Origin of the sequence: Maritimibacter sp. 55A14, from assembly GCF_003122205.1 — a bacterium.
In the GTDB taxonomy this organism is placed as follows: Bacteria; Pseudomonadota; Alphaproteobacteria; order Rhodobacterales; family Rhodobacteraceae; genus QEYE01.
This window is the reverse complement of the sequence record NZ_QEYE01000009.1, coordinates 112282-159355: the sequence shown is the minus strand read 5'-3', so window position 1 is coordinate 159355 and position 47074 is coordinate 112282. Positions and strand designations below refer to the sequence as shown.

Sequence of the window (47074 nt, the reverse complement as noted above, 5' to 3'; positions counted from 1 at the left end):
ACTTCGGAAAATAGGGTTCCAGACGCGCCATCTGCGCGTCGCTCAGCCAGTAAAGATCAGACATGTCACCGCTCTGTTTTCAGGCGGTGAATCACGATGCTCGGCTGAAATCAATGGGTCCTGACCCGAGTGACGGGACCGAATCCAAAATTTTTTGGCAGTTTGCGCCATGGCAATTGTGTGCATTTTCATCGAGAAAGACCTGGCGGTCTAAGACAGTTAGAACTATCGTTTCCTGCTTTGAAGGGAGCGAGCGGCGCACCGGTATTCAAGAAAGTACTAGGGGCGTCGAAAGCGACGGAAATGCATGCGGTCGGTGTTTTGACAGGGAATGCACAGTACGAATTGGAGCCCATTCAAACCTATCAATACAAAGGACCGGATGGAGAAGAGGAAATCACCCATTATTACCTTCCCGCTGGCATAGCAACGCACATCGAACACTTGCATAAAATGCTCTAAGAAAATGAAAAAGTTAGATACCTTTTCTTCCTTAACTCTTTCGTCGTCCTTCTAGTCAAACGTCAGCTTTGTCCCGCAAACCCGCCATCCATCGGCCCTCGCCCCTCCTTGGGCGTCACCCCCCACCGAGCCGCCAGGCTTCCTCCAGCCGGAAGCCCGTCGCTCATATGGCGCGCCGCCCCCGCCCGGTTCCATTGACAAGCCCGCGCGGTGCCGCGACAACGGCGCCAGCCGCCGGGAGATCGCGATGACCGAAACGCAGAAGCGCAGCCAGCAGGTCTTCACCCTGCTCGTGGAGGTCGGCCGCAAGCCCGGCGACGGGCTGCCCGAGGGCGCGACCGGCGCGGCGCTGATGTGCTTTTCCTCCGGCGTGGACGAGGCCGAGGCGGTGCGCGAGACCGTGGCGATCCTCAAACAGGCCGATCTCGCCCCGCTCGACGTCACCGGCTATGGCACGCTCGCGGACCGCGAGGCCGACGGTCATGAAATCGACGCGGAGGAGCGTGCCCTGATGGACCGCGCGCTGGCCGAGAACGCGGTGATCGTGGCGCAGATGACGCCCTTTTTCGGCGACTGAGGCCGCGCTCAGACCACCCGCGCGGCCAAGAGCCCCGCCTCGTAGGATTTCAGCGACAGCCGTGCCGTAGCGCCGTAGCCTTCGCCGGTTTCCGGGTCGAGTTCGGGGAAGAGCGCGCAGATTTCCTCCAGCACCCTGCGCTCGAACATCGACGCAACTTGCGGGCCGGGGTGGAAGCTTTCGGTGGGCACGCCTTCGGAAAAGACTATCTGGTGCGCGTCGAAGAGGACGTGGAAATACTCCACCTCGTCCGCGCTCTCGACCTGGCGCACGGTCCGGTCGTTGACCAGATCGCGCGCCGCAACCAGAACCTCGCGTTCCCCGAACATCAGTTCCGACCACGGGTCACAGATCAGCAGCCGGTGCTGCGGCGACACGAAGAGATCGTGCCGCGCGCCGAAAGTGCCCGCAAGCACGCGCACCGGGGCGAACCGTCCCTGCCCCGGTACCGCGCGTCGTCCGATCCAGCGGATCGGCTGCGCGCCGTGATCCAGCGTGTCCACCAGATCGCCCGCGCGCAGGCGCTCCACCGGCACCTTGCCGCGCGGCGTCCGGATGGCCGTGCCGCGCAGGAAACAGGGGATCGAGCTGACCGAGACGAAGGCCACATCCGTGATGCCGCTGCCGCTCTCCTGCACCTCGTATGTGAAGTTGATATCCTCCACGTCGCTGTCGGCCTGCACAGTGAAGGTGCCATCGGCGTTCAGCGTCACCTGCTGGCCGGTATTCAATGTCACGGTATCGCCCGCGGCGACCGCCTGCCCGTTGATATGGGTGATCGTCAGCGTGCTTCCCGACGGCCCGGTGTCATTGCCCAGAACGTCGATCGTCCGGGCGCCGTCCGGGGTGATCGAAAAAGCGTCGTCCTGCGCGATCAGCGCGGTCTGGACGCTGTCCCCGGCGATCAGCAGATTGGAATCGTAATTGGAGTCGGTCACGTCGGCGATGCCGATGCGGATCGAGTTCTGCACGCCGGGCACGACATCCATCTTCAGTGTCATGGTGACGGTGAAGGCGTCCATCTCGGTGTTGGCGACACTGGGCGTGTTGTCGGTCAGCAGATTGGCGTTGCCGAGCGCGCTCAGGTTGCTGGGGTCGATATCGCCGTCGCCCACCGCAAGCTGGACGGGCTGGCCGTTCACCCAGACCCCCACCATGTCCTGGAATTGCGAGGTGGTGAATTCCGGAAACTCCTCCGACGAGAAGACGAACTGCATCGTCAGCGTGTCGCTGTCGGGGATGAAGTCGACCTCCAGGATCGCCGCATCGAGGGTCCGGGTGCCGGCCAGCGCGTTGAATTGCGCGTCGTCGTTGACGCCGAAGGTGTTGGTGGACGTGCTGCCGCTCTGGTTGGCGTCGCCGAAGGAATTGGTGAAGGAGCGCGCGAAGCCGGTGGACAGGATCACGCCCTCGTCGCTGGGCGTCGTGCCGGGGGCCAGCGCGTCTCCGCCCGAATAGATCGCCGAGGACCGGCTGTCACCGCTGAAACTGGCCCCCAGAACGGTGACGCCGTCGCCGAAAATGCTGTTGGCCATGTCCAGCGCGCTGGCGCTTGTGTCGTAATTCAGTTCGCTCGCGTTCGCCATGTCCTGCCCCTCGGCTCCGGGCAGGGTCTCCGGCAAGGATCACGACGCCGCGGACGCGCTACGCGCCCAGCCTGCGTCATTACCCAAACCCCTCATGCGGGCCGGTGATCCGGCTTCTCCCGCTGACCTGCCTCTGGTCTCGTTGGTGAGCATACAATCCCGAGCCCCCTGATCTCGCAAGACTTTCTGGGTTTTCTTCACAAGTCGCCCGAAAACTGTGGCATTCCCGCACAAGCCGCATTCAGGCGATCGCCGCTTCCCGTTGCGGCCCGCGCCGCAACTGGGTATCGCTGGGACCGAGGAGACCCGCCCATGCCCGAGCCCACCGATCCCGTCGCCCTGACCGCCGCGCTGATCCGCTGCCGCTCCGTCACGCCGGAGGACGGCGGCGCGCTGGCAGTGCTGGAAGGGCTCCTCACGGAGGCCGGCTTCATCTGCACCCGCGTCGAGCGCGGCGGCGTCTCGAACCTCTTCGCGCGCTGGGGGCCGAAGGGTGCTGCGCGCAGTTTCGGCTTCAACGGCCATACCGATGTCGTGCCCGTGGGCGAGCGCGCGGCCTGGAGCCACGATCCCTTCGGCAGCGAGGTGATCGGCGGCGAGATCTGGGGGCGCGGGGCCACGGACATGAAATCGGGCGTTGCCGCCTTCGCCGCCGCGGCGGTGGATTTCATCCGCGCCACGCCCCCCGACGGCGCCGTGATCCTGGCCATCACCGGGGACGAGGAAGGCGACGCCGAACACGGCACGCGCGCCCTGCTCGACTGGATGACAGCCGAGGGCGAGGCGATGAGCGCCTGCCTGGTGGGCGAGCCCACCTGCCCCAACCGGCTGGGCGAGATGATGAAGATCGGGCGGCGCGGCTCGATGACCGCCTACCTGACGGCGACCGGCGTGCAGGGCCATTCCGCCTATCCGCACCGGGCGCGGAACCCGCTGCCGGTGCTGGTGCGGCTTCTCGACCAGCTCGCCTCGGCGCGGCTTGACGAGGGCACGGAGCATTTCGACGCCTCCACCCTGGCGATCACCACCGTGGACACCGGCAACCCGGCGAATAACGTGATCCCCGCCGCCGCAACGGCCACGGTCAACATCCGTTTCAACGACGCGCACAGCTCCGCCAGCCTGACCGAATGGCTGAAGGCCGAGGCCGCACGCGCCAGCGATGGCACCGGGGTGGAGATCGGGATGGAGGTGAAGGTCTCCGGCGAAAGCTTCCTGACCCCGCCCGGCCCGCTCTCAGACCTGGTGGCCCGCGCGGTGGAGGCGGAAACCGGGTTGGTCCCGGCGCTCTCCACCTCCGGGGGCACATCGGATGCCCGCTTCGTCAAGGATCATTGCCCGGTGGTGGAATTCGGGCTTGTGGGCCGCACCATGCACCAGGTGGACGAGCGGGTGGAGGTGGCCCAGATCGAGGCGCTCAAGGCGATCTACGCGCGCATCCTGGCCGGCTATTTCGCACAAGCCTGATGCATCGGCCCCGCCTTGTCATCATGCTCAAGGAGCCGCGTCCGGGCCGTGTCAAGACCCGGCTGGGGCGGGAAATCGGCATGGTCCCGGCGGCCTGGTGGTTCAGGCACCAGACGGCAGGGCTGATCCGCCGGCTGGGCCGCGATCCGCGCTGGCAGACGGTGCTGGCCGTGAGCCCCGATCATGCCGGGCTGGCCAGCCGCGTCTGGCCCGCGCATCTGCCGCGCATCCCGCAGGGACCGGGCGATCTGGGCGACCGGATGGGCCGCATCCTGCGCAGCATGCCGCCCGGCCCGGTGGCAATCGTCGGCGGCGACATCCCCGGCATCGCGCCAGCCCATGTGGCGCGGGCCTTCGCAGCGCTGGGCGATCACGACGCGGTCTTTGGCCCGGCGCATGACGGCGGCTACTGGCTGGTGGGGATGAAGCGCGTCGCTTCGCCGCCGGCCGCGCTTTTCCGCAATGTCCGCTGGTCCAGCGAGCACGCGCTGGCCGACAGCATGGCCGGCCTGCCGGACCTGCGCATCGCGCTGACCGACAGGCTGCGCGACGTCGATCGGGCCGCCGATCTTTGATCCGTCGGCGTGCGATGGCCGGATAGGGTTTTCGCGGATGACGGCCACGAGTCCGCATGCTATGGGCGGGCCATGTCGAAACTTCCCTCCAAAGACGCGCTGCTGATCTGGATCAACGAGAATCCGGGGAAATCCTCAAAGCGCGAGATCGCCCGCGCCTTCGGCATCAAGGGCGCGGACCGGATCGAGCTGAAACGGCTGCTCAAGGAACTGGCCGACGAAGGCCATATCCGGAAGACCCGCAAGAGCTACCGCGACGGCGACAAGCTGGCGCCGGTCACTGTGCTGGAAGTGCTGGCGCCGGACGCGGGCGGCGATCTCTTCGCGCGGCCGCTGGAATGGCAGGGCGAGGGTGAGGCACCGCGAGTGCTCTACATGCCCCGCCAGGGCGATCCGGCGCTCGGCCGGGGCGACCGTATCCTGGCGCGGCTGACCGAGGTCGCGGCCGAGGATCACGGCTACGAGGCCCGGCTGATCCGCAAGATCGGCATCAGTCCCCGCCGGATGCTGGGCATTTTCCGCACCGGCCCGGAAGGCGGGCGGATCGTCCCGGTGGACAAGGGAGCGGCAAAGGAATGGACGGTGCGCCCCGGCGATGTCCACGGCGCGCGCGACGGCGAGCTGGTGGAGGCCGAACAGGCCGGACCAAAGTCCCGGATGGGCCTGCCGCGCGCCCGCGTCGTGGAACGGCTGGGCGACCCGACGGCGCCGCGCGCAGTGTCGCTGATCGCGATCCACGCGCATGGCATTCCCGACGAGTTCCCCGAAGACGTGTTGGCCGAGGCCGAGCGCGCCAAACCCGCCGGGCTGGGCAAGCGCGAGGATCTGCGCGAGCTGCCCCTGATCACGATCGACCCGGTTGATGCCCGCGACCGCGACGACGCGGTCTGCGCCGCCGCCGATGACGACCCGTCCAATCCCGGCGGCCACGTCATCTGGGTGGCCATCGCGGATGTGGCGCATTACGTGCGCCCCGGCAGCCTGCTGGACCGCGAGGCGCGCAACCGCGGCAACTCCACCTATTTTCCCGACCGCGTGGTACCGATGCTGCCTGACCGGCTGTCGGGCGACCTGTGCTCGCTGCACGAGGACGTGCCGCGCGCCTGCATCGCCGTGCGGATGCGGCTGAACGCGAAGGGCGAGAAGATCGAGCACCGCTTCACCCGCGGGATGATGCGCTCGGGCGCATCGCTGACCTATGCCGAGGTGCAGGCCGCCCGCGACGGCCAGCCGGACGGGCGCACCGCACCGCTGGCGGAGACGGTGATCGCGCCGCTCTATGCTGCCTACGAGGCGTTGAAGACCGCGCGCGCGGCGCGCCATCCGCTCAACCTCGACCTGCCGGAGCGCCAGATCGTGCTCAGCCCGGAGGGCCGCGTGACCTCGGTCGCGTTCAAGGAGCGGTTCGACGCCCACCGGCTGATCGAGGAATTCATGGTGCTGGCCAATGTCGCCGCCGCCGAGGAGCTGGAGGCGCGCCGGCAGCCGCTGCTCTACCGCGTGCACGAGGAACCCTCGCCCGAGAAGCTCGACAGCCTGCGCGACGTGGCGCAGGCCGCGGGGCTGACGCTCGCCAAGGGTCAGGTGCTGCGCACCGAACATCTCAACCGGCTGCTCGACCAGGCTGCCGGCACCGACCATGCCGAGGTCATCAACATGTCGGTACTGCGGTCGATGGCGCAGGCCTATTACGCGCCCGAGAATTTCGGGCATTTCGGGCTGCATCTGCGCCGCTACGCGCATTTCACCTCGCCCATCCGGCGCTATGCCGATCTGGTGGTGCATCGCGCGCTGATCGCCGCGCATGGCTGGGGCGAGGACGGGCTGACCGAAGCGGAGGCGGAGGCGCTGGCGGAGACGGGCGAGCTGATCTCGCTGACCGAGCGGCGTTCGATGGCGGCGGAGCGCGACACGACCGACCGTTATCTGGCCTCCTACCTGTCGGAGCGTGTCGGCAACGAGTTCGAGGGCCGCATTTCGGGCATCGCGCGCTTCGGCGTCTTCGTGAAGCTCGACGAGACCGGAGCGGACGGGCTGATCCCGATCTCCACCCTGGGGCGCGAATACTTCCATTACGACCATGACAGCCAGACGCTGATGGGCGAACATTCCGGGCTGACGCTGTCGCTCGGCACGCGGGTCACAGTACGGCTGGCCGAGGCCGTGCCGGTCACCGGCGGGCTAATGCTGGAGCTTCTGGACATCGCCGGCCAGACCATGCCGCGCGGCCCGGCCCGCAGCCGCCGCGGCGGTGCGCCCGGCAAGGGACGCAAACTGGCCAAGGCGCGGAAAAAATCCCAGAAGCTGCGCAAGAAATCGGGCCGCCGCGGCAACTGACCGCCGGTGGACGGGCGCGGGCCGCGATCACCGCTTTCGCGAATATCCGGGACAGGTTACAATCGCCGAAAAAGACGACCCGAGACAGAGCAGGAGCAGGCAATGACAGAGCGGCTGGGCATTTTCGCGCGGACAGGGTTGCTTCTTGCCGGACTCGCAGCGCCGGGTCTGGCGGGCGCTGTGGAGAGCTCCCCGAGGCCGCTCTCGCGGCCCGACGCCGCCGCGGCGCCCATGCGCCTGGCGATGCTCAACATCTCGCCGCGGCCCCGCGCCCGCCCGCTCGACGAACGGGAGGTGCAGCGCGTGGCAAACTCCGGGTTCCAAGGCTGGATCCGCAGCTTCCGGCCGCGCGCGCTGGCCGCGGGCGTATCGCCCTCGACCTTCGCCCGCGCCTTCGACGGGATCCACTACAACACCGACGTGATTTCGCGGGACCGCAACCAGTCTGAGTTCACCAAGCAGATCTGGGACTACCTCGACAGCGCCGTGTCCGACACGCGCGTCAGCAATGGCCGCGAGGCCTATCGCCGCCACCGCAGCCTGCTGCGGGAGATCGAGGCGCGCTACAAGGTCGACGCCCATGTGGTTACCGCGATCTGGGGGCTCGAATCGGCCTATGGCAGCCACAAGGGCAGGACCCCGATCGTCGAGGCACTGGCGACGCTGGCCTATGACGGGCGGCGGGGCCGGTTCTTCGAACAGCAGCTCGTCGCGGCGCTGAAGATCATCGAGTCCGGCGACACCGCCCCGCGCGACATGACCGGAAGCTGGGCCGGCGCTATGGGCCACACCCAGTTCATCCCGACCTCCTACCTGGCCTATGCGCAGGATTTCCGCGGCGATGGCCGGCGCGGCATCTGGGGCGAGGATCCGACCGACGGCTTGGCCTCCACCGCCAACTACCTGGCGCGCCACGGCTGGGCCTACGGCCACCCCTGGGGCATGGAGGTGACGCTGCCGCGCGGCTTCGACTATGCGCTGGCTGGGGAGCGGGTGAAGAAATCCGCCGCCGAATGGACGCGGATGGGCGTGCGGACCGCCGACGGACGCGCGGTGCCGGATTTCGGGCGGGCCTCGATCCTGCTGCCCGCGGGCGCGCGCGGGGCGGCCTTCGTCATCTACAAGAACTTCCACGTCATCGAGCGCTACAACGCCGCCGATGCCTATGTCATCGCGGTGGGCCATCTGGGCGACCGCATCCGCGGCGCGGGGGCGCTGCGCGCGGGCTGGCCGCGCAACGACCGTGGGCTGAGCGTCACCGAACGCAAGGAGATGCAACAGCGCCTGACCGCACGCGGCTACGACACCCAGGGGGTGGACGGCATCATCGGGCCGAACACCATCGCCGCGGTGCGCGCCTTCCAGGCGTCACAGGGGATGGTGCCGGACGGCTATACCTCGCTGGAGATCCTCCGCCGGTTGCGCTGAGCGGCCGACCGGGCCGGGGCTGGACAGCCGTCCACGCCGGGCGCAGGATTGCGGGATGGAGCAGCACACGGATATCGGAATAATCGGCGGCAACGGCGCGCTGGGCTCGGCCCTGGCGCGCGCACTGCTGCGCACCGACACGGTCGGGGCGGGGCGGCTCTGGGTCTCCTGCCGGTCGGGCGCGGCACCCGCACTCGCGGACTGGCCCGGCATCCATGTCACGGACGACAACCAGGCGCTGGCGGAGCGTTGCGCGACAATCGTGTTGGCCATCCCGCCGGTGGCGATGGACGGACTCGCGATCGCCGCGCCGGACGCATTGGTGATCTCGGTCATGGCCGGGCCGACCGCCGAACGCATCGCAGGGGCGACCGGGGCGCGCGCGGTGATCCGCGCGATGTCGAGCCCGCCCGCCGCCGATCTGGGGCTGGCCTTCTCGCCCTTCTGGGCCGGGCCGGGCGCGAGTGCCGGGGACCGCGAGACCGCCCGCGCCCTGCTGGCCGCCGCGGGGGAGACCGCCGAACTGGACCGTGAGGACCAGGTCGACCTCTTCACCGCAATCACCGGGCCGGTGCCCGGCGTTCTCGCGGCTGTGGCCGAAGCGATCCGCGCCCACGCGGGACGCCACGGCACGCCGCCCGACATTGCCGCCCTGGCGACGCGCCAGCTCTTCCGAGCCAGCGGCGCGATCATGGCGGACCCGCAGAACGACCCGGCGGATTACGTGGCAGAGATGATCGCCTATGCGGGCACCACGGCCGCGGCGCTGGAGACCTTGCGGCGCGGCCCGCTGGCCGAGGCCATCGCCGAGGCGCTGGACGCGGCCGCCGCGAAGGCCCGCGACATGGGCTGAGCCGGGCACAGAGTCGGGACGCGGGCGCAGGTGCCCCCCTTCCCTTCGGCGCGGCGCTCTGCTATCAGCCGCGCGTCCGGTTGTTCCGGGCACCGGTCGCAGCCTACCCGGTCAAGAAAACAAGGACCAGACGATGAAGACACTCGTGATCTGCTCGGGCGGGCTGGATTCCGTATCGCTCGCCCACAAGGTGGCCGCCGAACAGGAACTCGCCGGCCTGATCTCCTTCGATTACGGCCAGCGGCACCGCAAGGAGCTGGACTTCGCCGCCCGCGCGGCGGACCGGCTGGGCACGGGGTTCGAGCTGATCGACATGCGCGCGATCGGCGCGCATCTCTCGGGCTCGGCGCTGACCGACGATCTCGACGTGCCCGACGGCCATTACGCCGAAGAGACGATGAAAGTGACCGTGGTGCCGAACCGCAACGCGATCATGCTGGCTGTCGCCTTCGGCATCGCCGCGGCGCGCGGGGCCGATGCTGTGGCCGCTGCGGTACATGGCGGGGACCATTTCATCTATCCCGACTGCCGCCCCGGTTTCATCGACGCCTTCGAGACGATGCAGCGCGCGGCGCTGGAGGGATACGCGGATATCCGGCTCTACACGCCCTTCGTGCATCTTCCCAAATCGGCCATCGTCACCGAAGGGGCCCGGCACGGCACGCCCTTTGCCGAGACCTGGTCGTGCTACAAGGGCGGCGCGCGCCATTGCGGGCGCTGCGGCACCTGCGTGGAGCGGCGCGAAGCCTTCCACCTGGCCGGCGTGCCGGACCCGACGGACTATGCCGATCCGGACTTCTGGCGCGCGGCCACGGCGGCGGAGGGCGCGTGATGTACCGGATCACCAAGCAATTCCACTTCTCCGCCGCGCATCAGCTTGTCGGGCTGCCCGAGGATCACCCCTGCGCGCGGCTCCACGGGCACAACTACATCGCCGAGGTGGAGCTTTCGGCCGAGACGCTCGACGAGAACGGCTTCGTCATCGACTACCGGGCGCTCGAACCGCTGAAGCGGTATATCGACGAGACGCTTGATCACCGGCATCTCAACGAGGTGTTCGGCCATGACGGCGTGACATCGGAATGGCTGGCACGCCGGCTCTTCGACTGGGCGCGGGCGCGCTGGCCGCAGGTCACCGCCATGCGCATCAGCGAAACGCCCAAGACATGGGCCGAGTACCGGCCATGACCCGCCTGCGGATCGCCGAGATCTTTGGCCCCACGATCCAGGGCGAGGGTGCGCTGATCGGGGCGCCGACAGTCTTCGTGCGCGCCGGGGGCTGCGATTACCGCTGCACCTGGTGCGACAGCCTGCACGCCGTGGAAAGCCGCTTCCGCCAGGACTGGGCGGCGATGGAGACCGGCGCGGTCTGGGCGGAGGTGCGCAGGCTTTCCGGCGGCCGCCCGTTGACCGTGACGCTGTCGGGCGGCAACCCGGCGATCCAGGATTTTGGCCCGCTGATCGCGAACGGGAAGGCCGAAGGCTACCGCTTCGCGATGGAGACCCAGGGATCGGTCGCGCAGGACTGGTTCGCCTCGCTCGACATGCTGGTGCTGAGCCCCAAGCCGCCCTCCTCGGGCGAGGACGTGGACTGGGCCCGGTTCGACGACTGCCTGGCGCGCGCGGGCGATGCGGAATGCGTGCTCAAGATCGTCATCTTCGACGAGGCCGATTACCTCTGGGCGCGGGAGGCGGCGGCACGATATCCCGGCCTGCCGCTCTATCTGCAACCTGGAAATCACACCCCGCCGCCGGCTGGGGCCGAGGACGGGCCGCTCGACCTCGACGGGATCACCGACCGCATGACTTGGCTGATGGAGCGCTGCCTGGCGGATGGCTGGTTCGCGCCGCGCATCCTGCCGCAGCTTCATGTCATGCTCTGGGGCAACAGGCGCGGCGTCTGAGCCGCGCAGCAAGGAGGCCGGAATGGCACGCGAAGACATCTATGCCGATCTCACGCAACTGGGCGCAAAGACCGAGTTGCCCGCATCCCCCGACGAGGCCGTGCTTGAGCGGGTGCCGAACCCGCAGGCGGGCACGGCCTATACGGTGCGCTTCACCGCGCCGGAGTTTACCTCGCTCTGCCCGCTCACCGGGCAGCCGGATTTCGCGCATCTGGTGATCGACTACATCCCCGGCGACTGGCTGGTGGAGAGCAAGTCGCTGAAGCTCTATCTCGGCAGTTTCCGCAACCACGGCGCCTTTCACGAGGATTGCACCGTCTCCATCGGCAAGCGCCTGGCCGAGACGCTGGCCCCGCAATGGCTGCGCATCGGCGGCTACTGGTACCCACGCGGCGGCATCCCGATCGACGTCTTCTACCAGACCGGGCCCGCGCCCGACGGGGTCTGGATACCGGAGACCGGCGTCGCGCCCTATCGCGGCCGCGGTTAGCGCCACGTTCGGAACAGCTGGACCGATTTGAGGTCGTCGGCGCGTTCGGTGACGATCCGCGCGGTGGCCAGACCCCGGGACGGCGATCAGGCGTGTATGCAGTGCGCATTATCCGGCCACATGCGCACTGGATCGAGACTGTGCGCGGGCGTCACCACATCGCCAGCCCGTCGGCGCGGTGCTGGCGTTCGCGCGCCGGGCTTCGCCCTTGCTCCGCGCGAGGGCACCTTACGCATTTCCACTCAAGGCAGAGAGACGCGCATCAGATGAGGCCGGACTAGGCCAGACCCCGCGCCACGTCCTCGGCGATGACCTGCGCCTCATAACCCATCGCGCGGATCTGGCCCTCGCTCGACGGTTTGTAGGAGCAGAAATAGAGCCCTTCCGCCCCACTCGGCCCGCCCGAGACGCGCGGGCGGCCGCGATTGTCCAGAACCTCGGGCATGTCGCCCAGGATCGGCCGCAGATCGACCTCGAAGCCTGTGGCCAGGACGATCGCGTCATACTCTGCGCTTGAGCCGTCCGCGAAGCGGACCGCGCGGCCCGCGATGCGCTCAATGCTGGGATGCACGGTGATTTCCCCCGCGCGTATCTTCGCCAGCGTGCCGATGTCGATCAGCGGGATGCGCCCGTCCTCGCGCACCTGCGCGACCGGCCCCTTGTCCGCCTTCCGCAGCCCGTAGCGCGCGTAATCCCCCAGCGCCAGCCGCAGCACAGGCGCGGTGATCGCGTCGGCCATCCGGTAGGGAAGGATTTTCTGCAGCAGCCCGAAGGACAGGATCGGCACGCCCAGCAACTCCCTGGGCAACAGGTTCACGGGGCCGCGCACCACGATGCCCGCAGGACAACCGGCCTCGGCCAGGTCGAGCGCTATCTCGCCGCCGGAGTTGCCAAACCCCACGACCAGCACCCGCTGGCCCGCGAATGGCGCGGGGTTGCGGTAGTCCGAGGAATGGACGACGGAACCCGGAAACGCCTCCAGTCCCGGCCAGTCGGGACGGTGCGGACGGCCGGCCATGCCGGTGGCGAAGACCACGATCCCGGCCCGTTCCCGCCCCTTGGCGTGGCGCACCAGCCAGCAGCCGTCATCGTCGCGCGCCACCGACGACACGTCGGCCCCGAAAACCGGGGCGATGTCAAACCGTGCGGCGTAGTCCTGCAGATAGGCGATGACCTGTTCGCGCGACGGGTAGCGCGGCCAGTCGCGCGGCATCGGCAGATAGGGCAGATGCGAGCGCCCGCGCGGCGTATGCAGGTGCAGCCGGTCGTAATGCCGGTGCCAGGCGGAACCGATCCGCCCGCTGCGTTCCAGCACCGTCACCTCCAGCCCCGCACGGTGCAGGCAGACGGCGCTGGCAAGCCCCGCCGGGCCCGCCCCTATGACGATTGCGCGCATCCGTTCCCCCGGATCGGCCTTGCAGGTTGCCCTGCGCTCGGGCCACATTAGCCCGGTCTGTATCCCGTGGCCATCCGCCGGCCACCGCAATCGCAAGAGGGTCAGAGATGCCGAAATACGTCTTCGCCTATCACGGTGGCAGAATGCCCGACGCGCCGGAGGAACGCAGCCGCGAGAAGGCTGCCTGGGCGGACTGGTTCGACTGGTTCGAGAGCCTGGGCGCCTCGGTCCTCGATCGCGGCAATCCGCTGGGCGGCTCGCGGATCGTGACCTCCGCCGGCGTGGCCGAGGATGGCGGACCGAACCCGGTCTCGGGCTATACGGTGGTGGAGGCGCCCGATTTCGACACCGCGCTCAAGATGGCGCGCGGCTGCCCGATGCTGGATCATGGCGGCACCGTCGAGGTGGCCGAGGCGATCGAGCTGGGCATCTGACACAAGGGGACACGCCCATGACGGAACGGAAAATCGGACTGGACGACGCCTATGGGCTCAAGACACCGGAGGATTCTGTCCGGCTCTACCGCGACTGGGCAGGCAGCTATGACAGCGAATTTGCCGCCGGAATGGATTATCGCCTGCCCGCCGCCGTGGCACGCGCCTTCACCGATGCGGCGGGCGGGCGCGACGCGCCGGTCCTCGACGCGGGCGCGGGAACCGGGCTGGTGGGCGAACACCTGGAGGGCTATGCGCTCGACGCGCTCGACATCTCGGAGGAGATGCTGGAGATGGCCGCGGCCAAGGGGCTCTACCGCAAGACCATCGCGGGCGATCTGACCGGGACGCTGCCCATTGCCGACGAAAGCTTTGGCGGCGTGGTCAGCGCGGGCACCTTCACCCACGGCCATGTCGGGCCGGAGGCGCTGGGCGAGTTGCTGCGCGTGGCCCGTCCCGACGCACTCTTCGTGCTTGCCATCAATGCCGAGGCATTCATCGCGCAGGGCTTCGGCGCGGCGCTGGAGGTTCTGGGTCCCGCCCTCGTCGATCTGGTCTATTTCGAGACCGCAATCTACGGCCCGCGCGCCGATCCCGCGCATCGCGGCGACCGCGCGCTGATCGCGCGGTTCCGCAAGGGCTGAGAGGGCAGGCTCAGCCGCGCTTCTCGCCTTCCCTCGGGATCGGCAGGTATTCCACGCCGCCGCTCTGCCGCAGCGGTTGCGGATAGAGCGTCATGAGCTTCTGGATGTCCTCAGGCATCTCGGTGACGACCGGCAGGCCCAACTGCCGCGCCTCGCCCGCCGAGATCGGGTAGTCATGGGTCCAGACGCCGCTCGACAATTTCTCGGCCAGTTCCGCGGCGCGGCCGCGCTCCATGTGCTTGGCCAGCAGACCCGTCGCCGCGGCCTGCACTTGCGCCAGCGCCTTGCGGCCCATATCCGCCCGGATCAACGTCTCGTCGTCGATCTCGCCCATCGGTTTCTGTTCCACGGCGCGCAGGATCGACGCGACCGGCCATTGGCCGAGTTGCGGGTCGACTGGGCCCAGAACCGATTGCGCGCACATCACCACCTCGTCGGCGGCCAGCGCGATGAGCGTGCCGCCCGACATGGCGTGATGCGGGATGAAGACCGTGACCTTGGCCGGATGGTCCTGGAGCGCGCGCGCGATCTGCACCGCCGCCAGCACGAGCCCGCCGGGCGTGTGCAGCACGATGTCGAGCGGCACATCGTCGTCGGTCATGTGAATGGCGCGAAGGACCTGCTCGGAATCGTGCACGTCGATATAGCGCATCAGCGGGAAACCCAGCAGGCGCATCGTCTCCTGCCGGTGGACCATCAGGATCACACGGCTGCCGCGTGATTTCTGCAACCCGTCGATCATCCGCAGACGCTGGAACTCCAGCAGCTTCTGACGGATGACCGGCTGCAGGGCGGTGATCAGGATGAAGACCCAGATGAGGTCGAGAAAGGACATGCGCGAGGCTCCGGCTGCGAAAGACGATTAAATCACGGGCGGGGTGCGGGGGAAAGCAGGCACGAACTGCCTTCTCGTCCCTCGCGCATCAAGGCGACGAAGGGAACCCCGACATCCGGCCCGTTGCACAACCCGGTGCCCATACGCGTCACCCGAGGCCCCGCCGCGTGGTCTGGTTGCGCAACTCGACCAGCCGCGGCGGGACCGGCATGGACTGCACCACGGAGGAGTTCGTCGCCCCGAACGGCACGAGCCGGTCTATGACCGCCTCCATTTCGGCCACGTCGCGGACATGGGCGCGGGCCACGAAGCAATCATCGCCCGACACCCTTTCGCACATGACGATCTGCGGCGTCTCGCGGATGGCCGCGATCATGTTGCCCATCTCGCCGGGCAAGGGCCGCGCCCGGATCAGGACCGTGAGCCCGTAGCCGAGGCGCGCAGGGTCGATCCGGGCCGCGTAGCCTGTGATGACGCCGGTATCCTCCAGCCGCCGGACCCGCTCCCCGACGCTGGGTGCAGAAAGACCGACCCGGCGCGCCAGTTCTGCCCGCGCGATTCGGGCGTCGGCCCGGAGTTCGCGGATGATCGCCGCATCAATGGGGTCCAGATTTGAAGCTTCGGTTCGAAGGCGTGGCGCCTCATTTACCTTCTTCTGAGAACGATATTCTTTCACGATCCCATCCATCGTCCATATATTAAGGCCGTTCAACCTTGCATCATGCAGGCATGTCCAATCAAGCCCCTTCCGATCCAGCCATCCCCGCCCCGCCCGGCGTCATGTCCCGCACCGCCGCGGCTGTGCCGCCGCAGGCCTGGTTCGGCGTCTCCGCGGTGTTCCACTATCTGGGCCCGTCCTTCGCTGTGCTGCTCTTCCCTGCGGTCGGAGTTTTGGGCGTCGCGTGGTTCCGCATCGCCACGGCGGCGCTCGTCTTCGCTCCGGTCACACGGCCCTGGCGAACCTTCCGCAACGCCACATATCGGGAGCGCGCGCTACTGCTCGCCCTCGGGGCCTGCCTCGCGGCGATGAACAGCGCCTTCTACCTGGCGCTCGACCGGCTGCCGATCGCGCTTGTCGCGGCCATCGAGTTCATCGGCACGATCGGCGTCGCGCTCTGGGGTCTGAGGACAGGGCGGAACCTCCTGGCCCTGGCGCTCGCCGTCATCGGCGTGACGCTTCTGATCGACATGGGCGCGCTTCTCGGCGCGGGTGGGCCGGCGCTTGCATCGGATCTGCTCGGTCTCTTCTGGGCCGCGCTCAACGGGGGGCTCTTCGTTCTCTACATCATTCTCGGGCACCGGATTTCCCAAGGCGGGGCGTCGGGCGGCATCGAACGGCTCGGGGCCGCGATGACGGCCGCGTTCCTCTTCGTCATGCCGGTCGGGTTCATTCAGGCGCTCGACGCCTTTGGCGCGCCGCTGCTGGTACTGGCCGGGATCGGCGTGGGCATCTGCTCGTCGGTGATCCCCTATGTCTGCGATCAGCTTGCCATGTCGCGCCTGCCGCGCGCCAGCTTCGCTTTCCTGCTGGCGCTGCTGCCCGCGACCGCGACGATCATCGGTGTGATCGTCCTTGGGCAAATACCCGGTGCGGGCGACATGCTCGGCGTGGTGCTCGTGATGACCGGGGTTGCCATCCACAGGCCGTCAGAGCCTTGAGCGCGCTATCGCCCCTTCCAGACCGGATCGCGCTTCTCGGCGAAGGCGCGCGCGCCCTCAAGCTGGTCCTCCGAGGAATAGAGCCTGTCGACCGTGGCAAGCTGGCGCCGGGTGATCCGGTTCATCGCGTCCTGGAATTTCGCGTCCTCCGCGTCGCGCACGATCTCCTTGATCGCGGCATGAACCAGCGGCGGTCCGGCGGCGAGCAGCCGCGCCTGTTCCCAGGCCCGCTCCATCAGCTCCGCGCCCGGCACGATCTCGTTGACCAGCCCCCAGCGATGCGCCTCGGCCACGTCGAACCAGCGCCCGGTCAAGAGCAGCTCCATCGCGATGTGATAGGGGATGCGCTTGGGCAGCTTCACGCTCGCCGCGTCGGCCACCGTGCCGGATCGGATTTCGGGCAGCGCGAAGGTGACATGCTCGGCCGCCAGGATGATATCGGCCGAAAGCGCCAGTTCCAGCCCGCCGCCGCAGGCGATGCCGTTGACCGCCGCGATGACCGGCTTGTTCATCCCGCGCAACTCCTGCAATCCGCCGAAGCCGCCGACGCCGTAGTCGCCGTCCACCGCGTCACCCTCGGCCGCGGCCTTCAGATCCCATCCGGGGCAGAAGAACTTCTCCCCCCCGCCGGTCAGGATCGCCACGCGCAGCTCCGCGTCATCGCGGAACTCGCGGAACACCTCGCCCATGATGCGGCTGGTCTTCAGATCGATCGCATTGGCCTTGGGCCGGTCGAGTGTAACCTCCAGGATCGCGCCCTCGCGGCGGGTCTTCACTGCACTGTCGGTCATGTCGCCTCCCAGATGAGTGCATCTGCCGCCACGGCCCGCGCCGGGGTGCAGATCAGCGGATTGATCTCAACTTCCTCGACGCGGTCGGCATTTTCAACCACGTAGGACTGGACGGCGCGGATCGCCGCGAGGATCGCGGAGCGGTCTGCGGCCGGCGCGCCGCGATAGCCGTCCAGCAGGCGGGCGATGCGCAGGCCATCCAGCGCCCGCAGAATCGCCGCGTCGGATGCGGGCACCAGCAGCGCGGCGCTGTCGGCCATCAACTCGGTCAGCGTGCCGCCCGCGGCCAGCGTCAGTACGAAACCATGCGCCGGATCCTTGACCACGCCGACGAGAAGCTCCGCGACCGCGCCGCCGATCATCTCCTCCACCAGGAACTCCTCCACCGGCATCGAAGCGGCGGCGCGGTGTACCGCCTTTTCGCCGGCGAGGTTCAAGGCCACAGCCCCGGCCTCGGTCTTGTGGGCCGGACCCGCGCCCTTCAGCGCCACCTGCCCGCCCAGCCGGACCGCCGCGCGCGCCGCCGCGTCTCGTCCTGATGCGGTCGCCCCCCGCGGCACCTCAAGACCATGCGCCGCCAGCGCCGCCTTGGCCGCAGCCTCGCCAAGGATCCGCGTCGAGGGCGCCGACGGCGGCGGCGGCAGAAGCGGCGGCTCGGGCAGCGGGGCGGTACCGATGAAGGCCGCCGCCTCGGCCGCCGCGATCGCCTCGGACAGCCCGTTGAGCGGCACCACCCCGCCCTCCATGAACCGCCGTGCGACCGCTTCGGGCAAAAGCTCGGGCAGGGTCGCGACCACGGCGACATTGGCGCCCGTGCGGGCCTTCGCGGCCAGCGCCGCCGCGGTGGCGCATTCCCAGTCCGACGGATCGGCGCGGTCAGCGCGCGGATAGTCCAGCACGATCAGCGTCAGTGCCAGATGCGGAGCCATCATCGCCGCCCAGGCGCGCGTCATCGCCTCGGTGTCACGCCAGATATAGGTGTGGTAGTCGAGCGGATTGGCCAGCGCGACCATCGGCCCCAGCGCCGCGCGCAGCTCCGCCCGCTGCGCCGCGGTCAGGGGCGGAAAGCGCACCCCGCGCCCGTGCGCAGTGTCGGCGACCAGGCTCGCCTCGCCCCCCGAGCAGGAGATCGAACCCAAATCGCCCGAGGTCAGCGGCCCGGTCACATGCAGAAGCTTCAGCGTCTCCAGAAGCTCCGGCAGGCTTGCCACCCGTGCGATGCCCAGCCGCTCCAGCAACGCCCGCGCGCCAGCCTCGCCCCCCGTCATGGAGGCGGTGTGCGATACCGCCGCCGCCTGCGCCTGCGCGGAGCGTCCGATCTTGAGCGCCACCACCGGCTTGCCCAGCGCGCGCGCTTTCTCCGCCAGCGCCTCGAACCCGCCAAGGTCCCCGAACCCCTCGATATGCAGGCCGAGCGCCGTGACCCGCGGATCATCGAGAAGCCCCGCCCCGATCGCGGCGATGCCGGTCTGCGCCTGATTGCCGGCCGTCACCACATAGGCCAGCGGCAGGGCGCGGGACTGCATGGTCAGGTTGATTGCGATATTCGAGGATTGCGTGACGATCGCCACGCCGCGCGCGCAGGGCGCGACGCCATGCTGATCGGGCCAGAGCAGCGCGCCATCGAGCCCGTTGATGAAGCCGTAGCAGTTCGGCCCCAGAACCGGCATGTCGCCAGCCGCCCGGCAGAGCGCCTGCTGCAGGTCGCCGCCGCTGCCATCCTCCGCCGCCGCCTCGCGGAAGCCGGAGGCGAAACAGACCGCCCCGCCCGCTCCCATCGCCGCAAGCTCCGCCACCAGTTCGACCGTGGCATGCCGGTTGACGCCGATGAAGACCGCGTCGGGCACGCCGGGAAGCGCCGCCAGATCGGTATGGGCCCGCAGACCGCCGATCTCCGCCGCACTCGGATGCACGGGCCAGACCGCGCCCGAAAACCCCATGCGCAGGGTTTGCGAGACCACGGCGCGCCCCCAGGCGCCGCCGCCGATGACGGCGATGCTGCGCGGCCGCAGGAGGCGCGAGAGATCCCGCGTCATGCCTGGCCGCCTGGGGCGGGCCTTTCCGCCTCCGGCGGGGATATTTCTGGCAAGAAGAATGGCCGGTAACCGCGCCTTAACGACATTGCGCGAGGCTCGGGGCACGGTACAGGCGGGGACGCCGATGACCGTGCAAGGAGAAAGGGCCATGCCCCTCCGATGGGGGATCCCCTGCGGGTCCCCCATTTCTTCTTGCTCCAAATATCCCCGCCGGAGGCAAGAAAACTCTCTGGTGCGCGCATCGCCTCAGGCTCCCAGCGGCCGCAGCAGTTCGCGGCCGATGATGTGGCGCTGAATCTCCGATGTGCCGTCCCAAATCCGCTCCACCCGCGCGTCACGCCAGAACCGCTCCAGTGGCAGGTCGTCCATCAGCCCCATGCCACCATGGATCTGGATCGCGGCGTCTGTCACTCGCGCCAGCATCTCCGAGGCGTAGAGCTTGGCGCTCGCGATCTCGCGGTTGGCGGGCAGGCCCTTGTCCAGCCGGTCGGCGGCGGCGAGCGTCATCAGGTCGGCCGCATCAATCTCGGTGATCATGTCGGCGATCTGGAAGCCCACGCCTTGGAACCGCCCGATCTTCTGGCCGAACTGCTCGCGCTCCGCGGCATAGCCCAGTGCCAGGTCGAAGGCCCGTCGCGCCCGGCCCACGGCCATCGCCGCCACGGTGATCCGCGTCGCATAGAGCCATTCGTTCATCACCGCGAATCCGCCATCGACCTGCCCCAGCACCTGGGCGTCGGAGAGGCGGCAATCGTCAAACTCCAGCACCATGTTCTTGTAGCCGCGATGGCTGACCGACCGGTAGCCCGGCCGGATGGTGAAGCCCGGCGTGCCGCGGTCGACCAGGAAGGCGGTGATGCGTTTCTTGGGGCCCTTCGGCGTCTGATCCGCGCCCGTGGCCAGGAAGACGATCACGAAATCCGCGTGATCGGCGCCCGAGATGAAATGCTTGGTGCCGTTCACCACCCAGTCGCCGCCCTGCCGCCGGGCACTGCATGTCATGGATCGTATGTCGGACCCGGCGCCCGGTTCGGTCATGGCGAGTGCGTCCATCCTCTCGCCCTGCACGGCGGGCATCAGGTAGCGCTCCACCTGATCGCCCGTGCAGGCCATCAGGATATTCTGCGGCCGCCCGAAGAAATGCGTGAGTGCCATCGAGCCGCGCCCCAACTCGCGCTCCACCAGCGCGAACTCCAGGTGGCTCAGCCCGGCGCAGCCGACACTTTGCGGGAAGTTGCAGGCGTAAAATCCCAGATCGAGCGTCTTGCGCCGGATGCGTTCGGCGATCTCGGCCGGCACCTCGCCGGTGCGCTCGACCTGCTCCTCATGGGGGTAGATCTCCTTCTCCACGAAGCTGCGCACCGTGGCGGCGATCATCTCCTGCTCTTCTGTCAGACCATATTGCATCGGGGCCTCGTCTGCGGCGGGTCAGGTGGCGTAGTCGGAACCCTCGGCGTCCAGGATCGCCTTGAGCTCCGCCAGGTGGCGCTTGTCCTGCTCGGGATAGGTTTCAAGCTCGCGTGCGGTCTTCTCGGCGATCTCGTCGGAGAGCACGCGCAGCGGCTGGCCGGTCTGTAACGCGCGGATATAGGTCTCGGCGGCGCGTTCGAAATAGAACATCCGGTTGAAAGTCTCGGCCACGGTATCGCCGATCACCATGACCCCGTGATTGCCCATGATCATCACCCTCTGGCGCGGGTCGGTGAAGAGCCGCGCGCAGCGCGCGCCTTCCTCCTCGAAGGCCAGGCCGCCATAATCCTCGTCGATGACGTAACGGTTGAAGAAGGTGGCGCTGTTCTGGTCGATCGGCGGCAGGCGGCTGTCGGCCAGGCTGGCCAGGACGGTCGCGAAGGTGGAATGGACATGCATCGCGCAGCGGGCTTGCGGACAGTGCCGGTGGAGCCCGCCATGCAGCCCCCAGGCGGTGGGGTCCGGCGCGTCGGGGCCATCCAGCGTCCCGGGATCGTTGGCGTCGATCAGGAGGAGGTCCGAAGCGCGGATGCGGCTGAAATGCACCTGGTTGGGGTTCATCAGGAAGCGCGTGCCATCAGCGTTCACCGAGAGCGAGAAATGGTTCGCCACCGCCTCGTGCATGTTCAGGCGCGCGGTCCAGCGGAAGGCGGCGGCCAGTTCCACCCGTTCCGGCCAGTGATCCATGTTCGGGCGGGCGGCGGCTTCTTGCATCGCGACCATGAGAACCTCCATCTCCTTGTCGCGAAGCAAGACACGCACGGCGGGGCTTTACCAACGAAAAATTCAAGGGCTATGTATAAGTTGAACTAATGATCTTCTTATGGTGAAACATGGCCCGCACCGACCTGCCCCCGCTCAACTGGCTGCGCGCCTTCGAGGCCTCGGCCCGGCACCTGTCCTTCACCGGGGCGGCGGCGGAGCTGAACATGACGCAATCCGCAGTCAGCCAACAGATCAAGACGCTGGAGGCCCATCTGGGCCGGCTGCTCTTCCACCGCCGGCCGCGGCGGCTGGAACTGACCGAGGCGGGCAAGGCCTATTTGCCGGCGGTGCAGGAAGCCTTCGCCACGCTGGCGCACGGCACCCGCGCCATTGCCGGGCCGGAGGCCGGGCAGCTTCTTCAGGTGCAGGCGAACATGGGTTTCTCGGTACTCTGGCTCGCGCCGCGCCTGCCGCGGCTGATGGCGGCGCATCCCTGGCTGCGGCTCAACATAACCACCGCGATATGGGAGCCGGAGCGGACCGCCGCGCGTGCCGATGTGGAGATACGGCTGGGCCGGACGCCCGGCGAGGGCGTGCGGGCGGAGCGACTGACGCGCGACCGCTACTACCCGGTTGCCGCGCCGGGCTTCGCGGTGGAACTGGACCGTCTGGGCGAGGTGCCGCTCTTCGACTGCGCCGACATGCTCTGCGGCTGGGAAGGCTGGTTCGCGGGCCAGGGGCTTGAGTTTCCGCGCGGCAGAAGGGTGAGCTATGCCTCCACCTATGCGCTGACACTGGCCGCGGCGGAAGCCGGCGCCGGCGTGGCGCTGGCCCATGACACGGTGGCGCGGCACAAGCTGGAAACCGGGCGGCTGGTGCGGCCCTTCACTCATGCCGGGGAGATGGAGGAGAGCTATTTCCTGATTGCCCCCGACCGGGCCTCGGCCTCACCTGCGGTGATCGCCTTCACCGACTGGCTGCGGGCGGAAATGAAAGGCCCCGGACCTTGATCCGGGGCCTCCCCTCGCCAGGCATATGGAAGAGGTACTCAGCCTTTCGAGAATTCGGGATAGGCTTCCATGCCCAACTCCACCATGTCGAGGCCGTTGATCTCGGTCTCCTCGTCCACGCGGATGCCCATCACGGTTTTCAGGATGAACCAGAGAGCCAGGCTGCCAACGAAGGTGAAGACACCGAAGGCGATGATACCCATCAGTTGGGTGCCAAGGCTGGCGTCACCGTTGTAGAAGACCACGGCTATCGTGCCCCAGATACCGGCAAACAGGTGCACTGGCACAGCGCCGACCACGTCGTCGATCTTGAACTTGTCCAGCATCGGCACGGCGAGGACCACGATCAGACCACCCACTGCACCGATCCACAACGATCCGAACAGAGTGGGGGCCAGCGGCTCGGCGGTGATCGAAACCAGACCCGCCAGCGCGCCGTTCAGCACCATCGTCAGGTCGGGCTTCTTGTACATCACCTGCGTCAGGATCAGGGCGGTCACGGAACCGGAAGCGGCGGCCATGTTGGTGTTGGCAAAGATGCGGCTTACGTCCGAGACGTCGCCCACGGTGCCCATGGCCAGCTGCGAGCCGCCATTGAAGCCAAACCAACCCAGCCACAGGATGAACGTACCCAGGGTTGCAAGCGCCAGGTTCGAACCCGGGATCGGGTGCACCTTGCCATCCTTGCCGTACTTGCCGATACGCGGGCCCAGCACGATGGCACCGGCCAGAGCGGCCCAGCCACCCACCGAGTGCACAACAGTCGACCCGGCAAAGTCCGAGAAACCAGCCTCGGACAGCCAGCCGCCACCCCACTGCCACGAGCCCGAGATCGGGTACATGACACCGGTCAGAAGGATCACGAATACCAGGAACGGCCACAGCTTGATGCGTTCGGCCAGCGCACCCGACACGATCGATGCGGTGGCAGCAACGAACACCAGTTGGAAGAAGAAGTCAGACCCGACCGAGGCGTAGTCAAGCGCCGCATCCGCCGCGCCCACACCCACAGGGTCCAGCACGGTCTGCGAGAAGAACGGACCGACCCAGCCGGCCATGATCCACGCGTCGCCCGGATACATCAGGTTAAAGCCGATCAGCCAGTACATGATCGCGGCAAAAGAGTAGAGCGCAATGTTCTTGGTCATCTGCATCGTGACGTTCTTCGAACGCACAAGCCCGCCTTCGAGCATTGCGAACCCGGCGGCCATGAAAAAGACGAGGAAGCCTGCCATGCAAAACAGCAGTGTCGTCATGATATAAGGGCCGATCTCGTCAAAACCCGGCGTCGCCGCATCCTGTGCAAACGCCAGCGATGGCACCAAGGTAAGCGCCGCGGCGGCAAGGCCCGCGGTGATCGTGCCCGGTTGAATATAGCGGTTCATTGTCATTTCCTTATTTCCCCTCGTGCGCTCAGAGCGCGTCCTCGTCGGTTTCGCCGGTGCGCACGCGCACGGCCTGTTGCAGGTCGAGAACGAAGATCTTGCCGTCGCCGATCTTGTCGGTCCGCGCGGTATCGCGAATCGTGGCGACGACCTGATCGGCCATTGCCGCGGAAACGGCGATCTCCAGCTTGACCTTGGGCACGAAATTCACGGCGTATTCGGCGCCGCGATAGATCTCGGTATGCCCCGACTGAGCGCCGAATCCCTTGATTTCCGTAACCATCATGCCGCGCACGCCGATGGATGTGAGCGCCTCGCGCACCTCCTCCAGCTTGAACGGCTTAATCGCTGCTATGATGAGTTTCACGTAGTCATCCCCTCGATGGTGCAGGCGGTCCTGCGTGGATCAGATGGGGGGATCAGGGATGCCGCAGCGCAGAATGACAAGGTTCAGCCATGGGGTGGGGCGCCATTTTCCAGGGCATATTGCACATTTTTTGCACAACTTTCACCTTATGATTAAAAATTAGGCAAATCGAAATCGGCGCAGCGGCCTGTCTGCTCTCCACTTTCGGGAATGAAGCCGCTATTCAGGACGCAACGATAAAACCCGCGCAGGTGACAGCAGAATGAGTGGAAACGGCAGGAAGCGTCCGCACCTTGTGGCGGATCGCAGAACGACGCGCCCGAAAGCCCGCAAGGCCGCGCCAGCCAAGCGCCGTGCCGCGAAGCGCCCCGCCAAGCGCCGCTCCTGGCTGGTGCGGGTGATGCGCAGCTTCCTGCGGCTGGTCTTCCGGCTGCTCTGGGGCATCGGTTGGCGCAGCGCCGCAATCCTGGCGATGGTGCTCGCGGGCGCCACTTTCTTCTTCTACCTGCAACTTCCACCCAAGGCGTTCGACCTGGTGGACGGGCGCACGCGCGGGTCGGTCACGCTGCTCGACCGCGACGGCGAACCCTTCGCCTGGCGCGGCGACATGTTCGGCGGCGCGGTGACCGCCGGCACCGTTTCCGAGCATCTGAAAAATGCCGTGGTCGCCACCGAGGACAAGCGCTTCTACCGGCATTTCGGCATCAGCCCGCGCGGCATCGCCGGCGCGATCCGAATCAACCTGAGCGAGGGGCGCGGCCCGCTGTCGGGTCATGGCGGCTCCACCATCACGCAGCAGGTCGCCAAGCTGCTTTGCCTCGGCGTGGCCTACGACCCGGAGGATTGGAAGAACGAGGCGGAGTATGAAAGCGACTGCCGCCGCACGACGCTTTGGCGCAAGATCAAGGAAGTGCCCTTCGCACTGGCGATGGAGGCGAAATACACCAAGGACGAGATCCTGAGCATCTACCTCAACCGCGCTTACCTGGGCGCGGGGGCGCGCGGTTTCGAGGCCGCGAGCCAGCGTTATTTCGGCAAATCCGCAGCCAGCGTCCGCCCGGCCGAGGCGGCGATGCTGGCCGGGCTGCTGGTCGCGCCCTCCTATTACGCGCCGACCAGCAACATGGAACGCGCCCGCAACCGCGCCGCGGTGGTCCTGTCGCTGATGCAGCAACAGGGTTATCTCTCGGCGCAGTCCGCAGCGGCGGCGCGCGAGAACCCCGCCGGCCTGTCGGATGCCGCTCGCGCCGAAATGGGAGGTTACTTCGCCGATTGGGTGATGGAGGAAGGTCCCGATTTCCTGACCCGCGACACGACCGAAGACGTGGTCATCCGCACCACCTTCGACCCGCGGCTTCAGCGCGCGGCGGAGGAGGCGGTGCAGAAGGTCTTCGACGAGAAGGTGCGCGACGAGTCCGAGGCGCAGGCGGCCGTCGTGGTGATGTCAGCCGACGGCGCGGTGCGCGCGGTCGTGGGCGGGAGGCAGATGCGGGCCTCCGGGCTTTTCAACCGCGCCACACAGGCGAAGCGTCAGACCGGCTCGGCCTTCAAGCCCTTCGTCTATGCCGCCGCACTCGATCTCGGTTTCCGGTTCGACAGCGTCGTGGTGGACGAACCCGTGACGCTGGACATTCCCGGCTCCGGCGAATGGTCGCCGCGCAACTATGACGGAAAGTTCCGCGGCGAGATGCGGCTGACCGACGCCCTGGCGCAATCCATCAACACCGTCGCCGTCAAGGTTTCGGAGGCCGTGGGGCGCGAGAACGTGCGCAAGGTCGCCACGGATTTCGGCATCCAGACGGATCTCGCGTCGGGCGCGGCGCTGGCGCTTGGCACATCGGAGACGACGCTGATGCAGATGACCGGCGCCTTCGCCGGCATCCTGAACGGCGGCAGCTCGGTCAAGCCCTACGGCATGACGAGCCTGCGCCTGCAGGGCGAGCGCGAGCCGCTGATGCAGATCGAGGGCGGCGTGGGCGAACGCGTGATCTCGACCAGTGCGGCGCGACAGCTCACCTACATGATGAGCCGCGTCACAGAAGCCGGGACCGGCCGGCGCGCCGCGCTGCCCGACCGGCTCACAGCTGGCAAGACCGGCACCACCCAGGCCGCCCGCGATGCCTGGTTCGTAGGCTTTACCGCCGATTACGTGGCCGGTGTCTGGATGGGCTATGACGACAACTCGCCGCTGACAGGCGTGACCGGCGGCGGTCTGCCAGCGGAGATCTGGCGCGAGACGATGATCCGCGTGCATGAAGGGCTGGAGCCTCGCCCCCTGCCGATGATCGACCCGGTGGCCGAGGCCACGCCCGGCATGCGCGCGCCGCGCACCGAAAGGCGGATCCGCCGCGGCGTGGAACAGAGCATTCTCGACGAGGTTCTGGGCGCGATCTTCGGGCGCCGGAACTGACCGCTCAGCACTCCCGCATCGGCAGGAGGAAGGCGAACCGCGCGCGGATTTCCGCGTCTTCGTCCCAGTCCGGCACCTCGTCCCATTTCTCGTTCACGGTGACGCGGGAATCGTTGAGCCCATGCACCGAGCGGACGAACATGCGCCGCTCCGCGAATTCGGTGAAGCCGAACCGCTTGGGCGCCGTGCGGTGGCTGATCGCGAAAATGTTCTTGTCCTGCGCGCGCCCGATCATCGTTAGCCCCAGATTGATGAAACGGTAATTGTGTTTCAGCAGGCGTGGCGGCTGGCTTTCCAGATCCAGCCCGTAACCCCGCGGGAAAGTCACGAAATGCGGCAGCGCCTCCACCTTCAGCCCACCCGCGTCGCGGCGTTCGGCCAGCAGGGTCTCGAGCGTCTCCACGTAATCCGAGGCCAGCCCGTCATCGTCGTCCAGCACGACCTGCGCGACCGGCGCGTCGCCATGGACCCGCTTCATCCAGCGCGCCAGCCAGCGCCGGGCGGGCGAGAACCCCGCCTGCACGATCTTGAAGCGCTCTGTCGGCAGGGCGGCGGCGCAGATCGCCTCCAGTCGCTCGCGCGCCCAGTCGGGCAGGCGTTCGCTGGTCAGCAGGAAAAGATCGAAATTCTGCGACGACTGGCCCTTGAGCGAGGCCAGCGCCACCAGTTCGAGCAGCGCCAGCCGTGCCTCCAGCCTGTCGCGGTCGAAAAGCTGGCCGGGGTCTTCGGAAAACTCGCTCTTCCAACCGGATTTGCCCCAGAAGGAAAACCGGGTGCAGATCACAATTCTTGGAAGCTCGGCCATGCACGCACCGCTAAAACCCTGTCAGCGACACGATAACCACGTCTGGATCCGCCCATCAACCCCGGCGGGAATTATCCCGCCGTCCGGAGATCCTGGATCAACGCATCGACATTGCCGCCGCGCTTGTCGAGCATGGCGCCGATTTCCGTGCGTTCCGTCGCCAGCATGTTGATCCCCTCGATATAGAGGTTGAACATCTTGGGCTTTCCGCTCTTGTCGGAGACATGCCAGAGTACCTCGAAAGGTGCCTCGCCGCGCAGATCCGCGACCGAGACGACCTCGTAGAAGCTCTTGACCTTGCGGGTGTCCTGCACGCGGATCTCCCCGCCGATGAACTCGCGGAAGCGCTTGCCGTATTTGCGCGACAGGTAGCCCTGGAATGCCTCTGTGAACGCGCGGCGCTGACTGTTGTCGATCGACCGCCACTCCACGCCCAGCGCGCTGCGCGCGATGATCGGCACATCGGCATATTTCTGGAGAATGCCCTCGAAGCGCCTGTACATGGCCTGTTCGCGCGCGCCGGAATTGATGACCGAGTTTATGTCGGCCACGAGCCGGCTGATCAATTCGCGCGCCTCGTTCAGCGTCAGGGCCTGTGCGTGCAACGGCAGGGCGATCCCGGTGATGCCCGCCGCGAGGCCCATCACGACCGCGCGGCGGCCGGGTCTATTCGCTGTAGGGGTCGCTGTAGGGATCGCTGTACGGGTCCGTTCCATCCTGCGCGGCTGATGCATTTTGAGACTCCTCGGAATTCGCATACGGGTCGATATAATCACCGGATTTACCACCGCGAAGCTTGAATCTGCGATTCTGCAGGTAGATCATCCGTGCCTGTGCGTAACTATCTGCACTTTCATATAAAATCGAGTCGATCAAATCTCTGCGCTTACTGCGTGTGCTCAGTGCCGAACCGACATCCGCCCCGATATCGAGGAACCGCTCCGGCGAGCCGACGACCCAGCGGATCGGATTGGCAGCGAGGTCGACGAAAATCCCGGCCATGTCGCGGCTGGTGGTGGGGCCGATGAAGGTGGCTTCCACATAGCGGCCTTCGCGCACACCCCAGACATGCAGCGTCTCGCCGAAATCGGTGTCGTCCTGCTCGATCCCCATCTTGCGCGCCACGTCGAAAATCCCGACGATGCCCACGGTCGAGTTGATCGCGAAGCGCGCGGTGTTCTTCAACGCCCGCCCGATGCGCAGTTGCAGCACCTGGTTGACCACGTCCATCGGCACGTCGAGATTGTCGGCGAAATTGTTGATACCCTCCTGAACCGGTTCGGGCGTGATGGTGTCGTAGCCACGCGCCGCAGGGTCGATGAACGCCTTGTCCACCTCCTTGTTGAACTCGTGCGCGCCGCGGTTCCGTTCTTCCATCGGATCGTGGATGCCTGTCGGGATTTCCGCCGGGCCGCAGCTTGCGACCGCCGCGGAGCACAGGCAAAGCAAGGCTAGCGCACGGAGTTTCGAACTGGTCATACTTGCTTCACCTGTCCCAGCGATAGTCAACGATTTATTCATAGGCGCTATATATTAGCTGTGCAAATCCGGATTGCCATAGAACCACGAACTTGTGTCTTGGTCATGGCCGGTTTTCCGGACCATGCCCCGTAAAGGACATGGTTCGGCCACGGCAGCGGTATTTCAGGGGCGGTCGGAGGTGCAACCAGTGAACGCCAGGACCGGGGCAACGGAACTGCGCATGACGCTGTGGGGCAACACGCGGCTCTTCGCGGCGGTCTTCGTCTTCAGCGTCTTCGTCAATCTGTTGATGCTGACAGGGCCGCTCTACATGCTCCAGGTCTATGACCGGGTGCTCGCCAGCGGGTCCGAGGAGACGCTGGCCGCGCTCTCGATGCTCTCTGGCTTCCTGTTCCTGATGATGGGGCTCCTGGACCATGCCCGCGGCCGGGTGATGGCGCGGGCCGGGGCGCGGTTCCAGTCGCGCCTCGACGCCCGCGTCTTCGCGGCCGAGATGGATGCGGCCGCTCCGGGGGCTCGGGATCGCGGGCGCGGCGGCCTGCGCGATCTGGAGGATGTCCAGCGCCTGCTGACCGCCCCGGCGCTCACCGCGCTTTTCGACCTGCCCTGGACGCCGTTCTTCCTGGCCGCGATCTTTCTTTTCCACACCTGGCTGGGACTTCTGGCGACAGCGGGCACGCTGGGTCTGATCCTGCTCGCGGCACTCAACCAGTGGGCCACGGCGGGCCCGATGGGCAAATCCGCCGCCGCGGGCGCCGCCGCGGACCGCATCGCCGGCCGGGTCGCCGCAGAGGCCGAGACTGTTACCGGCCTGGGCATGCGGGGGGCCGCCTTCGCGCGCTGGAGCCACGCGCGTAACGACGCGCTGGCCCGCCGGATCGCCGCCAGCGACCGCGCCGGCAGCTTCGCGGTGGCAACACGGACGCTGAGGCTCTTCCTGCAATCGGCGATCCTCGGGCTCGGCGCATTGCTGGTGCTGCGGGGCGAGATGTCGGCAGGCGCGATGATCGCCTCGTCAGTCATCCTGGGCCGGGCGCTGGCGCCGGTGGAGGTCACCCTCGGCCAGTGGCGGCTGATCCAGGCGGCCCGCGACGGCTGGACCCGGCTCTGCGCCCTCCTGTCGGAGACACCCCCCGCCGCCCCGCGCACCGCGCTGTCCGCCCCCCGCGCCCGACTGGAGGCCACCGGCCTGACGGTGGTGCCGCCCGGCGGCGCCCGGCCGGTGCTGCACGGGATTGGCTTCCGGCTGGAACCCGGCCAGGCGCTGGGCGTGATCGGCCCCAGCGGATCCGGGAAAACGGCACTGGCCCGCGCCATCGCGGGGGTCTGGCAGCCTGCCTCGGGATGCCTGCGGCTCGATGGCGCCGCGCTGGACCAGTATGCGCCCGACGATCTGGGCCGGCATATCGGCTACCTGCCGCAGCGCGTGACGCTTTTCGACGGCACGATTGCCGAAAACATCGCCCGGCTCGCACCGGACCCGGACCCCGAAAAAATCGTAAAGGCCGCACGCAAGGCCGCGGCGCATGAGATGATCCTGCACCTGCCCGCCGGCTACGACACGCCGCTCTCGGCGCAGGGCGCGGGGCTCTCGGGCGGCGAGGTCCAGCGAATCGCGCTGGCGCGGGCACTTTTCGGCGACCCGGCGGTGCTGGTCCTGGACGAGCCGAATTCCAGCCTCGACCATGACGGATCGCAGGCGCTGAACGCTGCGATCCGGGCGGTGAAGGCGGCAGGCGGCGCGGTCGTCATCATGGCCCACCGCCCGGCGGCGATCCAGGAATGCGACCGCCTGCTAGTGCTGGAGGGCGGCGCGGCGCGCACGCAGGGCCCGCGCGACGCGGTGCTGGGACGCACGGTGCGCAATCTGCATGACCTGCGCGGGGCCTGGCCTGCCGGCGCGGCGGGCGCGTCGTGAACGTGGCCCGGACCTGGCCCGCCCGCGCCCCGCTGCTGCTGGGCCTCGCTGCGATGGCGGCGCTTCTGGGCGGCTTCGGCGCCTGGTCGGCGGGCGCCCGCATCGCCGGGGCGGTGATCGCACCGGGGCGTTTGGAAGTCGAGCGAAACCGGCAGGTCGTCCAGCATCCCGATGGCGGGGTTGCGGACCGAATTCTGGTCGAGGAGGGCGATTTCGTCGAAGCGGGGCAGCTTCTTCTGCGGCTCGACTCCACCCAGATGAGATCCGAACTGACCATTGTGGAGGACTGGCTCTTCGAACTGGCCGCAAGGCGCGGGCGGCTACTGGCGGAACGCGACGGTCGGCCTACGGTCGCGTTCGACGCGGCGCTCCGCGGGGAGGCGGCGCGTCGGGCTGGCCTGCGCGAGATGATCGACGGGCAGCGGCGGCTGCACGCCGCGCGGGCGCTGTCGCTGGCGCGAGAGACCGCGCAGCTTGGCAAGCGACAGGGCCAGATCGCCAGCCAGCGCGCCGGCCTGGCGGCGCAGCGCGGCGCGCTCGCGGCCCAGATTGAGCTGATCGGCGAGGAGTTGTCAGGCCAGCAAACCCTTCTGGACAAGGGCCTGGCGGAACGGCCGCGCGTGCTGTCGCTGCGGCGCGAGGCGGCGCGGCTCGAGGGCCGCGACGGCGAACTCGCCGCCGCCGACGCCGAGTTGCAGGGCCGCGCGACCGAGATCGCGCTGGAGGTGCTGAAGCTGCGTTCGACCCGCCGCGAGGCCGCCATCGCCGAACTGCGCGACCTGCGCGCGCAGGAGATGGAACTGGCCGAACGCCGGCGCGCCCTGACCGGCCGCCTGTCGCGGCTCGACATCCGCGCACCGGCCGCGGGATTCGTGCATGGGCTCACCGTTTCCTCGCCCGGCGCGGTGATCCGCCCGGCGGAAACCGTGCTCCGGATCGTGCCGCAGGACCGCCCGCTCATCATCGCCGCCGAGATCGCGACGGCGCATGTGGACGAGGTGCGTGTCGGGCAGGAGGTGCGCCTTCGCTTCCCCTCGCTCGGGGGCCGCCGCAGTCCGGAACTCCGCGGCCGGGTCACGAAACTCTCCGTCGACGCCTTCACCGACAGCGCATCGGGGCGGGCCTTCTACCGGGCCGAGATCATGCCGCTGGAAGGGGAGTGGGCGCGGCTTTCCGGCATCGACCCGCTCCCCGGAATGCCGGTGGAGGCCTACCTGAGCACCGCCGAGCGCAGCCCGTTGGCCTATCTCGTCCGACCGCTCACGGACTATTTCACGCGGGCCTTCCGCGAGCCCTGAGATCGAGGCTTTCCCCGGCAAGGCGACGGCGTTAGCCTGCGCCGCAAAGCGACAAGGGAGATGCGCGCATGAGCTCGAAATTCGAATCACGTCTGGCCGAGATGGGCGTGACCCTGCCTGAGGCCCCCGCCCCCGCCGCCAATTACGTACCCTTCGTGGTGGCTGGCAATCTCGTCCATGTCTCCGGCCAGATCTCGGTCGACAACGGCACGCTGATCACCGGCAAGCTGGGCGACACGATGACGATAAACGAAGGCCAGGCCGCGGCGCGGGTCTGCGCGATCAACCTGCTGGCGCAGGTCAAGGCGGCCTGCGGCGGCGATCTGGACCGGCTGGAACGGGTCGTCCGGCTGGGTGGCTTCGTGAACTGCACGCCGGATTTCACCGACCAGCCCAAGGTCATCAACGGCGCGTCGGATTTCATGGGCGAGGCGCTCGGCGAGGCCGGCAAGCATTCCCGCGCCGCCGTCGGCTGTGCGGCGCTGCCCCTTGGCGTGGCGGTGGAGATCGACGGGATATTCCAGATCCGCGCATGACGCCGCTACCCGCCCCCTTCCTGCGGCTGCCGCTCGCCCATCGCGGGCTGCACGACCGCGCGGCGGGGGTGATCGAGAATTCACCCGCCGCAATCGAGGCGGCCATCGCCGCGGGCTACGGCATCGAGATCGACCTGCAGCTTTCGCGCGACGGGCAGGCGGTGGTCTATCACGACTACGCCCTGCACCGGCTGACGGGTGAGACCGGCCCGGTGCGCCAGCGCGATGCGCTCGATCTGGGCCGCATCGCGCTGGCCGGCAGCGCGCGGACGGAGACGATCCCGACCTTCGCCGAGGTGCTGGCGCTGGTCGCCGGGCGCGCGCCGCTGCTCGTGGAGATCAAGGATCAGGACGGCGCGCTGGGCCCCGATACCGGGACGCTGGAACGCGCCGCGGCGCGCGACCTTCGCAACTACGCCGGGCCGGCCGCGGTGATGTCCTTCAACCCCTATGCGGTCGCGGCCTTCGGAGCGGCCGCACCTGATGTGCCGCGCGGGCTGACCACATCGGCCTTCCGGCCCGAGGACTGGCGCCTTCTGCCGGTGGCGCGCGCCGCGGCGCTGCGCGGCATCCCGGATTTCGACCGCGTCGGGGCCACCTTCATCTCGCATGAGGCTGCCGACCTGGCGCGCCCGCGCGTCGCTGCCCTGAAAAAGACGGGCGCGGCCATCCTGTGCTGGACCGTCCGCTCGCCGCAGACCGAGGCCGAGGCGCGCCGGGTCGCCCACAACATCACCTTCGAAGGCTATCGCCCGGCGCTGCCGCCGGGTTGACCCCGCGGGGAGAGGCGCCATTTCAAGAGAATGCCACGAGGCGGGAGGCCATGCGCGACGACACCAGCATAGAGATCTCGGTGCTCTCCGGGCTCGGCGCGATCGACGCCGGGGAGTGGGACGCCTGCGCCTGCCCCGAGACCGCGGATGGCGGCCGCCCGCACGATCCGTTCACGACGCACCGTTTCCTCAGCGCGCTGGAAAGGTCCGGCTCGGTCGGGGCGGGCACCGGCTGGCGGCCGCATCACCTGGTCGCACGCGCTGAGGGACAAATCATCGCCGTCGCGCCGCTTTACGCCAAGACCCACAGCCAGGGCGAATACGTCTTCGACCATAACTGGGCGCATGCCTATGAACGCGCGGGCGGGCGGTATTACCCCAAGCTGCAATGCGCGGTGCCCTTCACCCCCGCAACCGGCCGCCGATTCCTGACCCGGCCGGGATACGAGACCGCCGGACAGGCCGCGCTGGTGCAGGGCGCGGTGCAACTGGCCGCGGAAAACCGGCTCTCATCGCTGCATGTTACCTTCTGCACCGAAACCGAGGCCGAGGCGGGCCGGGCGATGGGGCTGATGCACCGCACCGGCCAGCAGTTTCACTGGCGCAATGACGGCTACAGCGATTTCGACGCCTTTCTCGCCACGCTGGCCTCGCGCAAGCGCAAGGCGATCCGCAAGGAACGCCGCACCGCGCAGGCATTCGGCGGCACGATCCGCACGCTGACCGGCGACGCGATCCGCCCCGCGCACTGGGACGCGTTCTGGAACTTCTATCAGGACACCGGCGCGCGCAAATGGGGCATGCCCTATCTGACGCGGGACTTCTTCGAACGCGCGCATGAGAGCCTGCGCGGCGACATCGCGCTGGTGCTGGCCGAACGCGACGGGCGCGAGGTGGCGGGCGCGCTGAACTTCATCGGCCGCGACACGCTCTACGGCCGCTACTGGGGATGTGTCGAGGAGCATCCCTGCCTGCATTTCGAAACCTGTTACTACCAGGCCATCGACTTCGCCATCGCGCAGGGCCTCGCCACCGTGGAGGCTGGGGCGCAGGGCGCCCACAAGCTGGCGCGGGGCTACATGCCGGTGACCACGCATTCGCTGCACTGGATCGCCGATCCGGGCTTCAGCGACGCGGTCGAGCGCTATCTGGAAGCGGAACGGGCCGCCGTGGACGAGGAGATCGAGGTTCTCACCGCCTATGGCCCGTTCCGCAAGACACGGACGGAGGAGACATGACCGAGAAACTGACCGAGACCGAACGGGGCACCGACCTGGAGCCGCTGCTGGAAAGCGGCTGGCAGATGGCCGAGGGCCGCGATGCGATCACCAAGAGCTTCACCTTCACCAATTTCGTCGAAGCCTTCGGCTGGATGACGCGCGCCGCGCTCTGGGCCGAGAAATGGAACCACCACCCGGAATGGTTCAACGTCTACAAGACGGTGGAGGTGACGCTCTCGACCCATGACGTGGGCGGGCTGAGCCCGCTCGACATCAAGCTCGCCCGCAAGATGGACAAGCTGGCCGAATAGAAACGGGCCGGGGAATTCCGGGGAAGAAACACCCGAAAGCCCCATAGACTTGGCCCACCGCGCCGGTGTAAGGGCGCCCGTGCGGCCCGGCGGATGCGCGCCGGAGGAACGAACAGAGGGACATCATGGAACTTCAGCAGCTAATGGAAGAACTGGGCGCCTACGCCCCGCTCGTGATCAACGGCGTCAAGGCGCTCATCGTCCTCATCATCGGCTGGGTGGTGGCCGGGCTGGTCAGCGGCATGGTCCGGCGCCGGGCGCTGGCCAATCCGCGGATCGACGACACGCTGGGCAGCTTCATCGCCGGGATGCTCAAATGGGTGATCCTGCTGATGGTGCTGATTGCGGTCCTCAACCTCTTCGGGATCGAGGCAACGAGCCTAGTGGCCATGCTGGGCGCCGCAACGCTGGCGATCGGACTGGCGCTTCAGGGCACGCTCAGCGACCTCGCGGCGGGCTTCATGCTGATCCTCTTCCGGCCCTACCGGCTGGGCCAGTACGTGGATATCGCGGGCACGTCGGGGACGGTGAAGGATCTCAACCTTTTCGTCACCGAACTGGCGACGCCCGACAATGTGCAGATCATCGTGCCCAACGGCCAGGCCTGGGGGGCGATCATCACCAATTTCTCCGCCCACGATACCCGGCGCGTCGATCTGACCTTCGGGATCGACTATGGCGACGACGCCGACAAGGCGATGAAGATCATCGCCGATCTGGCCGGGGCGGACTCGCGTGTCCATGACGATCCCGCACCCTGGGTCCGCGTGACCAATCTGGGCGACAGTTCCGTCGATCTGACAGCGCGGCTCTGGTGCGATGCGGCCGATTACTGGGATGTGAAATTCGACATGACGAAGGCGGTGAAGGAAGCCTTCGACAAGGGCGGCGTCTCGATCCCCTATCCGCATTCGGTGGAAATCCAGAAAGCCGGCTGACGCCCCTTTGCGGGGCCGAAGGGCGGGGCGGTGCCCGGACGGATCCGCCCCGTCCTTGCGCGTCACATGGCCGCGACCAGCGCCTCGCCCGCGGAGATCTCGCAGGTGCCGGGGCTGTCTTCCTGGTTGAGGATCTTCACCTCGCCGTCCTCCACCAGCATCGCATAGCGCTTGGACCGGCTCAGCAGCCCCGCGGGCGGCGCGTCGAAGGCCATGCCGATCGCGTGGGTGAATGCCGCCTCGGCATCCGCCAGCATCGTGATCCCGGCGTTTTCGGCGCCCGTCGCCTCGGCCCAGGCCTTCATCACGAACGGGTCGTTGACCGAGATGCAGATCACCTCGTCCACGCCCTTGGCCTTGAGCGCGTCCATGCTGCGCATGAAACTCGGCACATGGGCGGAATGGCAGGTCGGTGTGAATGCGCCGGGAACGGCGAAGATCGCCATCTTACGCCCGGCCGTCAGATCCTGCAGCGCCACCGCCTCGGGCCCCTCCGCGCCGACGCGCATCAGGGTCGCGCCAGGCAGCTTGTCTCCTGTCGAAATCGCCATCTGTCCCTCTTTCTCAGATTGAATTCGCCTGCTTGAGTCATATAGGCTCCGCCCGGTTCGGGGCCAGCGAAAACGCGCCCCTCAAGACTGGATCGGAAAAGATGGCGCATTTTGTAGTGGTCGGGGCCGGGCAGGCGGGGGCATCGCTCGTCGCGAAACTCAGGAGCGAAGGTTTCACCGGGGAGATCACACTGATCGGGGCCGAGGACGTGCCGCCCTATCAGCGCCCGCCGCTGTCGAAAAAGTATCTCCTGGGCGAAATGGAACTGGAACGGCTCTACCTGCGCCCGCGCGCCTTCTACGACGACCAGAACATTGCGCTGCGGCTGGGCCGGACGGTAACCGCCATCGACCCGGCGGCGAAAACCGTTGCCCTGGATGGCGAGACGATCGGCTACGACCAGCTTGCGCTGACCACCGGCTCGCATCCGCGGCGCCTGCCCGACGCGATCGGCGGCGCGCTGGACGGCGTCCATGTGGTGCGCAACCTCGCCGATGTGGACGCGATGGCGCCGGAATTCAGGCCAGGTGCACGCGTGCTGATCGTCGGCGGCGGCTATATCGGGCTGGAAGCCGCCGCGGTCGCCGCCATGAAGGGGCTGAAGGTGACGCTGGTCGAGATGGCCGAGCGCATCCTGCAACGGGTCGCAGCACCCGAAACCTCGGATTTCTTCCGCAACCTGCACCGGAGCCACGGCGTCGATATCCGCGAAGGGGTCGGGCTGGACCGGCTCACCGGCGAGGGGCGGGTCAGCGGCGCGCGGCTCTCCGACCGCACCGAACCGGAGGCCGATTTCGTCATCGTGGGCGTGGGCATCAAGCCGGCCACTGAATTGGCCGAAGCCGCCGGTCTGGCGGTGGAGAACGGGATCCGCACCGATGCCAGGGGGCGAACCTCCGACCCGTCGATCTGGGCGGCGGGCGATTGCGCCTCCTTGCCCTGGCATGGTAACCGCATCCGCCTCGAAAGCGTGCCCAACGCCATCGACCAGGCCGAGGCCGTGGCCTGCAACATGCTCGGCGCGGACCGCGACTATGTCGCGACGCCCTGGTTCTGGTCCGACCAGTATGACGTGAAGCTGCAGATCGCCGGGCTCAACACCGGCTATGACAGCGTGGTCACCCGCCGGGGCGAGGGCGCGGTCAGCTTCTGGTACTATCGCGGCGACCGGCTGCTGGCGGTGGACGCCGCCAACGACCCGCGCGCCTACATGGTCGGCAAGCGCCTGATCGAGGCCGACCGCAGCGCCGACAAGGCCGTGGTCGCCGATGCCTCCGCCGATCTCAAACCCCTGCTGAAATAGCGGCGGCGCCATGCGCATCATCTCGGGCAAGCATCGCGGGCTCAGGCTGGCCGCGCTGGGACGCGGCGACGCCGGCGCCCATCTGCGCCCCACCAGCGACCGTGTGCGCGAGAGCATCTTCAATCTGATGGCGGGCGGCGGCCACGGCGACCCGGTCACCGGGGCGCGCGTGCTCGATCTTTTCGCCGGCACCGGCGCGCTGGGGCTCGAGGCGCTCTCGCGCGGCGCGGCCCATGTCACTTTCGTGGATGACGGCGCGAAAGCACGCGCGCTCATCCGCGAGAATATCGAAAAATGCCAGGCCCAGGGCGCGGCGAAGCTCTGGCGGCGCGACGCGACCCGCCTGGGCGAAAACCGCGGCGCCCCCTTCGATCTGGTTTTTCTCGACCCGCCCTATGGCCGCGGCCTGGGTGAAACCGCGCTGGCCGCGGCACGCGCGGACGGCTGGCTCGCGCCCGGCGCGCTCATCGTCTGGGAGGAAGGCGCGGCGCCCACAATCCCCGACGGGTTCGCCCTGCTCGATCAGCGCCGATATGGCGATACCGTGATCACCCTGCTCCGCGCGGCCTGACCGCCCGCGCCCGCCCGGCTTGCTCTGGTCGAAATATTCCCGCCGGAGGCTCCGGCCCGGGCCACCCGCGCCGCCGGTGGCCATCCTAGAAAAACCGCTCCAGCGGCCCCCAATCCGCGACCCGCAGGCGCACCGGCAGGGTCAGCACCCTGGGCCGGAACTCCGCTGGCAGGCGCACCGCGTCCTTTTCCGTGGTCACAAGCTGCGCAGCGCAGGCGCCCGCCTCCGCCTCCAGCCGTGCCAGCAGACGCGGCGTCAGCGCCTGGTGATCCTCCAGCGCCACGCAGCGCATCATCCGTGCGCCGAGCCCGCGCAGCGTCGCGAAGAACTTCTCCGGATGGCCGATGCCGGCGAAGGCCAGCACCTCCATCCCCTGCCAGTCCATTCCGGTGCGCAAGGGCTCCAGCGCGCCGCGCAGCAGCGGCACGGGCAGCGCGTCACCCCAAGCCGCGTCGAAACCCGCCTGCGCCGCCGCGTCGCCGATCGCCAGCACCGCGTCGGCCCGCGCCAGCCCCACGGCCACCGGCTCGCGCAGCGGACCCGCCGGGATCACCCGCCCGTTGCCGAAACCCAGCCGCGCATCCGCGACTACCAGCGCCGCGTCATGCGCCAGCGCCGGGTTCTGGAACCCGTCATCGAGCAGGATCGCATCCGCCCCCGCCGCAACCGCCGCCCGCGCCCCCGCGGCCCGGTCGCGCGCCACCCAGACCGGCGCGAAGGCCGCCAGCAGGAGCGGCTCGTCGCCCACGTCGCCCGCCTCGTGACGCCGGGGATCGACAGCGACCGGTCCGGCCAGCCGTCCGCCATACCCGCGCGAGACCACATGCGGGCTCCGCCCCGCCGCCTGCAGCCGCTCCAGCATCGCGATCACGCTGGGCGTCTTGCCGGTGCCCCCAGCACTCAGATTGCCCACGCATATCACCGGCACGCCGACCCGTGCCCGCCCGCCCCGCGCCAGCCGCCGCGCGGTGCCCGCGGCATAGAGCGCACCAAGCGGGGCAAGCAGCCGCGCCGCCATGCCGGGCCGTTCCGGCGGAAGCTGCCAGAAGCCCGGCGCCCGCATCAGCCGGCCGCACCCGGTTTCGGCAGCCGGGCGAGCAGCACGTCGAGCGTGCGTTCCGTCACTTCCGCCCCGGCCGAGCAGACCTCCCAGGCGGCATGGGCCAGCGCGGCGGCCTTGTCGGGCGGCAGCACTTCGACAAGCCGCGCGCCCAGACCTTCTGCGTCCTGCACCTCCAGCGCGCCGCCGGCGGCGGCCAGCCGGGCATAGACATCCGCGAAATTCGCCACATGCGGGCCATGCAGGATGGCCGAGCCCAGCGCGCCGGGCTCGAACGGGTTGTGGCCGCCGATCTCCACCAGCGAGCCGCCGACGAAACTCACCGGCGCCAGCCGGTACCACAGCCCCATCTCGCCCAGCGTGTCGGCGATGTAGATCTGCGTCTCCTCCTCCGGTTCCTCATCGGCGGATCGCAACGCCACCTCCCAGCCCGCTTTGCGCAGGGTCCGCGCGATGGCCGGGCCGCGTTCGGGGTGGCGCGGCGCGATGATCAGCAGCAGCCGCCGCGCCGAGCGCGCAGCCTCGGAATGGGCGGTGACGACGATCTCCTCCTCGCCGGGATGGGTGGAGGCCGCCAGCCAGACCGGCCGCCGGTCGAGCTGCGCGGCCAGTGCGGCGCGCTCGGCCTCGTTGCACGGCAGCGCGGCGGAGCCTTCCTTGAGCGTGCCGGCCACCTCGATCCGGCTCGCCGGCACCCGGAGGCGGCGCAGATACCCGGCCGTGACGCGGTCCTGCGCCAGGACGTGGTCGAAACTCCCCAGCAGCGAGCGCAGCAGGCCCCGCGCCCAGCGCCAGCGCTTTTGCGAGTTCCGCGACATTCGTGCGTTGACCAGCACCATCGGCACCCCGCGCCGGTGTGTCTCATGCATCAGCCGCGGCCAGAACTCGCTTTCCGTCCAGACCGCCAGGTCCGGTTTCCAGTGATCGAGGAACCGCACCACCGCGGCGCGGATATCGAGCGGAACATACTGGTGCAGCGTGCGCGGCGGCAGCCGCGTGGCCAGGATGGTGGCCGAAGTGACGGTGCCCGTCGTCACCAGGAAATGCGCCTCCGGCCGCGCCTCGCCCATGCGGCGGATCAGTTCCAGCAGCGAAAGCGTCTCGCCGACGCTGGCGGCATGGAACCACACCAGCGGCCCCTCGGGCCGGTCGGCACCGGGCGCCCCCATCCGCTCGCCGATCCGGGGCGCGTCCTCCTTGCCCTCGGACAGCCTGCGGTCGAGCAGACGCCGCGCATAGCCGCCGGCATGCGCGGAGAAGAGCAGATAGGCGGCAAGAGCGGGGGAATATCCCATGACCGGGCCGGTCAGGTGCCGAGTTCCTCGGTCGGCCCGGCCTCGGCCTCCTCGTCGCGGAGCCGGTGCAGATGCGCGATGAAATAGCGCATATGTGCGTTGTCCACGGTCCGCTGGGCTTCCGATTTCCAGGCGTCATAGGCGCTCTGGTAATCGGGAAACATGCCGACGATATGGATGTCGTCCACGTTCTTGAAGACCTTTTTCGTCGGGTCCACAAGCTCTCCGCCGAAGACTAGATGCAATCGCTGGACCATGCCGGCCTCCCGTTGTGTTCAGGACGCGCGCAGCCTATCGCACCGCCCGCCGGGGTCAAGGTGCGGAACCCGCCCGATCAGCCCGGCCGGAGCCGCGCCAGCAGCCCGGAATGCAGCGCCGCGCCGCCCGCCACCACGCCGGGCTGGAGCGCGCGCGGGCTGTTGAAGCGGAAGGCCGCGCCGGTGCGGTCGCTGACCTGCCCGCCGGCCTCGGCCACGATCAGGCTGCCTGCGGCGATGTCCCACTCCCAGGCATCGCGCAGCGTCACCATGCCGTCGAACCGGCCCTGCGCCACGAGGCAGAGCCGATAGGCAAGCGACGGACGGTGGTGGCGCGTGACGGGCGGCACCCCGCCGGGCCAGAGCGCCGGGTCGAGCTGCGGACGCGCAGCCAGCAGGTCCGCGCCGTCCAGCGTCGCGCCGGTCACCGAGATGGGCGCATCGTTCAGCCGCGCCCCGGTGCCCGGCGCGGCCTCGAACATCAGGTCGAGCATCGGCAGGTAGACCGCCGCCGCCACGACGCGCCCGGCCTCTGCCACGGCCAGAGAATGAGCGAAGGCCCGGCTGCCATCGATGAAGGCCCGCGTCCCGTCGATCGGATCGACGATGAAGACCCGCCGCGCATCCAGCCGGTCGGCGCTGTCGGGCGTCTCCTCCGAAAGCCAGCCATAGCCGGGGCGCGCGGCAGTCAGTTCGGCGCGCAGCATCCGGTCGATTTCCAGGTCGGCCTCGGTCACCGGCCCTGCACCCGCGCTCTTGTCCCATGTCGCGGGGGCCTGACCGAAATGCCGCGCCGCGATCCGCCCTGCGTCCCGCGCCGCACCGATCAGCAGCGCCAGGTCATTCTCCGGCAAGCGTCATCCCCTCGACCAGCAGGCTGGGCACGACGCGGCTGAGATGGGCGCGCGCATCGTTGGCCGGCGTCAGGCGCATCAGCATCTCGCGCAGATTGCCCGCGATGGTGCATTCGTTGACTGGCCAGGCGATCTGCCCGTTCTCGACCCAGAACCCAGAGGCGCCGCGCGAATAATCGCCCGTCGTCGGGTTGATCGTGGACCCGATAAGCGACGTGACAAGCAGCCCGGTGCCCATCGCCACGGCGAGTTCCTCGCGGCTTTGGGTGCCCTGCGTCAGCGCCACGTTGGAAACCGCCGGCGCCGGCGGCTCCGAGACGCCGCGCGACGCGTTGGCCGTGCTCTGCATGTTCAGCTTGCGCGCCGTGGCCAGGTCGAGCGTCCAGCCCGTCAGGATACTGCCCGCAACGATGTCGCGCGGCGTGCAGGGCAGGCCCTCGCCATCGAAGGGCCGCGAGGCCGAGGTGCGCGGACGCAGCGGGTCCTCCGTCAGGCTCAGCGCAGGCGGCAGCACCGGGGTTTCCAACGCGTCCAGCAGCCAGCTCGATCCGCGGGCGACCGAGCTGCCATTGACCGCCACAAGCAGGTGCCCGATCAGCGAGACCGCCACGCGCTCGTCGAAGAGAACCGGCCAGGCGCCGGTTCGGGGGCGGCGCGGGTTCGCGGCGGCGGCGGCCCGTTCGCCCGCCCGCCGGCCGATCTCGGCCGCGTCGGGCAGGTCGGCCTGGAACACGCGGCTCTCGGCCGCGTAATCGCGTTCCATCTTCAACCCCTCGCCCGAGATCGCCACGCAGGAGAGACTGCGCGAACTGCGCGCATAACCGCCCGCGAAGCCGTTGCTGGCCGCCAGGTGCAGGCGGCGGTGCGAATAGGAAGCCGAAGCGCCCTGCACCTGCGACACCCCCCGCACGGCCAGCGCCGCGGCCTCGGCGGCGCGGGCATCCTCCTCCAGCGCGTCGGGCGCGGGTTCGGGCGACGGGTCCGCCAGTTCCAGCGCCCCGGCATCCCAGCCGCGGGCCAGTTGCGACGGATCGGCCAGCCCGGCGGTCGGGTCGTCGGGGGCCTCGCGGGCCATCGCGACAGCGCGCGCGGCCATCTCGGCGATGGTCTCCGCCCGCGTGTCGGAGGCCGAAACGCTGACCTGCCGCGCGCCCAGGATCACCCGCAGGCCGATATCGGTGCCTTCCGCGCGCTCCGCATGTTCCAGTTTTCCGTGCAGCACATCGACCGAAAGCGCGTGCCCCTCCACCGCCAGCGCGTCCGCGGCGTCGGCCCCGGCGCGGCGCGCCGCCTCCAGCAGCGATGCGGTGAGTGTCGCAAGCTCGTCGGCCATGTCATGTCCTGTCAAGGAAGCCCGGCGCCGGGTTAGCGCATTCGCGGCACGCCCCGCAAGGCCGGCCCACGGCAAACGGGCCGGGTCCCCGCGCGAGGCGGATCAGTTCAGCGGCTGGCCGTTGGCGAGGATCTTGCCTTCCGGCGTGACCTCGATGCGCGAGGTTACAGTATCCGCGTCCTGCCCTGGCACGGTGAACATGGCCATCATCATCCGCACGCCCATCATCTGTTCCTCGGGCACCAGGCCCATCTTCACCAGATTGTCGAGCAGCGCGTTGCCGCCCACGAGTTTCAGGTCCACAGCGCCGTCTGGCTGCGGAAAGCCGTTCATCATCTCGGTCTTGCTGTTGTCGAAGGTGAAGGCGCCGTCGCCGGTCAGTTCTGCCCCGCCCACGGTAAGCTGCAATTTCCGCAGCTTCAGTTCTTCGAGTTCGGCGGGCGGGCCATCGAGGTTTTCCATCGCGTGCGGATTGCTCATCATGTCGACCAGCATCCGGGCCTTGCCCGTCAGATCGACGATCAGCGTGGCGGGCCCGTGTTCCAGCGCGTTGCCGGGGTCCAGCATCATCCAGAGCCGTTCGTCGATCACGAGATCGCGCATGCTGTAAAGCAGCTCGAAATCCCGCGGCTCCTCGGTCTTCGCGGTCGGGAAGAGCAGCTTGAAAGCGGTGCGGCCGATCGAGGCCTTGAGTTCGGGGAACGGCATTTCCGAGGCGCGGATCGTGTAATCCAGCGACTCGACATCGCTGGCATAGCTCAGTTCCTCGGCCGCCGCGGACAGATCGAACGTGCCGGCCTTGCCGACGCTCTCGACCTGAACGGTCTCGCCGTCCTCGACGACTTCGACGGCAGAAGTCATCGTCGCAACCTCGGAGTCGAACCTGTAGCTCCCGCCGGCGGCGAACGGATTGACGACCGTCGCCATGTTCACCAGATCGCCGGAGAAGGTCGCGGCGATTCCGGTCGCAGCTATATCCATGTCGAGCGTCGAGTCCTTCGACGGATCGACGAAATTAATTTTCACCTTCATGCTGTCCGCCGTGCCGTCGCCGGTCAGGCGCAGCTTCGGCCCGCCGATATTCTCGGCGATGTACTGGCCCGCAAGCGATGTCAGGGTGAAATTCAGGACCAGGGGCGCTTGTTCGCCCTCCACCTCGATACTTGCATCGTCGATCCCGAGGCGCCCGATCTCGTAGTCGTGGATCATCCGTTCCGGCGTCCCGCTGATCAATACGCGGTAGTCGTCATAGCTCAGGGTTATGTCGAACTCCGCGGGCTTGCCGTCCTCGGCCTCGGCCGAGCCGACGACCCGCTGGTCCGGCGACATGGTCATCTCGACGGTTCCGTCGCCGCGTTCGCGCAGGCGTATCCACTCGACCCGCGATGTGGCGTTGGCCTCTGACTGGATGCTCGTGGCGGTGACGTCGCCCAGCACCAGCGTGTTGCCGTCCATGTCTTCGGAGCCCGCCGCCAGTGTCTGCCCCACATGGCCGGACATGGACTTCCAGGCCTCCCAGACCTCGCGGGCATTGACATCCGCGCTGGCGGCCGTGGCGGTGATCGCAGTGACGCCAAGCGCCAGGATCGGAATGACGGTGAGTTTCATGCAAAATCCTTTTGGAGATAGGTTGGCTTAAGGATCGGGTGCCCCCGCCGCAGGGTCAAGACCCAACGGGCCGAAACACTGCGGCCGCGGACTGGAAACAGGCGCGACGCTGGGATAATCAGGGCCGGTGCGGCTACGGAGGACACGATGACGGCGATTACGGGAAAGACGGTTCTGATCACCGGCGCGAGCCGCGGGATCGGCGCCGCGGCGGCGCGGCGCTTCGCGGCTCTGGGGGCGCAGGTCGTGCTTCTGGCGCGCTCCACCGAAGAAATCACCGCCCTGGCCGAGGAGATCACCCGCAGCGGCGGGCAGGCCCTCGCCCAACGCTGCGACGTGGCGATATACGGCGACATGGAGGCCGCGATCCGCGCCGCGCAAAAGACGTTCGGCCGCGTCGATGTGCTGATCGGCAATGCCGGGGTGATCGAGCCGATCGGCCCGATATCCGCGATTGACCCCGAGGCCTGGGGACGGGTGATCGACATCAACCTCAAGGGCATCTTCCACGGCATGCGCGCGGCGATGCCAGCGATGCAGGCACAGGGCGGCGGCACGATCATCACCATATCGTCGGGTGCCGCGCATAACCCGCTGGAGGGCTGGAGTCATTACTGCGCCTCCAAGGCCGGCGCGGCGATGCTGACGCGCTGCGCCGACAAGGAAGGCCGCGCGCAGGGCATCCGCGCGATGGGCCTCTCTCCCGGCACCGTCGCCACCGACATGCAGCGCGAGATCAGGGCTTCGGGCGTGAATCCGGTCAGCCGTCTGGACTGGTCGGAGCATATCCCGCCGGAATGGCCGGCCGAGGCGCTGGTCTGGATGTGCGGCCCGGATGCCGAGGAATTCGCCGGGCAGGAAGTGTCGCTCCGCGACGAGGCGATCCGCCGCCGCATCGGGCTGGTCGCATGATCCGGCTCGACAAGGGCGCGGCGCGCTGGACCCTGACGCTGGACCGGTCCGACAAGGCCAATTCCCTCACCCGTGACATGATGGAGAGCCTCGATGCGCACGTGGCCGGGGCTGCGGAAGCGGGTATTCGCGTGCTGGTCCTGACCGGCGCGGGCCGGGTCTTCAGCGCCGGCGCCGATCTGGAGGAGGCCCGCGCCGGGCTGGCCACGGACGCGGTCTGGGAACGCCTGTCGGCCCGGATCGCCGCGCTGCCCTGCCTGACCGTCGCGGCGCTCAACGGCACGCTGGCGGGCGGAGCCTTCGGCATGGCGCTGGCCTGCGATCTGCGTGTCGCGGTCGAAGGGGCCCGGTTCTTCTACCCGGTGATGAAGCTGGGCTTCCTTCCGCAGCCTTCGGATCCGGGGCGCATGGTGGCGCTGATGGGTCCGGCGCGCGCCAAGCTCGTGCTGGCGGGCGGCGCGAAGCTGACCGCCGCCGAGGCGCTGGCCTTCGGGCTGGTGGACCGGGTGACGGCGGCCGACGGGCTGACGGCGGAGGTCGATGCGCTGGCCGCCGATGCCGAGGCCGGCAAGGCCGATGTTCTGGGCGCGATCAAGCGACTCTGCACCCCGTGATGCGCACGGAGCCGTTGCAGAACCGCGTCACGCCGGAAGGCCGGATCATCGCGGTCGCGGCACGCGGCGGGCTGATGGGCAATCGCGGCATCCTGCACGACGCGGCGCAGCGGCTCGGCACCGCGCGCTGGAGGCACCGCAACTGGATCGCCTGCCGGCTGGAGTTTCGCGGCCGCCACCGCGCGGTCATGCAGCCCGGCCGCTATACAGAGCTATTCTTCCTCGACGAGGCGGTTTCGCTGGCCGCCGGACACCGGCCCTGCGCCGAATGCCGCCGCGCGGATTACGAGCGTTTCCGGGACGCCTGGCAGGAGGCTTTCGGCACGCGACCCGGCGCGACGGAGATCGACGGCGCGCTGCACATCGCACGGGTACGGCGGAACCGGGCGCAGATCACCCATGAAGCCGATATGGGGCACCTGCCGGAGGGAACCTTCATCCACTGGGCGGGCGCGCCGCATCTGGTCCTGCGCGACCGTCTGCTGCCCTATGCGCCGGAAGGCTACGGCGCGCCCGCGCCGCGCCCGGCAAGCGGCCGCGTCACGGTGCTGACCCCGCGTCCTTGCGTGGCGGTGCTGGTGGCGGGATACCGTCCGGCCCTGCATTCGTCGGC

Annotated in this window: 48 protein-coding genes (2 of these 48 running past the window's edge); 27 read left to right on the top strand and 21 right to left on the bottom strand. The window is 68.4% G+C overall.

Annotated features, from left to right (window positions below; all coding sequences use genetic code 11):
* The first annotated feature begins 709 nt into the window (after positions 1 to 709).
* Entirely contained in the window at positions 710 to 1039 is a 330-nt protein-coding gene (locus DDZ14_RS09820; protein ID WP_109424789.1) for a hypothetical protein, read from the top strand.
* A gap of 8 nt (positions 1040 to 1047) precedes the next feature.
* Here DDZ14_RS09820 and DDZ14_RS09815 read toward each other — a convergent pair whose 3' ends face one another.
* A complete protein-coding gene (locus tag DDZ14_RS09815) occupies positions 1048 to 2625 on the bottom strand; it encodes a Hint domain-containing protein (RefSeq protein ID WP_109424788.1) in 1578 nt (525 codons plus the stop codon).
* Between the two features lie 312 nt (positions 2626 to 2937).
* On the opposite strand from DDZ14_RS09815, the gene dapE reads away from it, so the two are divergent.
* The 9 genes from dapE (at position 2938) to queF (ending at position 11679) form a co-directional block, all read left to right on the top strand.
* Positions 2938 to 4092, top strand: a complete 1155-nt coding sequence (gene dapE, locus DDZ14_RS09810; protein ID WP_109424787.1) for a succinyl-diaminopimelate desuccinylase — start codon at positions 2938 to 2940, stop codon at positions 4090 to 4092.
* Positions 4092 to 4667, top strand: coding sequence for a TIGR04282 family arsenosugar biosynthesis glycosyltransferase (locus DDZ14_RS09805; protein WP_109424786.1), 576 nt, complete (start codon positions 4092 to 4094; stop codon positions 4665 to 4667). Before dapE ends, DDZ14_RS09805 begins: the two co-directional genes overlap by 1 nt.
* 72 nt (positions 4668 to 4739) lie before the next feature.
* Positions 4740 to 7004 (top strand): ribonuclease R, encoded by a 2265-nt coding sequence (gene rnr, locus DDZ14_RS09800; protein ID WP_109424785.1) that lies wholly within the window; start codon positions 4740 to 4742, stop codon positions 7002 to 7004.
* 102 nt (positions 7005 to 7106) lie between these two features.
* Positions 7107 to 8432, top strand: a complete 1326-nt coding sequence (locus DDZ14_RS09795) for a lytic murein transglycosylase (RefSeq protein WP_109424784.1) — start codon at positions 7107 to 7109, stop codon at positions 8430 to 8432.
* A 55-nt stretch (positions 8433 to 8487) separates the two neighbouring features.
* Positions 8488 to 9285, top strand: coding sequence for a pyrroline-5-carboxylate reductase (locus tag DDZ14_RS09790; protein WP_109424783.1), 798 nt, complete (start codon positions 8488 to 8490; stop codon positions 9283 to 9285).
* A gap of 133 nt (positions 9286 to 9418) precedes the next feature.
* Positions 9419 to 10117: a 7-cyano-7-deazaguanine synthase QueC gene (gene queC / locus DDZ14_RS09785; RefSeq protein WP_109424782.1), complete on the top strand. Its 699-nt coding sequence runs from the start codon at positions 9419 to 9421 to the stop codon at positions 10115 to 10117.
* The gene (gene queD, locus DDZ14_RS09780) at positions 10117 to 10473 is read left to right on the top strand and encodes a 6-carboxytetrahydropterin synthase QueD (protein ID WP_109424781.1); all 357 of its coding nucleotides are present in this window, start codon (positions 10117 to 10119) and stop codon (positions 10471 to 10473) included. The genes queC and queD overlap by 1 nt, the downstream gene beginning before the upstream one ends.
* Positions 10470 to 11189, top strand: a complete 720-nt coding sequence (gene queE / locus DDZ14_RS09775) for a 7-carboxy-7-deazaguanine synthase QueE (protein ID WP_199221326.1) — start codon at positions 10470 to 10472, stop codon at positions 11187 to 11189. Before queD ends, queE begins: the two co-directional genes overlap by 4 nt.
* Positions 11190 to 11211: 22 nt before the next feature.
* Positions 11212 to 11679 carry a preQ(1) synthase gene (queF, locus tag DDZ14_RS09770; protein ID WP_109424779.1) on the top strand — a complete coding sequence of 156 codons (468 nt, stop codon included), beginning with the start codon at positions 11212 to 11214 and terminating at the stop codon, positions 11677 to 11679.
* 277 nt (positions 11680 to 11956) lie between these two features.
* On the opposite strand, the gene DDZ14_RS09765 is transcribed toward queF, so the two are convergent.
* Positions 11957 to 13075: an NAD(P)/FAD-dependent oxidoreductase gene (locus DDZ14_RS09765; protein WP_158275494.1), complete on the bottom strand. Its 1119-nt coding sequence runs from the start codon at positions 13073 to 13075 to the stop codon at positions 11957 to 11959.
* Between the two features lie 107 nt (positions 13076 to 13182).
* Between DDZ14_RS09765 and DDZ14_RS09760 the strand changes: the two genes are divergently transcribed.
* Both DDZ14_RS09760 and DDZ14_RS09755 read left to right on the top strand, forming a co-directional pair.
* A complete protein-coding gene (locus tag DDZ14_RS09760) occupies positions 13183 to 13509 on the top strand; it encodes a hypothetical protein (protein ID WP_109424777.1) in 327 nt (108 codons plus the stop codon).
* Positions 13510 to 13526: 17 nt separating this feature from the next.
* Complete coding sequence (locus DDZ14_RS09755) at positions 13527 to 14153, top strand: class I SAM-dependent methyltransferase (protein ID WP_109424776.1); 627 nt, start codon at positions 13527 to 13529, stop codon at positions 14151 to 14153.
* Positions 14154 to 14163: 10 nt separating this feature from the next.
* On the opposite strand, the gene DDZ14_RS09750 is transcribed toward DDZ14_RS09755, so the two are convergent.
* Together DDZ14_RS09750 and DDZ14_RS09745 are read right to left on the bottom strand one after the other, a co-directional pair.
* Positions 14164 to 14988, bottom strand: a complete 825-nt coding sequence (locus DDZ14_RS09750; RefSeq protein ID WP_109424775.1) for an ATP-dependent Clp protease proteolytic subunit — start codon at positions 14986 to 14988, stop codon at positions 14164 to 14166.
* Between the two features lie 148 nt (positions 14989 to 15136).
* The gene (locus DDZ14_RS09745) at positions 15137 to 15664 is read right to left on the bottom strand and encodes an Lrp/AsnC family transcriptional regulator (protein WP_233252538.1); all 528 of its coding nucleotides are present in this window, start codon (positions 15662 to 15664) and stop codon (positions 15137 to 15139) included.
* Between the two features lie 53 nt (positions 15665 to 15717).
* Between DDZ14_RS09745 and DDZ14_RS09740 the strand changes: the two genes are divergently transcribed.
* Positions 15718 to 16647, top strand: coding sequence for a DMT family transporter (locus tag DDZ14_RS09740; protein ID WP_109424773.1), 930 nt, complete (start codon positions 15718 to 15720; stop codon positions 16645 to 16647).
* 5 nt (positions 16648 to 16652) lie between these two features.
* Here DDZ14_RS09740 and DDZ14_RS09735 read toward each other — a convergent pair whose 3' ends face one another.
* The 4 genes from DDZ14_RS09735 to DDZ14_RS09720 form a co-directional block, all read right to left on the bottom strand.
* Positions 16653 to 17438, bottom strand: a complete 786-nt coding sequence (locus tag DDZ14_RS09735) for a carnitinyl-CoA dehydratase (protein WP_109424772.1) — start codon at positions 17436 to 17438, stop codon at positions 16653 to 16655.
* Positions 17435 to 19474, bottom strand: a complete 2040-nt coding sequence (locus DDZ14_RS09730) for an acetate--CoA ligase family protein (protein ID WP_109424771.1) — start codon at positions 19472 to 19474, stop codon at positions 17435 to 17437. The genes DDZ14_RS09735 and DDZ14_RS09730 overlap by 4 nt, the downstream gene beginning before the upstream one ends.
* Positions 19475 to 19720: 246 nt before the next feature.
* The gene (locus DDZ14_RS09725) at positions 19721 to 20881 is read right to left on the bottom strand and encodes an acyl-CoA dehydrogenase family protein (protein WP_109424770.1); all 1161 of its coding nucleotides are present in this window, start codon (positions 20879 to 20881) and stop codon (positions 19721 to 19723) included.
* A 21-nt stretch (positions 20882 to 20902) separates the two neighbouring features.
* Positions 20903 to 21658: a class II aldolase and adducin N-terminal domain-containing protein gene (locus DDZ14_RS09720; protein ID WP_109424800.1), complete on the bottom strand. Its 756-nt coding sequence runs from the start codon at positions 21656 to 21658 to the stop codon at positions 20903 to 20905.
* Positions 21659 to 21777: 119 nt separating this feature from the next.
* Between DDZ14_RS09720 and DDZ14_RS09715 the strand changes: the two genes are divergently transcribed.
* On the top strand, positions 21778 to 22659 hold the full coding sequence (locus DDZ14_RS09715) for a LysR substrate-binding domain-containing protein (RefSeq protein ID WP_109424769.1): 882 nt from the start codon (positions 21778 to 21780) through the stop codon (positions 22657 to 22659).
* 38 nt (positions 22660 to 22697) lie between these two features.
* Here DDZ14_RS09715 and DDZ14_RS09710 read toward each other — a convergent pair whose 3' ends face one another.
* Together DDZ14_RS09710 and DDZ14_RS09705 are read right to left on the bottom strand one after the other, a co-directional pair.
* The gene (locus tag DDZ14_RS09710; RefSeq protein ID WP_109424768.1) at positions 22698 to 24044 is read right to left on the bottom strand and encodes an ammonium transporter; all 1347 of its coding nucleotides are present in this window, start codon (positions 24042 to 24044) and stop codon (positions 22698 to 22700) included.
* A gap of 28 nt (positions 24045 to 24072) precedes the next feature.
* The gene (locus DDZ14_RS09705) at positions 24073 to 24411 is read right to left on the bottom strand and encodes a P-II family nitrogen regulator (RefSeq protein ID WP_109424767.1); all 339 of its coding nucleotides are present in this window, start codon (positions 24409 to 24411) and stop codon (positions 24073 to 24075) included.
* A gap of 262 nt (positions 24412 to 24673) precedes the next feature.
* Here DDZ14_RS09705 and DDZ14_RS09700 point away from each other — a divergent pair, with 262 nt between their 5' ends.
* Complete coding sequence (locus tag DDZ14_RS09700; RefSeq protein WP_109424766.1) at positions 24674 to 26821, top strand: transglycosylase domain-containing protein; 2148 nt, start codon at positions 24674 to 24676, stop codon at positions 26819 to 26821.
* A 4-nt stretch (positions 26822 to 26825) separates the two neighbouring features.
* On the opposite strand, the gene DDZ14_RS09695 is transcribed toward DDZ14_RS09700, so the two are convergent.
* From DDZ14_RS09695 to DDZ14_RS09685, 3 genes are all read right to left on the bottom strand, one after another.
* Positions 26826 to 27626 carry a glycosyltransferase gene (locus DDZ14_RS09695; protein WP_109424765.1) on the bottom strand — a complete coding sequence of 267 codons (801 nt, stop codon included), beginning with the start codon at positions 27624 to 27626 and terminating at the stop codon, positions 26826 to 26828.
* Between the two features lie 71 nt (positions 27627 to 27697).
* Positions 27698 to 28270: a phospholipid-binding protein MlaC gene (locus tag DDZ14_RS09690; RefSeq protein WP_233252536.1), complete on the bottom strand. Its 573-nt coding sequence runs from the start codon at positions 28268 to 28270 to the stop codon at positions 27698 to 27700.
* Positions 28271 to 28292: 22 nt separating this feature from the next.
* On the bottom strand, positions 28293 to 29105 hold the full coding sequence (locus tag DDZ14_RS09685) for a VacJ family lipoprotein (RefSeq protein ID WP_109424763.1): 813 nt from the start codon (positions 29103 to 29105) through the stop codon (positions 28293 to 28295).
* Between the two features lie 223 nt (positions 29106 to 29328).
* Between DDZ14_RS09685 and DDZ14_RS09680 the strand changes: the two genes are divergently transcribed.
* The 7 genes from DDZ14_RS09680 (at position 29329) to DDZ14_RS09650 (ending at position 36102) form a co-directional block, all read left to right on the top strand.
* Positions 29329 to 31026, top strand: a complete 1698-nt coding sequence (locus DDZ14_RS09680) for a type I secretion system permease/ATPase (RefSeq protein ID WP_109424799.1) — start codon at positions 29329 to 29331, stop codon at positions 31024 to 31026.
* On the top strand, positions 31023 to 32324 hold the full coding sequence (locus DDZ14_RS09675; RefSeq protein WP_109424762.1) for an HlyD family type I secretion periplasmic adaptor subunit: 1302 nt from the start codon (positions 31023 to 31025) through the stop codon (positions 32322 to 32324). Before DDZ14_RS09680 ends, DDZ14_RS09675 begins: the two co-directional genes overlap by 4 nt.
* A gap of 68 nt (positions 32325 to 32392) precedes the next feature.
* Positions 32393 to 32860, top strand: coding sequence for a RidA family protein (locus tag DDZ14_RS09670; RefSeq protein ID WP_109424761.1), 468 nt, complete (start codon positions 32393 to 32395; stop codon positions 32858 to 32860).
* Complete coding sequence (locus DDZ14_RS09665; RefSeq protein ID WP_109424760.1) at positions 32857 to 33633, top strand: glycerophosphodiester phosphodiesterase family protein; 777 nt, start codon at positions 32857 to 32859, stop codon at positions 33631 to 33633. Before DDZ14_RS09670 ends, DDZ14_RS09665 begins: the two co-directional genes overlap by 4 nt.
* A gap of 50 nt (positions 33634 to 33683) precedes the next feature.
* Positions 33684 to 34871: a GNAT family N-acetyltransferase gene (locus DDZ14_RS09660; RefSeq protein WP_109424759.1), complete on the top strand. Its 1188-nt coding sequence runs from the start codon at positions 33684 to 33686 to the stop codon at positions 34869 to 34871.
* Positions 34868 to 35164, top strand: a complete 297-nt coding sequence (locus DDZ14_RS09655; protein ID WP_109424758.1) for a 4a-hydroxytetrahydrobiopterin dehydratase — start codon at positions 34868 to 34870, stop codon at positions 35162 to 35164. The genes DDZ14_RS09660 and DDZ14_RS09655 overlap by 4 nt, the downstream gene beginning before the upstream one ends.
* A gap of 125 nt (positions 35165 to 35289) precedes the next feature.
* A complete protein-coding gene (locus DDZ14_RS09650; RefSeq protein WP_109424757.1) occupies positions 35290 to 36102 on the top strand; it encodes a mechanosensitive ion channel family protein in 813 nt (270 codons plus the stop codon).
* A gap of 62 nt (positions 36103 to 36164) precedes the next feature.
* Here DDZ14_RS09650 and DDZ14_RS09645 read toward each other — a convergent pair whose 3' ends face one another.
* Positions 36165 to 36653, bottom strand: a complete 489-nt coding sequence (locus DDZ14_RS09645; RefSeq protein ID WP_109424756.1) for a peroxiredoxin — start codon at positions 36651 to 36653, stop codon at positions 36165 to 36167.
* A gap of 101 nt (positions 36654 to 36754) precedes the next feature.
* Here DDZ14_RS09645 and DDZ14_RS09640 point away from each other — a divergent pair, with 101 nt between their 5' ends.
* Positions 36755 to 37957: an NAD(P)/FAD-dependent oxidoreductase gene (locus DDZ14_RS09640; RefSeq protein ID WP_109424755.1), complete on the top strand. Its 1203-nt coding sequence runs from the start codon at positions 36755 to 36757 to the stop codon at positions 37955 to 37957.
* 10 nt (positions 37958 to 37967) lie between these two features.
* On the top strand, positions 37968 to 38528 hold the full coding sequence (gene rsmD / locus DDZ14_RS09635) for a 16S rRNA (guanine(966)-N(2))-methyltransferase RsmD (protein ID WP_109424754.1): 561 nt from the start codon (positions 37968 to 37970) through the stop codon (positions 38526 to 38528).
* Positions 38529 to 38613: 85 nt separating this feature from the next.
* Here rsmD and lpxK read toward each other — a convergent pair whose 3' ends face one another.
* The 6 genes from lpxK to DDZ14_RS09605 all read right to left on the bottom strand — a co-directional run bounded on the left by lpxK (position 38614) and on the right by DDZ14_RS09605 (position 44935).
* The gene (lpxK, locus tag DDZ14_RS09630) at positions 38614 to 39591 is read right to left on the bottom strand and encodes a tetraacyldisaccharide 4'-kinase (RefSeq protein WP_109424753.1); all 978 of its coding nucleotides are present in this window, start codon (positions 39589 to 39591) and stop codon (positions 38614 to 38616) included.
* A complete protein-coding gene (locus DDZ14_RS09625) occupies positions 39591 to 40883 on the bottom strand; it encodes a 3-deoxy-D-manno-octulosonic acid transferase (RefSeq protein ID WP_109424752.1) in 1293 nt (430 codons plus the stop codon). The genes lpxK and DDZ14_RS09625 overlap by 1 nt, the downstream gene beginning before the upstream one ends.
* A gap of 11 nt (positions 40884 to 40894) precedes the next feature.
* Positions 40895 to 41140, bottom strand: a complete 246-nt coding sequence (locus DDZ14_RS09620) for a DUF4170 domain-containing protein (RefSeq protein WP_109424751.1) — start codon at positions 41138 to 41140, stop codon at positions 40895 to 40897.
* Positions 41141 to 41217: 77 nt separating this feature from the next.
* The gene (locus tag DDZ14_RS09615; protein WP_109424750.1) at positions 41218 to 41994 is read right to left on the bottom strand and encodes a 3'(2'),5'-bisphosphate nucleotidase CysQ; all 777 of its coding nucleotides are present in this window, start codon (positions 41992 to 41994) and stop codon (positions 41218 to 41220) included.
* Complete coding sequence (locus DDZ14_RS09610) at positions 41981 to 43327, bottom strand: TldD/PmbA family protein (protein ID WP_109424749.1); 1347 nt, start codon at positions 43325 to 43327, stop codon at positions 41981 to 41983. The genes DDZ14_RS09615 and DDZ14_RS09610 overlap by 14 nt, the downstream gene beginning before the upstream one ends.
* Before the next feature lie 102 nt (positions 43328 to 43429).
* Positions 43430 to 44935, bottom strand: a complete 1506-nt coding sequence (locus DDZ14_RS09605; RefSeq protein WP_109424748.1) for a DUF2125 domain-containing protein — start codon at positions 44933 to 44935, stop codon at positions 43430 to 43432.
* A gap of 147 nt (positions 44936 to 45082) precedes the next feature.
* On the opposite strand from DDZ14_RS09605, the gene DDZ14_RS09600 reads away from it, so the two are divergent.
* The 3 genes in view from DDZ14_RS09600 to DDZ14_RS09590 are tightly spaced (each overlapping or abutting the next) and all read left to right on the top strand, a layout consistent with a single transcriptional unit that may run on beyond the window.
* Entirely contained in the window at positions 45083 to 45847 is a 765-nt protein-coding gene (locus tag DDZ14_RS09600; protein ID WP_109424747.1) for an SDR family oxidoreductase, read from the top strand.
* Positions 45844 to 46461 (top strand): enoyl-CoA hydratase/isomerase family protein, encoded by a 618-nt coding sequence (locus tag DDZ14_RS09595; protein ID WP_109424746.1) that lies wholly within the window; start codon positions 45844 to 45846, stop codon positions 46459 to 46461. Before DDZ14_RS09600 ends, DDZ14_RS09595 begins: the two co-directional genes overlap by 4 nt.
* Positions 46461 to 47074 carry the 5' portion of a hypothetical protein gene (locus DDZ14_RS09590; protein WP_109424745.1) on the top strand. 7 nt of this gene lie beyond the right edge of the window, so 614 of the gene's 621 nt are visible here — the first part of the coding sequence; it begins with the start codon at positions 46461 to 46463; its stop codon lies off the right edge, out of view. Before DDZ14_RS09595 ends, DDZ14_RS09590 begins: the two co-directional genes overlap by 1 nt.
* Positions 47002 to 47074: the final stretch of a DMT family transporter gene (locus DDZ14_RS09585; RefSeq protein ID WP_109424744.1), read on the bottom strand. The gene runs 938 nt beyond the window's last position; the window shows 73 of its 1011 coding nt (coding positions 939-1011); the start codon falls outside the window, past its right edge — the gene reads right to left on this strand; its stop codon occupies positions 47002 to 47004. The genes DDZ14_RS09590 and DDZ14_RS09585 overlap by 80 nt on opposite strands.

Coding starts and splice junctions, on each gene's coding strand:
- DDZ14_RS09820 (WP_109424789.1), top strand. CDS start 710: ATGACCGAAACGCAGAAGCGCAGCCAGCAGGTCTTCACCCTGCTCGTG.
- DDZ14_RS09815 (WP_109424788.1), bottom strand. CDS start 2,625: ATGGCGAACGCGAGCGAACTGAATTACGACACAAGCGCCAGCGCGCTG.
- dapE (WP_109424787.1), top strand. CDS start 2,938: ATGCCCGAGCCCACCGATCCCGTCGCCCTGACCGCCGCGCTGATCCGC.
- DDZ14_RS09805 (WP_109424786.1), top strand. CDS start 4,092: ATGCATCGGCCCCGCCTTGTCATCATGCTCAAGGAGCCGCGTCCGGGC.
- rnr (WP_109424785.1), top strand. CDS start 4,740: ATGTCGAAACTTCCCTCCAAAGACGCGCTGCTGATCTGGATCAACGAG.
- DDZ14_RS09795 (WP_109424784.1), top strand. CDS start 7,107: ATGACAGAGCGGCTGGGCATTTTCGCGCGGACAGGGTTGCTTCTTGCC.
- DDZ14_RS09790 (WP_109424783.1), top strand. CDS start 8,488: ATGGAGCAGCACACGGATATCGGAATAATCGGCGGCAACGGCGCGCTG.
- queC (WP_109424782.1), top strand. CDS start 9,419: ATGAAGACACTCGTGATCTGCTCGGGCGGGCTGGATTCCGTATCGCTC.
- queD (WP_109424781.1), top strand. CDS start 10,117: ATGTACCGGATCACCAAGCAATTCCACTTCTCCGCCGCGCATCAGCTT.
- queE (WP_199221326.1), top strand. CDS start 10,470: ATGACCCGCCTGCGGATCGCCGAGATCTTTGGCCCCACGATCCAGGGC.
- queF (WP_109424779.1), top strand. CDS start 11,212: ATGGCACGCGAAGACATCTATGCCGATCTCACGCAACTGGGCGCAAAG.
- DDZ14_RS09765 (WP_158275494.1), bottom strand. CDS start 13,075: ATGCGCGCAATCGTCATAGGGGCGGGCCCGGCGGGGCTTGCCAGCGCC.
- DDZ14_RS09760 (WP_109424777.1), top strand. CDS start 13,183: ATGCCGAAATACGTCTTCGCCTATCACGGTGGCAGAATGCCCGACGCG.
- DDZ14_RS09755 (WP_109424776.1), top strand. CDS start 13,527: ATGACGGAACGGAAAATCGGACTGGACGACGCCTATGGGCTCAAGACA.
- DDZ14_RS09750 (WP_109424775.1), bottom strand. CDS start 14,988: ATGTCCTTTCTCGACCTCATCTGGGTCTTCATCCTGATCACCGCCCTG.
- DDZ14_RS09740 (WP_109424773.1), top strand. CDS start 15,718: ATGTCCAATCAAGCCCCTTCCGATCCAGCCATCCCCGCCCCGCCCGGC.
- DDZ14_RS09735 (WP_109424772.1), bottom strand. CDS start 17,438: ATGACCGACAGTGCAGTGAAGACCCGCCGCGAGGGCGCGATCCTGGAG.
- DDZ14_RS09730 (WP_109424771.1), bottom strand. CDS start 19,474: ATGACGCGGGATCTCTCGCGCCTCCTGCGGCCGCGCAGCATCGCCGTC.
- DDZ14_RS09725 (WP_109424770.1), bottom strand. CDS start 20,881: ATGCAATATGGTCTGACAGAAGAGCAGGAGATGATCGCCGCCACGGTG.
- DDZ14_RS09720 (WP_109424800.1), bottom strand. CDS start 21,658: ATGCAAGAAGCCGCCGCCCGCCCGAACATGGATCACTGGCCGGAACGG.
- DDZ14_RS09715 (WP_109424769.1), top strand. CDS start 21,778: ATGGCCCGCACCGACCTGCCCCCGCTCAACTGGCTGCGCGCCTTCGAG.
- DDZ14_RS09710 (WP_109424768.1), bottom strand. CDS start 24,044: ATGAACCGCTATATTCAACCGGGCACGATCACCGCGGGCCTTGCCGCC.
- DDZ14_RS09700 (WP_109424766.1), top strand. CDS start 24,674: ATGAGTGGAAACGGCAGGAAGCGTCCGCACCTTGTGGCGGATCGCAGA.
- DDZ14_RS09695 (WP_109424765.1), bottom strand. CDS start 27,626: ATGGCCGAGCTTCCAAGAATTGTGATCTGCACCCGGTTTTCCTTCTGG.
- DDZ14_RS09690 (WP_233252536.1), bottom strand. CDS start 28,270: ATGGGCCTCGCGGCGGGCATCACCGGGATCGCCCTGCCGTTGCACGCA.
- DDZ14_RS09685 (WP_109424763.1), bottom strand. CDS start 29,105: ATGACCAGTTCGAAACTCCGTGCGCTAGCCTTGCTTTGCCTGTGCTCC.
- DDZ14_RS09680 (WP_109424799.1), top strand. CDS start 29,329: ATGACGCTGTGGGGCAACACGCGGCTCTTCGCGGCGGTCTTCGTCTTC.
- DDZ14_RS09670 (WP_109424761.1), top strand. CDS start 32,393: ATGAGCTCGAAATTCGAATCACGTCTGGCCGAGATGGGCGTGACCCTG.
- DDZ14_RS09665 (WP_109424760.1), top strand. CDS start 32,857: ATGACGCCGCTACCCGCCCCCTTCCTGCGGCTGCCGCTCGCCCATCGC.
- DDZ14_RS09660 (WP_109424759.1), top strand. CDS start 33,684: ATGCGCGACGACACCAGCATAGAGATCTCGGTGCTCTCCGGGCTCGGC.
- DDZ14_RS09655 (WP_109424758.1), top strand. CDS start 34,868: ATGACCGAGAAACTGACCGAGACCGAACGGGGCACCGACCTGGAGCCG.
- DDZ14_RS09650 (WP_109424757.1), top strand. CDS start 35,290: ATGGAACTTCAGCAGCTAATGGAAGAACTGGGCGCCTACGCCCCGCTC.
- DDZ14_RS09645 (WP_109424756.1), bottom strand. CDS start 36,653: ATGGCGATTTCGACAGGAGACAAGCTGCCTGGCGCGACCCTGATGCGC.
- DDZ14_RS09640 (WP_109424755.1), top strand. CDS start 36,755: ATGGCGCATTTTGTAGTGGTCGGGGCCGGGCAGGCGGGGGCATCGCTC.
- rsmD (WP_109424754.1), top strand. CDS start 37,968: ATGCGCATCATCTCGGGCAAGCATCGCGGGCTCAGGCTGGCCGCGCTG.
- lpxK (WP_109424753.1), bottom strand. CDS start 39,591: ATGCGGGCGCCGGGCTTCTGGCAGCTTCCGCCGGAACGGCCCGGCATG.
- DDZ14_RS09625 (WP_109424752.1), bottom strand. CDS start 40,883: ATGGGATATTCCCCCGCTCTTGCCGCCTATCTGCTCTTCTCCGCGCAT.
- DDZ14_RS09620 (WP_109424751.1), bottom strand. CDS start 41,140: ATGGTCCAGCGATTGCATCTAGTCTTCGGCGGAGAGCTTGTGGACCCG.
- DDZ14_RS09610 (WP_109424749.1), bottom strand. CDS start 43,327: ATGGCCGACGAGCTTGCGACACTCACCGCATCGCTGCTGGAGGCGGCG.
- DDZ14_RS09605 (WP_109424748.1), bottom strand. CDS start 44,935: ATGAAACTCACCGTCATTCCGATCCTGGCGCTTGGCGTCACTGCGATC.
- DDZ14_RS09600 (WP_109424747.1), top strand. CDS start 45,083: ATGACGGCGATTACGGGAAAGACGGTTCTGATCACCGGCGCGAGCCGC.
- DDZ14_RS09595 (WP_109424746.1), top strand. CDS start 45,844: ATGATCCGGCTCGACAAGGGCGCGGCGCGCTGGACCCTGACGCTGGAC.